Below are 57,671 nucleotides of genomic sequence, written 5' to 3' on the forward strand. Positions count from 1 at the left end.
CTACTTTGACTAAAGAGGAGCTGACAGATCTCTTTCGTCCAAATAATTCTTATCCGACACCGATGATTGATGTGCGGGCTTTTATTCAAAATGAAGAAAAAGAGATACTCTTTGTTCGGGATAAAATTCAGGGAGACTGGGTCTTACCAGGTGGATATGGAGAGATTGGATTTACGCCAAGTGAAAATCTACTTAAGGAGTTGAAAGAGGAAGCTGGAGTTTCTGGAGAGATTGAGCGCTTATTAGCGATTTTCGATACAGACAAATGGCAACCGCAAGGAAAGCAATATTATAAATTTGTTTTTAAGTGTAAAGCTTTATCCATTGATTTTCTGGAAAATAGTGAAACTTCAGAAACGAAATTTATAAAACGCTCAGAGCTGACAAACTTGTCAGTAAAAAGAACGACCATGTCACAACTTAGTTTGCTTGAAAAATTGTCAAAAACCGGAAAACAATATATTGACTAGGATAATTTGACTTTCTTAAAGAAAGTATCGGAGAAAATAATGAACTTTGAAACAGTAATTGGGCTTGAAGTCCACGTTGAGTTAAGTACAAACTCAAAAATTTTCAGTCCCGCCTCAACAAAATTTGGTGGAGACCCTAATACAAATACAAATGTGATTGACTGGTCACTTCCTGGTGTTTTACCAGTAATGAATAAAGGGGTAATTGATAGCGGAATTAAAGCGGCTCTTGCTTTGAATATGGATATTCACAAATCAATGCATTTTGACCGCAAAAATTATTTCTATCCTGATAATCCCAAAGCTTACCAAATTTCACAATTTGATGAGCCAATTGGTTACAATGGTTCCATTGAAATTGAACTTGAAGATGGCCATAAAGCGACGATTCGCATTGAGCGCGCTCATTTAGAAGAAGATGCCGGGAAAAATACGCACGGAACGGATGGTTATTCTTATGTCGATTTGAATCGTCAAGGAGTACCATTGATTGAGATTGTCTCAGAAGCTGACATGCGCACTCCTGAGGAAGCTTATGCTTATCTGACAGCACTTAAAGAAGCCATTCTTTACACAGGAATTTCTGATGTGAAGATGGAAGAAGGTTCAATGCGTTGTGATGCCAATGTTTCACTCCGTCCTTATGGCCAAGAAGCTTTTGGGGTGAAGACAGAAGTTAAAAACATGAACTCATTTAGCAATGTCAAAAAAGCTTTGGACTTTGAAGTTGCCCGTCAAGCTAAAATTTTGCGTGCTGGTGGCGTAATTCGTCAAGAAACACGTCGTTTTAATGACAAAACCGGAGAAACAATCTTGATGCGTGTTAAAGAAGGCGCTTCTGATTACCGTTACTTCCCAGAGCCAGATGTCCCTCGTTTTGAAATTTCTGACGAATGGATTGAAGAAATGCGTCAAAGTTTGCCAATGACGGCAAGCGCTCGTCGGGTGCATTACATCAATGATTTGGGCTTGTCAGACTACGATGCGCGTCAATTGACCGCAACGAAAGAAGTGTCTGATTTCTTTGATGAAGCGGTCAAATTTGATACTGATCCTAAATTGGTTTCAAATTGGTTGCAAGGTGAAGTAGCGCAATACCTAAACAGTGAGAAAAAAGAACTTCATGAGATTGGCTTAACTCCAGAAAATCTGACAGAAATGATTCGTTTGATTTCAGATGGCACAATTTCTTCAAAAATTGCTAAAAAAGTCTTTATTGAATTAGCAAAAAATGGTGGTTCTGCCGAAGAATTTGTCAAGAAAGCTGGTTTGGTTCAAATTTCTGACCCTGCCGTGCTTTTGCCAATCATTCATGATGTATTTGCTAAGAATGAACAATCTGTAGCCGATTATCGTGGTGGGAAGCAAAATGCGGCGAAAGCTTTGGTTGGTCAATTGATGAAAGCAACTAAAGGACAAGCTAACCCAACGGTTGCGCAAAAACTTTTGTATCAAGAATTGGATAATTTTTAATATAACACACGCACCTTCTTTTAGAAGTGTGTGTGTTTTATTATTTTTTCTTGGATATGGTAGAATTAACTTAAGTGCACCTTCAGTAGGGGATCCTTGTCCCTATCATATTTTAAAGGAGAAATGGATGCCAGAAATTAAAGATGCGACCTTTTGGGCAAATCAAATCCGATCAGGAGCTCTGTCCGCAGAAACATTATTAGAGATGACAAAAGAGAAGATTGAGCAGCTCAATCCTCTTTATAACGCTGTGGTAGCAGAGGATCTGTCTTTAGCTAAACAGGATCTTGCACAGACGTCACCAGGCTTTTTCGCTGGTGTACCCTTTGCTTTAAAAATGTTGGGACAGACGCATGAAGGGCTCCCTGATACATCTAGCTCACTTCTGTTTGCGGATGTAACGGCTGAGGCTGATGATAACTACGTTAAAGGAATTATGCAAGCTGGTCTTACACCTTATGGACAGACCAATTCGCCTGAATTTGGTTTTAAAAATATCTCAGACTCGAAACTTTATGGAGACACAAGAAATGTCTGGAACCCAGCGTATTATTCAGGGGGCTCTTCTGGTGGAGCAGCATCTGCTGTGGCATCAGGGATGTTCAGTATCGCTGGTGCCTCAGATGGGGGAGGATCGATAAGGATTCCAGCTTCCTTTTCGGGTTTAATCGGACTAAAAATGACACGAGGGCGAATGCCACAAGGGCCAGGTTATTACCGAGGCTGGCAAGGAGCAGCTATTACAGGAGCTCTGAATGTATCTGTTCGGGATACGGCACGTTTCTTGTTAGAATTACAAACCGTCCAAGAGGGAGCGCCTTATCAAGCACCCTTAGTGGATGAGCAACAGTTAATCGAACTTTGTGAGACTACTGACAGGCCTGTCAGTAATAAAAAAATCGCTTTTTCACTTGAAAGTCCGATAAAAGGGGTTGAACTTTCTGAAGATGCCATTAAGGCTGTGCGAAAAGCTGTACAATTTTTAAAAGACCAAGGACATGAAGTAACGCAAGTTCCCTTTCCTTTGGAAGCTACAGCTCTTATACGTACTTACTATCAAATGAATGCAGCTGAAACCCTGGCTATGTTAGAACCCTTGGAAAAAGCTACAGGTAAAAAAATAACACCACCTGCGATTGAACCACTCAGCTATGCGCTTTTAGAAGCGGGGCGAAAAGTACCAGTGACTAACTATATTGATGCACTTGTGCGCTGGGATGCTACGGCAGAACTGTTTTCAGAAAAAATTTATCAAGATTATGACCTCTTCCTTACCCCTACAACTGCCAAGACTGCGCCCAAAATTGGTGAAGAACTCATAAGTCCTGAAGTTTTAGAGCAATTGCACCAGATTGCCCATTATGATTTTGAGAAACAGATGGAAATTATTGAGCAAGCTTTTGCTCGCTCATTAGCTTTTACACCTTATAACTTCATCAGTAACTTAACAGGGCAACCTGCCTTATCCTTACCGATTTATGTCAATGAAAAAACAAATCTCCCGTTAGGTGTTCAACTTTGGGGACCGAAAAATTCAGAAATTCTACTCTTACAAGTGGCTAAAGCTTTTGAAGATGCTGGCCTACTCCTTTTACCTGAGTATTACCGTAAAAGGGATGCTGACGGGGCTGTCAGTCAGTGATGAAATAAAAAAACGCCTTTTAGGCGGTTTTTTCATATAAATCTTCATTACGACGGAAACGTTTAATCATACGCAGGGTCGTGGGAATGAGAATTGAAGTGGAGCCAATCCAAGCGGCGGGATTACTTGCAATAATGACTGTATAATTAAGTAGTAATACCCCTATAATCGCAACGCCCGCCCTCATAAAGAGTTCTGCAAAACCACAGAGTGTGGGAATTTTGGCGTTTCCTAGTCCTTGAATTGTTGAGCGTGTAACAAACAAGATGGCCAAAAGCCAATAGAAACTTCCGTTGACCAAGTAATAATGACTCGACATCTCAATAACAGCGGTCTGGCTCGCCGAGATAAAAGCCGTAGTAAAATAGAAATGTGCGATATTCAAAAGTAAGGCAAAGGCAATTGACCAGCTTACAGCTATAGCCAAAGCACGTATTAAGCCTTGATTAATACGCTTGTACTGTCGGGCACCATAATTTTGAGCGCCAAAAGTAGCCATCGCAAGTCCCATTGACATCATGGGGAGCATCGCTAGCTGGTCAATTTTTGAGACAATGGCTTGAGTGGCGACGGCGTCAGTTCCCATTTTATTAAGGGCAATTTGCAACGTAATAGAGCCAATCGCTATAATACTTGACTGAAAACCCATTGGGACGGCTAAACGCGCATGATGCAATATTTCTTGGCGATCTATGTGCCAAAGAGCGCGATTGAGATGATATTCTGGGACTTTACGTTTAATATGCCACAAAAGAAAGAGAACGGAAATAGTCTGGGCTAAAATTGTCGCACTACTTGCCCCAGCTAAGCCAAGTTTTAAAACTAAGATGGCAAAGTATTCGAAGCCGATATTCAGAATCGAGGCGACAATCAAGGCGTAAAGTGGTGTTTTGGAATCTCCCAACGCGCGTAAAGCATTTGACAGATAAGCGTAGAGATTAGTCGCAATCATCCCACCCAGCATAATTCTCATGAAAGTCTTAGCCCCTTCAAAGATTTCTGCGGGTGTCTGCATGAGTTGTAAAAGTGGTCCCACAAAAATAATAGAGAGAATACTCAGTAAAATCGAGACCGCTACAGTGAAGTAAAGACCAGTCACATAAGATTTTTTGATTGCTAGATGGTCTTTTGCACCGAACCGCTGCGCAGTCAAAATAGTTAAGCCAGCAGTCATCCCTTGGGCAAAGCCGACAATTAAAAAGTTGATAGAGCCGGTCGCACCAACAGATGCCAGAGCATTTTTTCCAAGTGTTTGCCCAACGATCAGTGTATCAGCTGTATTATAGAGAACTTGAAAAAAGTTCCCTAACAAGAGGGGCAAAGTAAAAGCGATAAGCCCTGTTAAAATATTTCCTTTTGTTAAATCTTTCATGTTTTCCCTAAATGAACGTAGTTGTTTTCTTTATTTTAGTTTATTTCTTGGCTTTTTACAAGGTTATTTTCTGTAAAATAGCGCTTTTTTATGTACAAAAACAAAAAACTCGAATAAAAAGGGAAAAGAAGGACTCAACGGCCTTTTTAAGAAAGATGACAAAAAAACTGTCTCTAGCTTTAACTCTATTGGAGTAAAAGTTGGTTACTTGTTTGTAAAAAATGCAAAAAGAAAAGCCTACCAATAATGGCAGGCTTCAAGCGCTAATTATTTTTGGATATTAACAGCTTGTGGTCCACGAGGGCCTTCTTCAACTTCAAAAGTTACTTTTTGACCTTCGTCAAGTGTTTTGAAGCCGTCAGTTTGGATAGCTGAGAAGTGAGCGAAAACATCGTTTCCTTCTTCAGTAGTGATAAAGCCGAAGCCTTTAGTTGCGTTAAACCATTTTACAGTTCCTTGAGCCATATTTTGGTACTTCCTTATTATAAAATTTGTAAATCTGAATCTTGAATAGGAATGAACCCAAAAGCGCAGAACTAATCGTAAAACAAAAACTTACACTTTCATGTTATCATAGTTAGTATGGAAAGTAAAGCCCAAATTCGCGAAAAAGTGTTCAAAAAGTTAAAAATATTTCCAACTGATCAAAAAAAACGTCAAACAAAGCAGGTAATTGCCCAGCTTACCGCATCACCTGCTTGGAAAAAGGCTGAAAAAGTGGCGCTGTATATGCCCATGCCTGAGGAATTTGATCTGACACTGCTCTTTGAAGAAGAACAAGAAAAAACGATTCTTATTCCCAAATGTTTGCCCCAGCGTCAATTAATGTTTGCTAACTATGATAAAAATCAATTGCAACGTTCTACGTTTGGTCTGCTTGAACCTACAGCGACTGAAGCAATAGAACCAGATTTGATACTCGTTCCTGGCCTTGCTTGGAATACAAATGGCTACCGTATTGGTTTTGGTGGAGGCTATTATGACCGTTATTTAGCTAATTTTTCAGGACAAACTGCTTCAGTACTTTACGATTTTCAAAGGAATGATTTTCAACCTGAACCTCATGATAAGCCTGTCCAACATATGTTTATAGGAGAAAAAAATGAATTTTAATGAAATAAAGCGAGATTTTACCCGTTACAAAGCGACTTATGTCCTTTCCCTCTTGACTACACTCGTGTGGTTGTGGCAATTTTTTAGTTTTGGTGCGCAAGCTACCTCCACAATCAACCTCTTCAACGCTGGGGCATTTTTTGGTCCGGCGATTCTGCAAGATCCAAGCCAGATATGGCGCCTTTTTACCCCCATTTTTGTGCACATTGGTTGGGCACATTTCTTGATGAATACAGCAACGCTCTTTTTTATCGGTCGCCAAGTAGAAAATGTGTTTGGGTGGTTAAGATTTACCCTCATCTATCTTTTGTCAGGGATTTTTGGGAATGCCCTAGTCTTTTTGATAACCCCTAATATCGTATCTGCAGGTGCATCGACTTCATTATTCGGCCTCTTTGCAGCAGTAGCAGGTATTGGTTATTTTACCCAACACCCCTTTCTTCAACAAATCGGAAAAACATTTGCCGTCCTAATTATCGCCAATTTATTTCTTAACCTTTTCTCACTAGGCAATGTCAGTATTTGGGCACATGTTGGTGGGGCTATCGGTGGGGTTTTATTGGCGGCAATCCTACCACCTAAAGCTTTTAAACCTTCTATCCCGGCACAATTCCGAATTTTTGCTACTGGTGCATTTTTAGTGTTACTTGTTCTCTTTGTCACTCTGCCCTTCTTTAAATAAAAAACTTATTTCAGTTTTGGAAACGTGAAAGTGCTTGCAAAGAAGTTTTAATCTTGTTAGAATAGGCTTAAAGAAAATGCTCAAGGAGATGATTTAGTCATGAAAATTAATAAAACCATTGATGCCCCGCGTGATTTTATATTTGAAAAAATTGTGGATTCATGTTTATTTGATATAGAAAAAAATACAGGGAAACGCCCTAAAATACGTAATCTTAATGGCTTTGAATACACTAAAAATTTCGGTAAAAATCAGCGAGGAACAATCCGGATAAACGAATTATTAGAACCTAGTGTTTATGATTTTACTACTAAAACAAATCGCAATACCTTTGTAACCCGATGGGAACTCCATAAAATAGATGATCGTAGCACGGAAGTCCACATCCAAGAGCAACAAACCTCAAATGGGTTTATCCAAATGGTCAATGATAAGGTCGTTGGGTTCTTTCTTGGTCGTTTAAAAAAGCGGCAAATGCTTGCGGTGTTGGATAACATGAATCGGGCTTATAACGGACAGGTCAGTCGCTGAGAGAGGATATGACGATGAAGATAGAACATGTCGGACTTTTCGTTCAAGATTTGGAACAAATGCGTCAATTTTATATGACTTATTTTGGAGCAACGGCTGGCGCAAAATACCATAATCCAAAGACGACTTTTCAATCCTACTTTTTAACATTTTCTGATGGTGCGCGCTTAGAAATAGGAACAAAAGAAGGATTGAACAGCTCTGACCGAGCCGTCAGTACGGGGTATGCTCATCTGGCGTTTTCACTCGGGACAAAGGAAAAAGTAGACGAGCTTGTGGCCCGATTTGTTGCAGAGGGTTTCACTATAAAATCTGGTCCCCGTACAACGGGAGATGGTTATTATGAAGCCGTCATTCTCGACCCTGAAAAAAATGAAATTGAATTAACTGTCTGAAGTTTAAGAGAAAACAACCAAAAGGTTGTTTTTTAGTTGGGATGTTAGAAAACGCTAACATAAAAAGTTTCTCATTTTTTTAGCTTTATGTTAAAATGAACTCATGAATACGAATACAATTTTAAGTAAAGAGCTTTTGGACCTCTCTATTTATGCCTTTCACAAGAAACTTACTCCAGAACGGGAACGGGCATTTTCAGCACTTCTAAATTTTTCCACGCCCTATACGCACCGTTCGGCTAGTGCCTTGACTTCAATGGTTATTGATTCTCATTTTGAGGTTCACTGGGGGGGCAAACGCGTGAAAATGTCAGGTGTTGGTTACGTTGCAAGTTATCCTGAATACAGAGGTAATGGTGCAATCCGGGGACTTATGACGGAGCTTTTGCGCGATAATTATGAAGCGGGCACAGTATTTTCTTATTTGGCTCCTTTTTCTTACGAGTTTTATGGCAAATTTGGTTATCATTATGCTTTTGAGCAAAAACTCTATCGTCTGCCTGCTCAAGATTTCCCTCAAGGACGCCGAACAATTGGGAGGGTTTCTCGGGAGCAGATCAGCAGTAAAGAACATGCTACTGACGGCGCTGTCAGTCCACTTATGAGCAGTTCAGAGACGCTTACAGATCTAATGAAAATCCATGAGTCTGCTTATAATAAAGGTTCTCTTGCTCGTAGCGTGGAACAGTGGCATTATTATTTTGAATACAAATCCCAACCTTATTTTGCTGTTTATCGGGAAGAGGGAAAAGCATTAGGGTACTTGATTTATGAGTTTTCTGGGATGGATTTTGTGATACGTGAGTTAATCACTTTAACTGATGAGGCTAAACAAGGACTTTATCGATTTATTGCGAGTCACGCGGGGGCTTTTTCTGAAGTAGTTTGGCAAGCGCCAAGTGATGCGACTTTGGAACAAGATATGCGTGAACCACAGCATGCTAAGATTAGTTTACTGCCTTATATGCAAGCAAGGATTGTTAATTTAGATGCCTTTTTGGAAAGTTATGGGCCACCAGATTTTCCAGTGGAAATTATTGACGAGATTCTACCTGAAAATCATCGGATTTTTGGCGAAGGCCAGCCAGAAAAAATGTCTATTGGTGAATTTACTGCCAAAATCTTACGGAAAGAGCAAGCTATTTTGCGTGAATACTTCTAAAAAAGTTACTGACAGAGCGGTCAGTAACTTTTTTTGTAAGAAGGGCCCTTAAGAAGAGAGGATAAAAGCAGAGATTACAAGTATATAACTACACTAAATTGGTATAGTCAGATTTCGCTGTAACATCTCGTTCTTATCTTATGAAAGCGCCAAACCTATCTAAAAATAAGAATCTTTCTTTATTGTTTCAATTTAAGAAACATGTTTTTTTCGCGAGGATAGCGCTTGCATTTTCTTTATGAAAACCTTATCATAGAGTTAAGCTTTATTTCAGTATTAAAAATGAAATATAAAAAAATTAGAAAAGGGAGAGAAGATGGGAAAATTAGGAGTTTCCATTTATCCGGAACGGTCTAACTTTGAAGCAGATAAGGCATATTTGGATTTGGCACATCGCTATGGTTTCAAACGTGTTTTTACCTCACTGTTAGAAATTGATGGAGATAAAGAGACTGTCTTAACTGGATTTAAAAGGGTTGTTGCTTATGCCAACAGTCTAGGCATGGAAGTTATGGTCGATATTAATCCAGGCCTCTTTGATCAACTGGAGATTAGCTACGATGATTTGAGCTTTTTTCATGAGATGGGAGCAGATGGAATACGCCTAGATATTGGCTTTACTGGTGCGGAAGAAGCTCGCATGACACGTAATCCCTATGGCATCAAGATTGAAATTAACATGAGTCAAGGCACGACATATGTAGACTCGATTATGGATTATTCGCCAAATGTAGAAAACTTGCTTGGAAGTCATAATTTCTATCCACATCGTTACACAGGTCTAGAATTTAACCATTATCTCAAATGTACTGAAAAGTTCAAGGGTTACAATCTTAATACCATGGCTTTTGTTAACTCTCATGCAGCCACATTTGGGCCATGGCCAACACAAGATGGACTTTGTACTTTAGAAGCTCATCGTACCTTAGACATTGCAACTCAGGTTAAACATTATAAGCTGCTCGGCGGTATTGATGACATCACCATAGCAAATGCTTACGCCAGTGAAGCAGAATTGCAAGCAATGAGTCAAGCTTTCAATGCAGCTATGCCAGAGATAAAAGTCGTTCCACGTGAAACCATTACGGAGAATGAGCGAAAATGTCTCTTTGAAGCCACACATAGCTACCGGGGGGATAAATCAGCCTACATGCTTCGCTCAACAATGACTCGAGTGATCTATAAAGCACTTGATTTTCCTGCCCATGATACTGAACCCATCCATCGGGGAGATCTTCTTATTGACAACGAAGGCTACGGTCAATATAAAGGGGAAACTCAGATTGCCTTACGTGAAATGGAAAACGATGGGCGTGTTAATGTAGTAGGACGCATCTCTGATGATGAATTATTCCTCCTTGATTTCTTGAAACCTTGGAGTTCATTCAAACTCATCGAAAATAAATAATATTCAAAAGGGTATACCCTTTCTCTTTTACTAAGTAAAAGAGAAGCCTTACTAATTGATCATAGTATTGATTAGTTCTTAACTTTGTTCAAAATATATTTTTTGGAAGTAATTTATTATTAATTTTAAAGGAGGAATTCCATGAACGGAATTACTGCGTGGATGGAGAAATATCTCGTCCCTGTAGCAGCAAAGATTGGGTCTCAAAAACACCTGGTTGCGCTGCGTGACTCATTCATCGGTATGTTGCCTGCAACACTTGCCGGTGCCCTAGCAGCGATGATCTCAGCGATCGTCACCACCTTCCCATCAGCCATTCAACAAATGATGTTGGGAGCAACAGCATTCTCAAAATTGGCACCAGAAAAAGTCTGGACCCTTGCCAATACACCAATTATTGGTGATTTGAACAATATTTCAGCCCTTGTTAACCAAGGAACACTGACAGTTATTGGTCTTATCTTTGCCTTTTCTTGGGGGTATAACTTAGCCCGTGCTTACGGCGTCAATGACCTCGCTGGTGGTATCGTATCAGTAGCGACTTTATTTGCAGGTTTGCCAAACCAAATGCTCAAATTTACCGAAACACTCGGTACAGGTAAAGCTGGAGTAGCAGCAACTGACAAGCTTAATGGTGTCCTAGGAGACCAAGGTCTTGCTACTTGGAAACCGCTTTTTGCCGCAGCTCACCTTGATGCTGGAGCTTATTTCACCGTCATTATTATGGGTGCAATCGCCGTTATTATCTATGCGAAACTTATGCTAGCTGATATCACGATTAAGATGCCAGAATCAGTACCACCTGCAGTTGCAAAAGCCTTTCTGGCAATCATTCCTACAATTGCAGCACTGTACATCGTTGGTCTAATCTACTACATCATTGGTAAGTTGACTGATGATTCTGTCATTAACTTGATTACCAAATACATTGCTCAACCGTTCCAAATTTTATCTCAAAATATTTTCTCAGTGCTGATTGTCACACTGTTTGTGTCAGTCTTCTGGTTCTTTGGCCTTCACGGACCAAACGTTTTGGCACCAGTACTTGATGGGATTTGGGGACCTCTTGGTCTTAATAACCAAGCCCTCTACTTCCAAGTTCACTCTTCAGGTATTCGTGACTTGGTTGCTAAAGGTGCGATTGATAAAGCGCATGCCATCAATGGTGACTATGTCAACCTTTGGGTACGTGGATCATGGGATGCCTTTGCCTGGTTCGGTGGCTCGGGTGGTACCATCACTCTTGTTATTGCGATTATCCTCTTTTCTAAACGGAAAGACTATAAAGTGGTCGGACGTCTTGGACTCGCACCAGGAATCTTCAATATCAACGAACCAGTCCTCTTTGGTCTCCCAGTTGTCTTGAATGCCATCTTCTTTATCCCATTTGCAGTAGCACCATTGATTTCAGTAATCATTGCCTACACGGCAACAGCCCTTCACTTAGTGGATCCTGTTGTCAATGCCGTGCCGTGGGTAACGCCACCAATTATGAATGCGTTCATGGCTACTGGATTTGACTGGCGGGCGATTGTTTTGACAATCATTAACTTAGCAATCACTTTCGTTATTTGGACACCATTCGTTATTGCAGCGAACAAATTGGAAGAAGAAGAACTCGATTAATTTAGAAATGGATGGTAGAGCAGGCAAAGAACTTGCTCTACACATTTTTGTTAAATATGATAAGATTTTATTGAAAGTCTTATCAAGTGTGATAAAAATATCCAGAGGAGGAAAGTAAATGATACTTGTAAATTCTGCAATGATGCAAAAAGAAATTATTGAACTTTTAGAAACGAATGGTTTTAAACATACCAAAAAGCAAGGCTTAAAATTATATTTTGAAACTCCTTCAGATGATGCTACTACCGATGCAGCAACAGCAAAGCAATTGATTAAGAATAGCCCTTTTGGTGCGGCACTTTTCTTTAATGTGGCTGTCGTATGAGTACGTGGGGAATCGCATTTATCAGCTTAGGCTTCTTATTGATTGCCTATCGCAATTGGACTGGTCTTCTCTTTGTTTTAATTGGAGGCGTTATGATTTTAGTTGCGAGAAATCAAAAGAAAAAAGCTGAAAAAATAGCACAAGAACAGTTACAAGCACACAAAAATATCGAAATCAAAACACGGAAATAAGAAACGTCGCAAAGGCGTTTTTTTCCTCACAGACAAAGCCAATAAAAAACAAGTTCCGGAATATGGAACAAAATAAAACGTTTACAAATGGTATAATAGTACTATCAATAAAACTAATGGAGAACACTATGGAGCATAAAAAACTGAGCACCTTTCCTGCCGATTTCCTTTGGGGATCAGCCTCTGCAGCTTACCAAGTAGAGGGCGCACCATTTGAAGATGGGAAAAAAGCTAGCGTCTGGGATAATTTTGTTCGTATTCCAGGAAAGACATTTAAAGGGACAAATGGAGATGTAGCGGTGGATCATTATCATCGTTACAAAGAAGATGTTGCCTTGATGAAAGAACTTGGTCTAAAAAGTTATCGGTTTTCTGTGGCTTGGACTCGAGTATTACCAGAAGGACGAGGAGCGGTCAATTCAGCTGGGTTAAAATTCTATGAGAATCTCGTAGATGAATTAATTGAAAATGGAATTGAGCCAATTATCACCCTCTATCATTGGGATCTGCCACAAAGTTTGCAGGATTTGTATGGGGGATGGGAGTCCCGTGAGATTATCGGAGATTTTTTAAATTATGCAGAAATTTTGTTTGAGACTTTCAAAGGAAAAGTAAAATACTGGGTATCATTGAATGAACAAAATGTCTTTACCAATCAAGGTTGGGTAACAGCTACACACCCACCTGGAAAAAAAGATATGAAACTTTTTTATCAGGTTAATCACATTGCTAACTTGGCAAATGCTACGGTCATTAATAAATTCCATGAATTAGAAATTCCTGGACAAATCGGTCCTTCTTTTGCTTATACCCCACAATATGCGAAGGATAGTGATCCGCGAAATGTTCTCGCTGCTGAAAATGCCGAAGAAATGTACAGTCATTTCTGGATGGATGTTTATATGTATGGGGAATATCCGTTAGCAGCTCTTGCTTTATTACGTGAACAAGGCTTAGCGCCTGTATTTGAAGCGGGAGATGCTGCGCTCTTAAAATCCGCTCAGCCTGATTTCTTAGGAATTAACTATTATCAAAGTGCGACAAATGCATGGAATCCACTTGATGGCGGTGTAGGTGCTGCTTCATTCAATACGACTGGAAAAAAAGGAACGACAAAAGAGTCCGGAGTACCAGGTTTACACAAAAAAATTCAAAATCCCTTTGTTGAGCGGACTAACTGGGATTGGGAAATTGACCCTGAAGGTTTGCGAATTGCTCTACGTCGGATTACTTCACGCTACCGTATCCCTATAATGATTACAGAGAATGGTTTAGGTGAATATGATAAGTTGGAAGAAGGAAAAGTTCACGATGATTATCGGATTAACTATCTCGAAAGTCATGTTAGGGCCATTAAAGAAGCTATCACCGATGGAGCGACAGTAATTGGTTACCATACGTGGTCTTATACCGACTTACTTTCTTGGTTGAATGGCTATCAAAAACGTTATGGTTTTGTTTATGTTGATCAGGACGAAACCATGGAAGGTTCCCTGAAACGAATCCCTAAAGATTCATATTATTGGTATCAGCATCTGATTGAAACGAATGCTGAAGAAATAAAATAATAAAAAGTGTCCATGGGACACTTTTTATTTATGTTATAATAGGTAAAACAAAAAGAGGTGATTTAATGAAAATTCGTGGTTTTGAAGTTGTAGAAAAATATGCAGATGCTGGAATTAATCTTCCTAAGAGGTCAACAGAACACGCAGCGGGATATGATATTGAGGCAGCGGAGACAGTAAGCTTGGCACCCGGTGAGATTAAACTTATTCCGACAGGACTGAAAGCTTATATGCAAGCTGGCGAAGTACTTTACATGTACGATCGCTCTTCAAACCCACGAAAAAAAGGGTTGGTTTTGATTAACTCGGTTGGTGTGATTGATAAGGATTATTATAATAATCCTGATAATGAAGGGCATATGTTTATGCAAATGCGTAATTTCACAGATCATGAAGTAATTGTTGAGAAGGGTGAGCGCGTGGTTCAAGGCGTTTTTGTGCCTTTTTTGGTTGCTGATGGGGATGAAAAACAAGATAAAGAGACTCGCACAGGTGGTTTTGGATCAACAGGACGTTAAAAGAAAAAGCGCATAGCGTTTTTTCTTTTCTTTTAATGAGTAGGGGCTTTCAATGCTTAACACTTATGATATAATGGAGCTATGAATAATCTGCGTATCCTTCATTTGAATGACCTTCACTCTCATTTGGAACATTTTCCAGTGATAGAACGTTTTTTTGCGGAAAAATCCAGCCAAGGCATCGAAACTTTACGTTTTGATTTGGGGGATAATGTGGACCGTGTCCATCCGCTGACGGAGGCCACCCAAGGACAAATCAATGTAGCGCTGATGAACCAGCTCCACTTAACAGCGGCAACCATTGGTAATAATGAAGGATTGGGCTTGACCCACACGATGCTGAGTCACTTATATGATGAGGCTAATTTTCCAGTTTTACTGTCAAATCTTGCTACCAATTTTGCACGTAGTAGGCCTATGGTTGTGACGACAACTTTTGGTTTGCGTGTTGGTTTGATTGGTTTAACAGCCCCTTATACGCGAGCTTATCCGCAAGCGGGATGGGACTTGTCTGATCCTTTTGAGGTATTGGATGAGCTTTTGCCTCAACTAGATTGTGATTTTACCATCTTGCTGTCCCATTTGGGTAAAAACGTGGATGAGAAGATTGCGCGAAGCTATGCCATTGATTTGATTATCGGAGCGCATACTCATCATTTGTTTGAGCATGGTGCACAGGTGGAGCAGACTTTGCTGGCAGCAGCTGGCCGCTATGGGGATCACGTGGGTCAGATTGATTTAACTTTTGATGAGCAGAATCACTTGGTGGATGCAAAGATAGAGGCGATCGCTACAAACACACTTCCACAAAAGAAGTCAGACCTGGTGGAAATTAATGGTTGGGAATTAAAAGGTCACGCTCTGCTAAAAGGCACAGTAGTGGCTCAACTGAAGGCTCCCTTAAGCAATCGTTATCCAGACTTTGCTGCAAGTTATTATTTTGCAGAACTTTTTGCACAAGCAGCTCATACAAGTCTAGCCGTCGTTAATTCTGGTTTGGTAGTGGCTGATCAGCTCCCGGCATGTCTGACTTTAGATGATCTCCACGAGATTTTACCTCACTCGATTCGGTTAGTTCGCTTTACCTTTACTGGGGAGGAGCTTAAACGCGTTTTGTTGGAAATGATGGACGTTTCTGCCTATCTGGCGACACAGCAGATTCAAGGCATGGGTTTTCGTGGAAAAACCTTTGGCTCCCTTATTTTTTATGGCTTAGAGTTTAGAAATGGTGACTTTTACCTGAAAAAAAGAGGTGCCCCAAGAGGTGAAAAGTTGAATCCACAGTCGGTATATCAAATTGCGCTGCCGGATCAGTATTTATTTGCCTGGTATTTTCCATTGTTGAAAAAATTGGGAGAGTCGGAAATCTTATTCCCTTATTTTTTACGGGAGATTGTGGCGGAACATTTTAAAAGATTAGAAATAGAAAAAGATTAAATGCCTAAAGTAATAGATGAAACTAAATTAAATTATAATAAGTATCCTGGCGAACATGTTATTGCAAGTGGTGAAGTGGTCCAAATAGGGTCACGAACTTTTCATATTGTGCAGAATCATCGCGAGGCTTTTGATGCAGAAAAATTAGAACAACGTTTTTCAGATGTCTTGGACAAATATGATTATATCGTTGGAGACTGGGGCTTTGAGCAGCTACGCCTGAAAGGTTTTTTCTCGGCTAGTCGTCGAAAAATGCTTGCAGATAATAAGATTGATCATTTAGAAGACTATATCAATGAGTATTGCAACTATGGTTGTGCTTACTTTGTTTTGCGTCGTATCCGTTCACGAGATGCTAAAAAAGAAGAAGCCTTTGTTTCTGAAAAAATTTATACAGAAAAAGAAATGAAGCAGACGCTTGATAAACCAAGGCGTAAGCGCAATCGGAATCGCAACCGCAACAAAGGGCGCTCAGAAGAAGAGCAAGTAGGTTCAAAAAACAATCAACGTACTGACAAAGCGGTAAGTGCTAGTAAGGATTTTCAAATCCGTGAGAAAGTAAAATCAAAGAAGTCCAAAACGGCTTCAGGAAATGCTCACAAGTCAGTTCAACAAAATCAGACCAAGGATAAAAAATTTAAAGTGAGTCAACGGGAAACGCCACAAACACCACCTAAGGCTAAAACCAAAGATACTTCAAAACCTGGTTTTGTTATCCGAACACGCGGGAAAGATTAGTTAAAAGCTTGTCAAATCTGACTTTTTAGATTAAAATAGAGACTTGGAATTATTAATCAGGGAGTTGCCTTAAAAAGCTACTCCTTTATCCGTCTTTAAGCATTTTTTATAAAAATGTTACTGACGGCGCTGTAAGTGGCCTTTGGATGAGGCTGTCAGCATGGCACTTGTAATAAGATAAAGAAGATAACAGAGAAAGAATAATGATAGAAAATACACAAACAGAAACTCGTCCTTCAATTTACGGACTAACAAGAGATCAGTTGATTGAATGGGCGCAGGAAAATGGGGAAAAGAAGTTTCGAGCGACGCAAGTTTGGGACTGGTTATACCGGAAACGTGTCCAATCTTTTGAAGAAATGACGAACTTGTCTCAAGCTTTTATTGCTAAGCTTAATGAAAATTTCATAATTAATCCATTGCAACAAGTGGTAGTTCAAGAATCCGAAGATGGGACCGTTAAATATTTATTTATGTTACCTGATAAGGTGATGATTGAAACGGTACTGATGCGTCAAGCCTATGGATTATCCGTCTGTGTAACGACACAAGTAGGATGTAACATGGGATGTACTTTCTGTGCCAGCGGAATCTTGAAAAAAGAACGCGATGTAACTGCTGGTGAGATTGTCAGTCAGATTATGTTGGTTCAAAAATATTTTGATGAACGTGGTTTGGATGAACGCGTATCGCACGTTGTGGTAATGGGGATTGGTGAGCCATTTGATAATTATGAACATTTAATGAACTTTTTACGTGTCATCAATGATGATAACGGATTAGCCATTGGTGCACGTCATATCACGGTTTCAACATGTGGCTTTATGCCGAAAAAAATCAAAGAATTTGCTCACGAAAATCTGCAAGTTAACTTGGCAATTTCTTTACATGCACCAAATAATGCATTGCGGACAAGCTTGATGCGTATTACACGCAATGCACCGCTTGAAAAACTTTTTGAGGCCATTGATTATTATACAGAGACGACCAATCGGCGAGTAACTTATGAATACATCATGTTGTCTGGGGAAAATGATAGTCTGGAAATAGCCCAACAGCTGGCTGATTTGATCAAACCACGCAACAAACTTTCTTATGTCAATTTGATTCCTTATAATCCAGTAGCAGAACACATCAAATACGAACGCTCAACCAAAAATGACACGACGAAATTTTATGATGTACTCAAGAAAAATGGCATCAATTGTGTCGTAAGACAAGAGCATGGCACGGATATTGATGCTGCCTGTGGACAATTACGTTCGAAACAAATCAAGAAAAATAAAGCGAATATCGCCTGAAAAGGGAGCTGTGAGTAATGATACTGACAGCTTTTTTCTTACTGACAGTTCTGTCAGCACGGGCTTTAAGTGCAGCAAAAACGAATGACTAAGAAGGTAATAGAAAGCATACTTTTTTTAATTTCATTGAATAATAAAGTTACTGACAGCGTGGTCAGTAAAAAATCCTGTAAATAAACATGCAAAAATGGTAAAAATCTGCTAAAATAGTAACAAACTAAAATGAAAACGATCTCCACAACCGACAAAGGGCAAAGCCTGATTTGTATTTTTTTTAGCACAGGCTTGACCTCGTTTTGGAAGTTAAAAGATCAATAAAGGAGTACTTATGGATTACGTAAAGCTCAACAAATCACGCCATGCTGTTAAATTTTTTGATGGCACAAAAATTCCTACGGTTGATGTGAAACAGATCATCTCAGCAGCAAGTTTGGCCCCTTCTGCACATAATATTCAAAGTTGGCATTTCGTAATCGTAGAATCTGCTGAAAAACGCGAAGCTTTGTTGCAGGTGGTCAAGCCTGGTAACCATGAACAAATCAAACAAGCTGGTGCTGTCATCGTATTGTTTAGTGACACAGATCTTGTGGAACGTTCTCGTGAGATTGCTCGTTTGGGAGCTGGCGAATTGGATGATGAGCAACTTTTGCGCTTTAATAGTCAGTATCCTCAAATGTACGAAGGTTTTGAAGAGCTTTATGAGAGCAACTATCTATCAATCAATACGGGTATTGTAGCCATGAATCTTGCTTTGGCAATCAAAAACTATGGTTATGAGAGCAATATGCTGCTCGGTTTTGACCGTACAAGTGCGGTCAATGAACTTTTAGAAGTAGAGCGACGCTATCGGCCAGAACTTATCGTTCCTTTAGGAAGAACTGAAAATAAAGGTAAACCTAGCTATCGCCTGCCTCAATCCCGCATCATGGAAATTCGGTAAAAAAGAAGTTCACTAGAACTTCTTTTTATTAACTTGTCAAATCGCAAATGAGCAACATTGTAGTGATTTTGCTAAAATAGAGAGTAAGCGTTTAATACTGTTTCGAGCGAAGGCACGACTTATCAGAGGAGCAATCAGCAAAAGTAAGCTTTAGAGGTTTAACTTTGCTTTCCTCTGAGAGCTTCTTTTTCTCTCTGACCTTTGCCAAAAACAGTTGCAGCATCACCCGAGAGGAAATAAAGAAACAGTGCTCACATTTTGGCAGGACTATCCTGAAATACAGGAAAAATTAAAAGACGTACAAGGGCTTATGGCAGCTCGTTTAAAGATAAATAATCAAGAAATACAAGAGGCCTTGGAAAAGTTCATCTCTCGAGGGGGAAAGATGGTCCGCCCGGCGCTTTTTTTGCTGTTCGCTGGAATTGTTCCCGATGCTACTTCTGATGAAGCGCAGTTGATTAAAATTGCCGCTTCCTTAGAAATGCTTCATTCTGCGACCTTAATTCATGATGATATTATTGATGATTCGCCCTTGCGGCGTGGTCTTCCTTCTATCGAGTCTCAATTTGGAAAAGATGTGGCCGTATATGCAGGGGACTTTGTTTATACGGTTTATTTCGAACTTTTGATTGAGACCATGAACGGTACGCCCTTCTTGTCAAAAAATGCAAAGTCGATGAAACGAATCTTACAAGGCGAGTTAACCCAGATGCAATCCGCCTTCAATGCGCAAAATACGGCACGGCGCTACATGAAAGCAATCAGCGGAAAAACAGCAGAATTATTAAGTTTGAGCTGTTTAGAGGGCGTTTATTTTGCTGGGGGAAATCAGCAAATGCAACGCTCAGCACGTAAAATTGGTCGTGCAATTGGCTTAGCTTTTCAAGTTTATGATGATATTTTAAACTTTACCGTCGGTTTAGATGAAGCAGACAAGCCAATCTTGACAGACTTTCGGCAAGGAATCTATACTCTACCTCTTCTTCTAGCTAAAGAAGCTGATGCATCGGCAGTAATGCCTTATCTGAAGGAACCAGAACTTCTAACGCGCCAAGAATGCCTTGAGCTTGCTGAGTTAGTCAAAGCGCTAGGTGGTTTGACGGGAGCTCTGATGGTGGCAAGTCGGCTGACTGATCTTGCTTTGGTTGAAATTCAAAAATTACCTCCTTCACGGCATCGACAAATTTTGGAAGAAGCTACAACTATTTTATTACACAGAAATTATTAAAACCTGTCTTTGACAGGTTTTGTTCGGTATCTATTTGAAAGGATTGAACAGTAGAAATGAAGATCAGAACGTTTGCTGAACTTATTGAGCTAAAAGCTAAAACAGCCTCGATTTTCCCTTTTTTATTGGGCTTAGGGTATTCGCTTTATCATTATCACTTGGCGCAACCATTGGCTCTTACGATTTATTTTATCGCCATGTTTCTCTTTAATTGCTTTGTAGATATCTGGGATAACTACAATGATTATCATAATGCTGTGGATACAGAGGATTATCAAAAAAATACGAACATTATAGGTCGTGAGAATATCTCTCTATCGACCATCAAGGGTTTATTGGCTTTCTTCTTTTTCGGAAGCCTGATTTTGGGACTTATTGTGGCTATGATGACCGGTTGGGCGGTCTTTTGGCTTGGCCTGCTTTGTTACGCAGTAGGGGTTTTCTATGCTGGGGGACCAAAGCCTTTATCGTCGCTGCCTGTAGGCGAGTGGCTCTCCGGAATCACGATGGGATACATCATTTTTTTGATATGTGTTTATATCAATACACATGGCAGTTTTGTGTGGACTTGGCAAACGATTGGAGCAACTTTTCTTGTCGCTTTGCCCAATACCTTATTAATCGCCAACCTTATGTTGGCCAACAACACCTGTGACCTTGAAGAAGATGAGGCTAATCATCGCTTTACGATTGTCCATTATATTGGTAAAAGTGCAGCTTTGCTCTGGTGGAAGTTGGCCCTGATTCTGGCTTTTGTGGCTGTGGTAGTGGCTGTAATCCTGGGACTCCTCTCACCTGTCTTATTAGTGATCCTATTAATCAGTCCTCTGATGGTCAAATTAGCTAAGCCTTATCTCCACCGACAAATCAAAAGAGAAACCTTTATCGTTTCTGTGAAGATTTTGATGATTTTTCAACTGGTGCAAGTCCTCTTATTATTTATAAGCTTGATTCATTTTTAAAGATAAAAAACACCTTAGCAGGTGTCTTACTGAAGCATTTAAAGTTACTGACAGCCCTGTCAGTAACTTTTTTATTGACAACAATCATGTTGAACAGTGTTTTGGGGTTTAGTCTCTTGAGTCGCTAAGCCTTTGACAGGACAGGTCGTCGTTTGACAGTCTTCACACGCGCCTTTGCTACGAATTGTTTTAAAAATGGTGTAGCCGGTTGCGGCTAAGATGAGCAATAAAAGAATGATGCTAGCCAAGTTCATAAGTGACTTCCTTTCGATTTCTGAAAATGTAGTAAAGACCAATGATTAAAACAAAGAGCGCTAAAAAAGTGAAGTTAGTCCATTGTTTTTGGATAATGACGTTACCGAGCTGGTAAATGATAAAACTCATGCTGTAAGCAATAAGAGTTTGAAAACCTACTGCACGTAAGGTCCAACGCAGATCCCCCATCTCTTTATGGATAGTTGAAATGGCAGCTACGCAAGGGGCACATAAGAGGTTGAAAACAAGAAGAGAATAAGCCGCTAATGGGGTATAAGTCGATGAGACTGCTTGCCAGAGCTGGTGTGTTCCACCTGAGCCATGCGCAAAAAGGACGCCCATCGTTCCCACGACAGTTTCTTTGGCGATAAGTCCGGTAAGGGTCGCAACAGTAGCACGCCATTCTCCAAACCCTAAAGGAGCAAAGAAGATTGCAATTACTCTACCAAAATCAGCCAAAATGGATTGATTGGTATTAACCTCTTGTAAACTCCAGTTGAAGTTGGCGGTAAACCAAATCAAGACGTTCATGGCAAAAATAATTGTCCCCGCACGCTTGATAAAGCTGAGCCCCCGATCCAAAGCATATTTAAAGACTGTGCGGAGTTGAGGTAAATGATAACTGGGCAATTCCATGATAAAAGCAGAAGTATCGCCGGCAAAGAGGTGTGTTTTTTTCAAGATGATTCCAGAGATTACAATCATGGCCATCCCTAAAAAATAGGCACTTGGAGCCACCCAGCTTTCTTGGCGGAAAAATGCACCAGACACGAGCGCTATCAAGGGAAGTTTAGCTGAACAGGGCATGAAAGTGGTGACCATAATCGTAATCTTTCGGTCTCGTTCTTGCTCGATTGTACGAGTGGCCATAATGCCTGGAACACCACAACCAGAAGCGATGAGCATGGGAATAAATGATTTTCCAGAAAGACCAAAACGACGAAAAAGCCGATCCATGACGAAGGCAACACGCGCCATATAGCCAGAATCTTCAAGGATTCCAAGAAGGAAAAAAAGTACAAAAATCTGGGGTACAAAGCCTAAGATTGCTCCAATTCCAGCGAGGATGCCATTGAGCACAAGATCTTGAAGCCAGGGGACGATCGCTAATGCATTCATCCCAGAAGTCAGAAGATTGGGAAGCCAGCTTCCAAAGAAGACATCATTGAGCCAATCGGTCGCAGCCGTCCCGACAGTTTGGATAGAGATGAAGTAAACAAGCCACATAATCAAAACAAAGAAGGGTAAGCCCAGCCATTTGTGAGTAAGAAGTCGGTCGATTTGATCAGTCCGATTAAAAGTTGCTGGATTTTTTATAGTGACGCAAAGCTTAATGAATTGACCAATCAAGTCATAGCGTTCATTGACCAGAATGGCTTCTCGTTCATCATTCATCAACTTTTCTGTAATGCGGACAATCTCATTGATTTCTGTGCGCTGATCCGCTGACAGCTTGGTCAGTAAGAATGGATCTCCTTCGAAAAGTTTAATTTGGTCAAAGCGATGATTTAAAGCGGCAACTTTTTTAATTTCAACCAGGGCACTCTCTAAGCGGTGATCATAATCCAAAGGCTGTGCTTTCGGGGCAGTTAAGGCCGTTTTGATTAACTCATCCACCCCTTTGTTTTTAAGAGCAGATGTTGCAATGACAGGTATCCCAAGGCTATAAGAGAGACGGTCAAGATCGATGGTTTTACCTTGACTTACCAATAAGTCACTCATGTTGAGCGCAATGACCATAGGGAGTTCAAAATCCATCAGTTGCAATGTCAGGTAAAGTGAACGTTCAAGATTGGTTGCATCAATAATATTGATGAGCACATCTGGTGGGGTTTGGGTCAAGTAATCCCGCGCGACTTGTTCATCAAGGGAGTAAGGAGAGAGGGAATAAAGCCCTGGTAAGTCTTGGATACAGATGGTGCGTTCTTTTTTATAGTAGCCAGATTTCCGCTCGACAGTGACTCCTGGCCAGTTTCCGACTTGTTGATTAGCGCCCGTCAAAAGATTAAAAAGGCTTGTTTTTCCGCTGTTGGGATTACCCAGTAAAGCAATAGTTTTCATAGTTTAAAATTTCTGTAAGAGGATTTCAGGCAAAGACTTACTGACCAGACTGTCAGTAACTTTTGAGACTGTCATTATTTTTCAAGGACAACTTTGATTTTTTCCGCATCTATTTTTCGTAAAGAAAGTGCATAACCACGCAGGCGCAACTCAATAGGATCGCCAAGGGGCGCCAATTTATGAATGTGAATGCTTGTGCCGCGTGTGATTCCCATATCCATCAGTCGTCGTTTGATTTCGCCTGTTGCGTCAATCAGTCTGACGACACCGGATTGACCAACTTGTAAGTGAGAAAGGCCAATGATCTCTTCACTTGAACGTTCTTTTTTAACAAAGATTTGCTTTAAATAATGGCTGTTCAAAGCCAAGCGTTGCTCAGCAATTTTGAGGATAGCATTTTCTCCATCGTTTGAAAGGAGTGAGATCTCTCTATCGGTAATCAAACCTAATTCTCGGAGTTTCCCTTGGTCTTTCCCAACAATTTTATCGATATAATAGATTTGACCTATGTGCGTAGTAGCGAGTGTTTCCATCAATGCTCCTCCATTTTTGCTAAAAATGTCAAGTAAACTTTACATTATGTATGATTATATCAAATTCTTCTTTAGCTTACAAAAATTTGTGAAAAACTTAACGACAATTTGTAAAAGTGCAACTAAAAAGGCATAAAAAAAGACCCGATGGCGGGCCTTTTTTATTTTTACTCTACAGAGAAGAGATAAGGATATACAGGTTGCTTTCCTTCGTGAATCTCTACCTCAATTTGAGGATGTTTTTTCTCGAGCTCTTTTGCAATTCGCTCAGCATTGGCTTTTTTGCCTTCAGCTCCAACATAGATTGCTGCAATTTCACTGTCTTCATCAATCATTTTATCAAAGACTGCAAAGATTGCATCGTTCATCTTTTTAGTAGAAACGATAATCTTATTGTTTAACATGCCAAGCGTATCTTTTTTATGAATTTCGATTCCATCAACGTTCGTATCACGAATCGCTGTAGTGACTGAACCAGATTGGACATCAGCCAAAGCATCCGTCATTGTAGCTTTGTTTTCTTCGATTGTACGTGTAGGATCAAAGCTTAACAGAGCGGTAAAACCTTGAGGGACGGTTGCAGATTCAATGACTTCCACAGGAATTTCCGCAACTTCAGCAGCAGATTTCGCAGCCATAAAAATATTTTTATTATTAGGTAGAATAATGACTTTTTCTGCGTTAACGGCTTCAATGGCATTCAAAATATCTTCCGTAGAAGGATTCATGGTTTGACCACCTGAAACAACGTGATTAACGCCCATTTCCCGGAAAATCTCTGCTAAACCATCTCCCGCTGCAATTGCAATAAGACCCCAGTCTTTTTTAGAAGTTGAAGTTGATACATTTGAAGTTTTAGCTTCTTTTTCAGCAACCCCTTCATTTTGCAGGCGCATGTTATCAACTTTCACTTTGACTAAACGTCCATATTTAAGGCCTTCTTGCATCACTAATCCAGGATCTTCAGTGTGAACATGGACTTTGACGATTTCTTCGTCATCAACGACAAGAAGTGAATTCCCAATACCAGCAAGATAAGTTTGGAAGTTGTCGTGATCATAGTTTTCGCGCGCAGTAGGGCCTTTACCGAGTTCGACCATAATTTCAGTACAATAACCAAACTTGATATCGGCTGTCGAAGCGTTAGCTACACTTTCGTGTTCAACATTGACCATACGATCCATCGCGCCCAATTCAGCAACTGGCGTTTCAGGGACGAACTCTCCATTTAAGGCCATTAGGAAGCCTTCGTAGATGTAAACAAGACCTTGTCCACCAGAGTCCACCACACCGACTTCCTTGAGGACAGGCAGCATCTCAGGAGTTTTAGCTAAAGCACGTTTAGCCCCTTCAAGGGCAGCGGTCATGATTTCCGTTGCATCATCTGTTTCATTTGTTTTTCGGTTAGCTAATTCAGCAGCACCACGTGAAACAGTTAAGATCGTACCTTCAACTGGTTTCATGACAGCTTTATAAGCAACTTCTACCCCGTTTTGTAAGGCAGCAGCCAGATGGATTCCATCCAATTCAGCATAATCTTGGGCATACTGAGCAAATCCGCGAAAAAGTTGACTTAAGATAACGCCAGAGTTTCCCCGTGCTCCCATCAAAAGCCCTTTTGAGAGAATTTGTGCAACTTCACCCACCGTATTGGCTGGTTTGTTGGCTACGTCTTTCGCTCCATTAGTAATGGTCATCCCCATGTTTGTTCCCGTGTCACCATCTGGGACAGGGAAAACATTGAGTGAATTGACATATTCAGCTTGCTCGTTCAAACGACTTGCTGCCGCTTGAACCATTTCTTGAAATTTACTTGCATTGATATTTGACACTAGTCTTCAACCACCTTCACATTTTGTACGTAGACGTTCACGCTACTTGCTGTGATACCGAGTTGATTCTCGAGGTTAAAGCGTACACGTTCTTGAATATTTTTAGCCACTTCGCTGATTTTTACACCGTAAGAGATAACGACATAAACATCGATTGAAGTTTCGTTGTCGGTGGTTGTAACCACAACCCCTTTAGAGTAATTTTCTTGGCGTAAAATACTGCGGACATTATCTTTGACAGCAGATTTGCTGGTCATGCCGACTACGCCGAAGATTTCAGTCGTAGATGCCCCTACAACAGTCGCAATGACTTCGGTAGCAATATCGACGTTACCATGTTGGTTGTTAATAGTAACACTCATTTTCGTAGTTGTACCGCCGTCATATTTTTGCTTTTGCAGTTGCTGCAAAAATAAAGACTTGGTTGACAAACGGCACTTTCCTCCATATTATTTAAATATCATTACCCATTTTATCATACTTTTATGAAATAAAACAGAGCTTTTGAATCGCTGACTTAGAAAATAGGAAATTGTCAGCGCTGACATGAATTTTTGTCCAATTAAGCGTTACTGACAGCCCTGTCAGTAAACTTTTTGAGGCTTTCACATAAAAAAAACCCGTCAAATGACAGGAATTTTTGTGTTTTGCAAAAAACAAAAATTATACGCGTTCAACGCCTGCTGGCAATTTCTTCAAAGCTTTAGCTGAAGCCCAGACAGTTTTGAGTTCACCGTTTTCAAGAATCGTAACTTTTTGAAGATTAGGTTTAACGACACGTTTAGTTTGGTTCATCGCGTGTGAACGGTTATTACTTGAAACAGTCTTACGACCAGTAAAATAACATTCTTTAGACATGATATTTACCTCCCATTAGATTTTTATGTGCTTAAAAACAACATACTTGTTGATTATAACATTTTTCAATTGAAAAAATCAAGCTTTTAAAAATTTTTTGCTGTTTTTTTCCCTACTTTCTGCTAAAATGATACTATGGAAAATTTAATCGAAGAACTTACTGCTAAAAACAAAGAATATATTCATTCGGTAACGAAACAACTGATTTTAGTTGGGAAATCAGATGAAGAAGTTAAGGCCATTTTAAATGATATTCTGCCGCAAATTATTGAAGGTCAAAAATCAGGTATTATTGCCCGAAAATTATTGGGAGCGCCAACTGAATTTGTTCAACAATATCAACCAAAAGTTGCTGACAAACCTGTCAATGAAAAAAATGAAAACCCAGGCTTGATGTGGTTGGATAGTAGCTTGCTTTTTCTGGGCTTCATCTCACTTCTTAACGGTGTGATGGCTTTATTCACTTCAAATTCACCTGTTTATGGTTTTGTAACGGTGATACTTTCAGCAGCTGTGGCGGGACTCGTAATGTATCTAATGTACCGTTTCTTTTACCGGCCAAAAGCCGACGGTGTTCGCCAAAAGTGGAATTGGAAAGGCTTCTTAGCTACGACCCTATCTGTCTTACTTTGGATTGCTGTAACGATTTTCTCAGGACTCCTTCCTGTTTCAATCAATGTGCAGCTTCCAGCACTTGCTCTGATTATCGTCGGAGCTGTGGCGCTTGGTCTGCGGTGGTTGCTCAAACGTCAATTCAATATCCAATCTGCTTTGGTTGCTCAACCTCGACGTTAAAAACCTCTTATAATAGAGGTTTTTTCTTTTTTACTCAATAAAAACAAAACAAGAGATGTTATTTTTAGAAAAAATTAGGCTAGGAAGCTTAATTTAAAGAGCTTTTCGGTGTTTTTAGGCCAAAGGAGTTAGGAAATGCCCTAACATTTATGATATAATGTAGGATGATTAATTATGATTATGGAGGTCCTTTCATGAAAGGGATTATTTTAGCAGGTGGTTCAGGCACACGCCTTTATCCGCTGACACGTGCAGCGTCAAAACAGTTGATGCCAGTTTATGATAAACCAATGATTTACTATCCATTGTCCACTTTAATGTTGGCTGGAATCAAAGATATTTTGATTATTTCAACCCCAACAGATACGCCTCGCTTTAAAGAGCTCTTGCAAGATGGATCTGAATTTGGAATTAACCTTCAATATGCCGTGCAACCTTCTCCGGATGGTTTGGCACAAGCTTTTGTCATCGGTGAAGAATTTATCGGTGATGATTCTGTAGCTTTAATTTTGGGAGATAATATCTACCACGGTCCTGGGATGTCTAAAATGCTTCAAAATGCTGCGGCTAAAGAAAAAGGAGCAACTGTCTTTGGTTATCACGTGCCAGACCCAGAACGTTTCGGTGTCGTTGAATTTGACAAAGACATGAATGCGATATCTATAGAGGAAAAACCAGAAGCACCTCGTTCAAATTACGCGGTGACTGGTCTTTACTTCTATGATAATGATGTTGTTGAAATTGCCAAAAATATCAAACCTTCTCCTCGTGGCGAATTGGAAATCACAGACGTGAACAAAGCTTACCTTGAACGTGGTGACTTGTCAGTTGAACTCATGGGACGAGGTTTTGCATGGCTTGATACAGGAACACATGAATCACTCCTTGAAGCTGCGCAATACATCGAAACCGTTCAACGGATGCAAAATATGCAAGTGGCCAACTTGGAAGAAATTGCCTACCGCATGGGTTATATCACTGCTGACGATGTCCGTACCTTAGCACAACCTTTGAAGAAAAATGAGTATGGACAATACCTACTTCGTTTGATTGGAGACAAATAATGACTGAGAATTTTTTCGGTAAGACACTTGCAAGCCGTGAAATTAGTCAAATTCCTGGGATGCTTGAATTTGACATTCCTGTCCATGGTGACAATCGTGGGTGGTTTAAAGAAAATTTCCAAAAAGAAAAAATGATGCCACTTGGTTTTCCAGAAAGCTTTTTTGCCGAAGGGAAATTGCAAAACAATGTGAGCTTCTCACGAAAAAACGTTTTGCGCGGGCTTCATGCTGAGCCTTGGGATAAATACATTTCGGTAGCAGATGGTGGTTCTGTACTCGGTTCATGGGTGGATCTTCGCGAAGGGGAAACTTTTGGAAATGTTTATCAAACTGTGATTGATGCCAGTAAAGGAATCTTTGTTCCTCGTGGCGTAGCCAATGGTTTCCAAGTCCTTTCAGATACTGTTTCTTACAGCTATCTGGTGAATGATTACTGGGCGCTTGAACTTAAACCTAAATACGCTTTTGTGAATTATGCTGACCCAAGTCTTGGAATCAAGTGGGAAGATGTTGAGCATGCTGAAGTTTCTGAAGCGGACAAGAATCATCCCCTTTTAAAAGATGTCAAACCCCTTAAAGCAGAAGAACTTTAATGTTTGCAACTCATTTAAGAACTAAAAAAAGTTTAGAATATTGGCAAGTTGAAAAAGACAGCCAGCTGCCAACTTGGGCTGAGCGAGCCTTTGCCACTGGCGGATTTCACTGGAATGGAGAACGTCTTGCCATTCAAAATGTGGGTGGTTTACTTAAAATGACTGTGCCTATCGGCGATTTTATGGTTTTCAACGGTAAATATTTGAAAGCCGTACCTAAGGCCAAATTTTTGCGAGAATATCGTATTGCTTAACTCCCCCTTATCCTTTTACCTTATCCATGTAACCAGTAAATGGTTTGATTTGACTCGATATTTCAAGTCTAGAAGATGAGTATGCGTATGTCAATTTTAGTTTTAGGCGGTGCAGGCTATATCGGCGCTAATGCTGTAGATGCTCTGATTGAAAAGAATTATAAAGTAGTTGTTTTGGATAACTTGAGCACCGGTTTTCAACAAGCCGTTCATGCACAGGCACGTTTTTACAAAGGTGATATCCGAGACAAAGCACTGCTTCAACAGATATTTCGAGAGGAACAAGTAGAAGCAGTGTTGCATTTTGCAGCACTCTCTCTCGGCCGCGAGTCCGTTGAGCAACCTATGAAGTATTTTAGTAATAATGTTTATGGTACACAAGTGTTACTTGAGGTAATGGCAGAGTTTGAAGTGCGCCATATTGTGTTTTCTTCATCGGCTACGGTTTACGGTAATAGTGCGATAGGCCGAGTAGATGAGTTAACTGCTACGGCTCCCCTTAATCCTTATGGGCAGTCTAAGGTAATGATGGAGACTATGATGCATTGGGCCGATCAGGCGGGGCAACTATCCTTTGTGGCTTTACGCTACTTCAATGTGGCAGGGGCTAAAAAAGACGGAACACTAGGTGAAGTGCGTCCTAGGTTAATACCAATCGCTTTGCGTGTAGCCCAAGGTCGGCAGGATAAAATGACGATTCTTGGTGATGACTATCATACTGCCGACGGTACTTGTATTCGTGATTATATCCATGTGAGTGATTTAGTAGCAGCACATCTTTTAGCTTTAGAATATCTCATTCAAGGAGGACAAAGTGAGATTTTTAATCTTGGTTCTGCCCAAGGCTATTCTAACCTTGAAGTGATCAAAGCTGTTCGGAAGATTACGGGTGCTGAGGTTCTCGTCACAATCAAGCCCCGTGTACCAGGGGATGCTGATTCTTTAGTAGCTTCGAGTCAGAAAATAAGTTCTATTTTAGGCTGGCAGGCAAAGCAGAGTAATATAGAGGAAATTATTGCTGATGCATGGAAATTTCAGCAATTTTATCCAGAAGGCTATCAGTATTAAGCTGAGTTATCCACTTACAAGTCAATAAAAATATTAACTATATCAATAATAAAGAGGAAAATAAGATGGAATCACCATTTAAACACATCGTCGTAACCGGAGGCGCAGGCTTTATCGGTTCAAACTTCGTGCACTATGTATACAATAACTTTCCAGATGTGCATATCACAGTGCTGGACAAGCTAACTTATGCCGGAAATGTTAACAACATCAATATGCTTTTTGATAGCGGCCGTGTAGAACTTGTAGAAGGCGATATTGCTGATCCTAAAATCGTTGATGAAGTCGCTTCAAAAGCCGATGCCATTGTCCATTATGCAGCTGAGAGCCACAATGACAACTCCTTGGTATCGCAAGATGAGTTTGTGCAAACTAACTTTATTGGAACGTACACTTTGATTCAGGCAGCACGCAAATATGACTTGCGTTTCCACCATGTATCAACTGACGAAGTTTATGGTGATTTGCCCTACCGTGAAGAATTGCCAGGACATGGCGAAGGTGCTGGTGAGAAATTCACTCCGGAAACACCTTACAACCCAACGAGTCCATACAGCTCAACTAAAGCAGCATCTGACTTGATTGTTCGTGCTTGGGTGCGGTCATTTGGTCTTAAAGCAACGATTTCTAACTGTTCAAACAACTACGGCCCTTATCAACACATCGAAAAATTCATCCCTCGCCAAATTACCAACATCCTCTCTGGCATCAAGCCAAAACTCTACGGTGATGGTAAAAATGTGCGGGACTGGATTCACACAGAAGATCATTCATCAGGTGTTTGGGCAATTTTGACGAAAGGTCGTTATGGCGAAACTTACCTCATTGGAGCTGATGGCGAAAAAAATAACAAAGAAGTCCTTGAAGACATCTTGACACGTATGGATAAGTCAGCAGATGATTATGATCGGATTATTGATCCACGTGGAGATGCTCACGATAAACGTTATGCCATTGACAATACAAAATTACGTGAGGAATTAGGTTGGGAACCAAAACACACTGACTTTGAATCTGGCTTGCAGGCGACTATCGATTGGTACAAAGAAAATGAAGACTGGTGGAAAGCTGAAAAAGATGCTGTAGAAGCAAAATATGCGGAAACACAAAAAATTGTGGAAAAGTAAGCAACGTATTGATTAAGATGAGATAGTTAAAAGAATAGTGAAAGTTTTTCTCGTTTCCCCACTTAAGGTTGAGGTAGACTAAATTTGGAGTAATTCAAGCGAAGTATCAGAACCTTGCAAGGCTACGATGGAAAACAAAAGGAGAACAGATGATTTTAATTACAGGTGGGAATGGTCAGCTTGGTACTGAGCTACGTCATCTTCTTGATGAACGTGGAATTACATACACTGCAGCTGATGTCAATGAATTGGATATTACTGATAAGGCCAGTGTAGATGCCTTTTTCGATAAAAATAGACCTACGATTGTTTATAATTGTGCAGCCTATACCGCTGTGGATAAGGAAGAGGGTGAAGGCAAGGTATTGGGTGAAAAAATCAATGTTGATGGAACACGCAATATCGCCCAAGCTTGTGCGCGTGTAGGTGCCACAATGGTCCAAATTTCAACAGACTACGTTTTTGGTGGCTACTTACCTGTCGGTGAAGAACGGATGCCTGATGATGAAAAACATCCAGAAAGCGAATATGGACGTACCAAAGACCTTGGCGAACAAGAAATTGTGGCTTCAGGTGCCAAATTTTACGTGATTCGTACGGCTTGGCTTTTTGGTTCATATGGTCCAAACTTTGTGTTTACGATGCAAAAGTTGGCTGAAACGCATTCTGAGCTCACAGTGGTCAATGACCAACACGGTGTCCCAACATGGAGCCGGACGCTTGCGGAATTTATGACGCACTTAGTAGATGTGGATGCTGAACCTGGCTTTTACCATCTTTCAAACGACAAAGCTAAGGATGAGGATGTGACATGGTTTGACTTTGCCACTGAAATCTTGAAAGATACTGACACTGTAGTAAAACCGGTCGACTCTTCAGCTTTTAAACAAGCTGCCAAACGTCCATTTAACTCAACAATGAATCTGGACAAGTCGAAAGCGACTGGGTTTGTCATCCCAACTTGGCAAGAAGCCTTAGCTAAAATGCTTGAAAAAGGCGATTTGAGAGAAAATAAAGAAGTTGCCAAAGGACAAATTAATAAAAAATAATATTACTACCACTGTCAGTTACTGACAGTATGGTCAGTAAAATACAACCGAAAATTCTGTCAGTAACTCGCAATCACTTGTCAGTACTGGCAGAATTCTCGTTTTGAGAGGCTTGAAGGCACTCAGAAAAAAATGAGATCAGCTGAGATTTTTAATGATAAGATGACCAGTTGACCATAAGGAGCTACATGAAGAAACACGTTTTTATCATAGGAAGCCGCGGCTTACCTGCAAAATATGGGGGTTTTGAGACTTTTGTTGAAGAACTCGTCAAGCATCAAAATAATAAAAATATAAAATATCATGTGGCCTGTCAAAGCGAGAATTCAGACAAAGGCCAGCCAGGCGAGCATTTTGACTATTTGGGAGCAGATTGCTTTGTGATAAAGGTTCCAAATATAGGTCCGGCACGAGTAATAGCTTACGATATTTTAGCTATTAATGCCGCACTTAGGTATTGCAAAAAAGAAGGGATTGAAGCACCAATTTTCTATATTTTAGGTAATACCATTGGTGGATTGATTGGGCACTATGCTACCAAAATCCACCGCTACGGTGGTAAATTGCTCGTCAATCCAGACGGCCTAGAATGGAAACGGACAAAATGGCCAGCACCTGTGCGACGCTATTTGAAACATGCGGAACAAAAAATGGTACAGCATGCCGATTTAATCATCTCTGACAACGATGGGATTAAGTCCTATCTTACTGACGAATATGGTAAAGTAAATTCTGAAGTCATCGCGTACGGAACTGAACAATTCGACTCAGATTTGACAGAATCAAAAACTTTGGTAAAATATAAGGTTAGTGACTACTATTTGATTGTTGGTCGCTTTGTCCCTGAAAATAATTATGAGACATTGATTAGGGCCTTTATGAAGAGTCCAACAAGGCGTGATTTGGTAATTGTAACAAATCATGAGGGCAATGCTTATTTTGAGGACTTGCGAGCCAAAACTCATTTTGATAAAGATCAGCGAATTAAATTTGTAGGGACTGTTTATGATCAAAATGAACTGCGCTATATCCGCGAAAAAGCCTTTGCGTACCTCCACGGGCACGAAGTCGGAGGGACCAATCCGGGCCTCCTAGAAGCCATGTGGTCTACGCCAGTTAATGTTGTATTAGGTGTTCATTTTAATCGGACGACTGCTGGAGATGCTGTTATTTATTTTGATAAAGATAATTTACTGACCACGCTGTCAGCAGTTGAAAAGCTTACAAAAGATGAACGTCATGTCTTACAGCGTAAAGCGCGTCAATTGATTGAAGAAAAATATACGTGGTCGCATATCTGTGACCAATACGAGATGCTGTTTAGCCGTTATTAGTTAGAAAGGGTAGACTTGCCTTTTCTCTTTGGCAAGACCTCCTGGCAAATGGCACAAGATTATACCGAAAGCAGGTTCTCAGACTTGACTCTGAAAGTTAATATTTTAATGTCGACCTACAACGGCGAAAAGTTCGTCGCAGAGCAGATCGAAAGCATTCAAAAACAAACCTTTAAAGACTGGAACCTCATTATCCGTGACGATGGTTCTAAAGATGGAACATGTGAAATTGCTGACCAGTTTGTCAGTAAGGATTCACGTATTCGCTTGATTAGAGCTGAAAATGTTGGCGTCATCAAGTCTTTTCATGAACTGGTCAAAACTCATCCTGCAGATTTTTACTTTTTTGCGGACCAAGATGATTATTGGCTTCCTGAAAAAATAGAAATTGTCCTGACGGAAGCACAAAAGCAGGATAATGACCAACCCATCATGTATTATACGGATCTCAAAGTGACTGATAAAAATTTGACAGTTACATCAGAGTCCATGATTCGCAGTCAATCTGACCATGCTAATACCCAATTGGTTCAGGAATTGACCGAAAATACCGTCACAGGCGGAGCCAGCATGATTAACCATGCACTTGCGAGCCTTTGGCAAACGACGGACGATATCATTATGCATGACTGGTATTTAGCAGTACTTGCCAGTGCAGTCGGGAAATTGGTTTATATTGACCAACCCACCCATCTGTACCGGCAACATGAGGCTAATGTTTTAGGAGCAAGGACGCTCTCAAAACGTATGAAAAAATGGCTTCATCCTCACTTATGGTTTGAAAAGTATTGGTGGTTGATTACCGCCAGTCAAAAACAAGCTCAAAAGTTACTGACAGAAAATGAAAATTTGCTGACAGAACAGAAACAGCAATTGATTGAAGCTTACGTTGGCATTTTAAACCAACCCAAAGCGCAACGTCGTCAGTTGCTTGAGCAATATAATTTGCGGAAAAATAAAAGTTATCATACGAAAATATTCCGCACACTCATCGTCACAAAATTTGCATATAAAGGAAAAAACAAATGAATTTTTTCAGCCGTAGAAATCAAATTCTACTCAAAGAATTAATCAAAACAGATTTTAAACTTCGCTACCAGGGGAGTGTCATTGGATATCTTTGGTCCATTTTGAAACCAATATTACTGTTTCTGATCATGTACCTGGTTTTCGTGCGCTTCATGCGTTTCGGTGAAGGAATGCCACACTTTGCGGTTGCTTTGCTTTTAGGTATTACGGTCTGGAACTTTTTCAGTGAAGCCACTAATGTTGGGATGCTCTCTATCGTTGGAAGAGGCGATTTATTGAGAAAGGTTAACTTTTCAAAACCTATTATCATTTTTTCTGTTATTTCTAACGCTTTTATTAACTTAATGATTTCCCTTGTTGTGGTCATTGGTTTTGCGATTATAAACGGAGTCCAATTCAGTTGGACAGTTATCTTTGCTATCCCGTTATTATTTGAATTAGTAATACTAAGTGCAGGTATCGCTTTTATCCTTTCAACTGCTTTTGTTTATTTCCGTGATTTGGGCCCAATCTGGGAAGTAGTAATGCAAGCTGGTTTTTATGGAACCCCAATCATTTACCCAGTTACACAGATTTCTACAAATCATCCAACAATTGCGAAGATACTCATGCTTAATCCCATGGCCCAAATCGTTCAGGATATGCGTTATATTTTGACATTTAGTAATAATACAAATCCTACTCTATGGCAACTTTGGGATAATCCTTATATAGTGGCAATACCTTACATTTTACCTTTTGTAATATTTGCCTTTGGTCTTTGGATTTTTACCAAAAATTCAAAACGTTTCGCAGAAGTTATATAAGAAGGAGAATGAAAGATGTCAGAATTTGCAGTTAAAATTGATCATGTAAGTAAATACTTCCGACTTCCTACAGAAGCAACAACCAGCTTAAGAACAACGCTAGTGAATCGCTTACGTGGCATTAAAGGTTACAAAGAACAACACGTCTTAAAAGATATCGACTTCGAAGTTGAAAAAGGAGATTTCTTCGGAATTGTTGGACGAAATGGTTCAGGAAAATCTACCCTTTTAAAAATCATTTCTCAAATCTACACTCCTGAAAAAGGAAATGTCACAGTTAATGGGAAATTAGTTTCCTTTATCGAATTAGGTGTAGGATTTAATCCTGAACTTACAGGGCGAGAAAATGTCTATATGAACGGAGCGATGCTTGGTTTTTCAACTCAAGAAATTGATGAAATGTATGAAGATATCGTTGATTTCGCTGAGCTCCATGAATTCATGAATCAGAAGTTAAAAAATTATTCCAGCGGAATGCAGGTTCGGCTGGCATTTTCTGTTGCCATCAAAGCTCGGGGAGATGTACTCGTTCTTGATGAAGTACTTGCTGTCGGAGATGAAGCATTTCAAAGAAAATGTAATGATTATTTCTTAGAACGTAAAAAATCAGGCCAAACTACCATATTGGTTACGCATGATATGAATGCTGTAAAAAAATATTGTAATAAAGCTGTTTTAATTGAAAATGGATTAATAAAGATTTCAGGTGACGTTGACAAGGTTGCCAATCAGTATAGTTTAGATAACTTAAAAAGACTACAAGCTGCTGAAGGTAAAACTCAAATGGTAGAGGAGTTCGTGACTGATTTGGATGTCAAGCTTCTTTCCTCCGTTCAAACTACTCCGGATAAACCTATCCAATTTGAAATTAGGTACAATGTGAAGAAAGATATCCAAACGTATGTTGCTTTTTCACTTACAGATGCGGATAGAAATATATGGATTTATAATGATAATTCACTTGATTATCTCACGAATGGTACCGGTGAAAAAGTAATGACTTACTCTTGTAAGCTAGATCAAGTAAACAATCTGAAACTTAAGCTCCAAGTTTCAGTACGCAATTCGAAAGATGAAATGATTGCTTATGACCCTGATGAAAAAATTATACTGATTAATAGGACAGATATTGACAAGAATGATATAAGCGCTAAAGATTCAGCAAGTGGACTTATTCAACGAAATGGAGTTTGGGAATTTGCGTAAGCGAGTAAATCAGATTAAACCAGAAAAAGTCTTTTTAATTATAGCTTTAGTGGCTGGTTTTGCATTTACATTCATACAGCCTCTTTTCATTGAACCTGATTCAAGCTATCATTTTGATAAATCAACTTATCTCACTAATACGGTGGTAGATAGATCAGCAATAGGTTTTCCTGCTGAAGATTACCAATCCTCTCCAGTTCCTTTTAGCACCGTTAGCTCAATGATGAAAGAGGGCACTTATTTCAAAAATTTTTTTGAGACAAAACTACCAGTTATTTCAAGAGACAAAGTTATAGATCAAAGAGCAGTTGGGCAGGCTTGGTACCAAGATATTATGCACTTGGTTCCAGGCATAGGAGTGAAACTGGGCTATGTTATATATCCATCAATTGGTTCAATGGTGCTAGTAGCAAGACTGTTTAACCTAATTTTCTTTATTGTTTCTCTATATTTTATTATTAAGAAATTGAAGGCTTACCAGATGGTCTTCACTGTCATTTCAGTCACACCTGTTGCAATTCAATTTGCGACTAGTTTAAGCTATGATTGTTTTAACTATATCGCTTTTGCATGGCTAAGTGCTACTTTGATAAATATCGCTGTTGACTACAAAGATGCGAACATAATTACTTTCCGTAACTTCTTTCAGAGAATAATAGGGCCAGTAATCATGCTTTATTTTTCAAAATCTAATTCACGATTACTTTTTATCTTAGTCTTAATAATGCTAATGGCATTGATTCGAAGAAAGTTAAATATCCAGATCAGTAAATTTCAAATTTTAGCAGGAAGCTTTTTTGTGTTGGTTCTAGGAGCTAGTATATATGCTGTGAGATATCATGATCAAATTAGAGTTGTAATTAACAAATTCATCTATACTTTGATGGAGCCTTATTATTCAGTACTTACTACACAAGTAATTAGTGGTACTTCGACATCCGCTATACCAGCGTGGTTTTATCCAATCCAATATACAGCACTAGTCCTTTTATTCCTCTCTTATACAAAAGAAAGGGTGCCTCGATGGTTTGCTTGGATGGGTATGGTTTTAAACTTAGTTAATTTGTTTGGGATTTTGTTCAAATTTGCAGTATCCCCTTCTTATCTTGACCATGTTATCACAGGTCCACAGGGGCGTTATTTTACAGCGTTTCTCTTAATTTTAGCCCCAATATTCACTTTATTAGCACAGAAAATAAAAATCAGGGTTTCGGGTCTATGGCTGAAAAAAAGTATTATACTGATCAGTGTGATAGCGCTTGGTCTTAATCTGGGAGTTACGAGTCTCAAGTTTTATCATTTACACCTTCCGTCCGATGAGTACCGTTCAGGTATAGAACATTATATATTTAAATAGGTGAACATATGAATCCTAAAATTACAGTTGCAGTAGCTTGTTACAATCATGAAAATTACATTGAGGAATGCTTGCGGAGCATTTTCACGCAGACGCATCAGAACATAGAGTTACTGGTGTTTAATGATGGATCTACGGATAATTCTGATAGTATTATTGAGAGAACACTTCAGGAGTCACCTTTTGAAACCACGTTGTATTTTTCAGAAAAAAACCAAGGTGTAGCAAAAGTTCGTAATGAAGCAATTGAAAAAATGACAGGTGAATTCATAATTTTCATGGACAGTGACAATTTTATGCCTGCAAAACATTTAGAGATTCTTCTAGAAAAATTACAGTCAACAAATGCAGATATAGCTTATTGCCAGTTATGGGACTTTAAAAATCAGCGCGATGTCCTGAGGAGTGATTTGGAGTATTCTTTAGAGAAAGAATTAAATGGAAATTTAATTGATGTCTCTTCGTTAGTTAGAAGCACAATTATAAAATCTATCACCTTTGATGAGGAATTAGAAAACCTTGAAGATTTTGACTTCTGGTTAAATGCTATTTTAAATCATCATGCTAAACCTCTGTATGTCTCAGAAACTAAATTAAATTATCGAGTTCTCAATAATTCACGTAGTGCCCGAGAGAATTGGGAACAATATTATAAATCTTATTTCTATATATTAAATAAATATCAAAATGAGATACCAACACAAATTATTAATGCGCTTCAAGGAAATATCATGTATTGGATTAAAAAAAATAATGACCAAGCACTACACTACCAGAAAGCTATTCTTGATAAGGATCGTCATATAGAGGATCAAGAAAAGTTTATTACTCAGGCTCTTAAAGACAAAGATACATACATTAGCAGCCAAGAACGTGCTCTGGAACAGTTCAAGCGAGAGCTCGAAGAAATTCGCCATTCTAGAGCGTATCGCTTAGGCAGAAAAATACTCCACCCTTTTAGGAAAGAAAGATGAATAAAAGATTACTACTTTACGTACATTTTAATAGAGACAATAAACTCAGCCCTCATGTGGTTTATCAACTCCAACAACTCAGAGGGCTATTTGGAGAGGTTTTCTTTATATCAAATAGTGTCTTATCTTCAGAAGATTTAAAGATTATAAAGGAGAAAAATCTAATTGATGGCTTCATGCAAAGAAAAAATCAGGGATATGATTTTGTTGCTTGGGCGGAAGCCATGAAGAAATATGGATTTGATAAATTAGCAGATTATGATTCAGTCACTCTAATGAATGACACTTGTTTTGGACCTATTTATGATTTTGGTGCACCTTTCGAGAGAATGGATACGAATGTTCAAATTGATTTTTGGGGAATTACCAATAATCGTAGTCATAAAGTAAAACCATGGGCCGATCGATCAGAAGTGGTATTACCTGATCATATTCAAAGTTATTTTGTTAGTTACAAACAGAAGATTGTCAAATCGGATACTTTCAAAAATTTTTGGGAAAATGTCACTGTTTTGGATGATGTTGTAGAAGTAATAGTCAAATACGAAACGGCTATGACGAAATATTTTGAAGATGCTGGCTTTAAATCAGCAGTGCTGTTTGATACCCGTAAGGAAAATTGGACAGGGATGATGGTACATGATTTTTCAGTATTCAACATGCCAGAATTATTAAAGCGACATATTCCTTTTTTGAAAATAAAGGCATTTACCTATGGAGCAGATAATATCTACACGCCACTTGTAATGGAAAGAATAAAGCAGGAAACAAACTATCCTGTCCGTTTCATTGTAGACCATATGACGGATGTAGATTATCCTGATCGTGAATACATGTTGGCTGAAAAAACACGTATTTTTAAAGATGATTCAACAGTTACTGGTAATTTGAAGGTAGGAATACATTTACACGCTTTTTATCTTGATTTAATCCCCGAATATATAGAATACTTCAGGACCTATGTCAAAAATTATGATCTCTATATCACTACGGATAGTGAGAAGAAGAAGTTAAAAATTGAAGAAAATTACAAACTTCCTGAGTTAAAGAGAGTAATTGCGACGGGAAATAAAGGGCGTGATGTCCTTCCTTGGATGATAATTTCTAAAGAGATGAAAAATTATGAACTTATCGGTCATTTTCATACTAAAAAATCAAAGGATAACGATTGGATTGTGGGAGAATCTTGGCGGCGTGACATAGAATATTCGTTATTAAAACCAGCACAACAGATTTTTGAGGAGTTTGAACGAAATCCAAAACTTGGCTTAATGATTGCTGATGTTCCCTCATTTTTTGAACATTTCTATGGTCCAACATATATCACTGAGCGAGATATATGGCAAGATATGGAACAAATTTGGAATAAGATAGATTTTATTAACCCAAAAGAGTTAAAACAAAAAGACAGTTATGTTATGAGCTATGGAACCATGCTATGGTATCGTCCAGAAGCTCTACAGAACCTTCTCGATATAGATATTATTGAAGATATTCCAGAAGAACCGCTACCTTATAACAGTATTCTCCATGCTTTTGAACGTTTAGTTGTCTATGTTGCTTGGGCGAATGGTTACGATTTTGAAATTTCACAAATACAAACTAATAATGGATTTATTTCTAATTATTCTGCAAATAGACTCCTTAGGGCGGTAGAAACGGATCTTACACAAACTAAGCTTCGAGATCTGATTAAAATGACACTCAGAAAAATAAGAGTTATTCTCAAATATCGTCTTACAGGGAAAGGATAAAATAAACTTTATGAAAAGTGAAAAAAAAATACTGCTTATCATTCCAGCCTATAACGAATCTGAGGGTATCGTTGATAACATAAATACCATAAAGAAGTACATTAAAAACTGTCCTTACAATTTAGAATATGTGGTTATTAATGATGGTTCAACTGATAATGAAGAAGAAATCCTGACGGATAATAATATTAATCATATTGAACTGATCCAAAACTTGGGGATCGGCGGGGCCGTGCAGACAGGTTATATGTTTGCTAAAGAGAATGGCTATGATATCGCAGTACAATTCGACGGGGATGCTCAGCATGATATCCATTCCTTACCTAATCTTATTGAGCCCGTTCTGAGAGATGAGGTAGATTTTACAGTTGGGTCAAGATTTTTAGACGAAAGTAATTCAGAATTTAAATCTTCTAAGTTACGGCAGTTGGGTATTAAGATATTATCTAACTTAATATATATTACTTCAAAGATAAAAATTAAAGATGTGACAAGTGGATATAGAGCGGGAAATAAAAAGGTAATCGAACAGTTTGTTAAACGATATCCTAGACAATATCCTGAGCCTGAGAGTTATATGCATTTATTTGCTAAAAATATACGCGTAAAAGAGGTAGGAGCAAGAATGTTTGAACGGACTACAGGGGAGTCTAGTATCAATATGATAAAAGGTATAAATTATATGATAAGTGTATCTTTGTCTATAATTGCTAGTTCTTTAATTGGAAGGGAGACAGAATGATGCCCACACAGCTTAGAATCATAGCTATTTTGCTTGCACTTCTATTCTTTTTCTATACGATTAGATTAGTTAGGAGAGATAGAGCAGAAATACGTCATATGTTAAAGTGGCTTGCTCTAGCTCTTATAATTTTAATTGGATCAATATTTCCAGAGTCTGGCAGTAGAGTCGCTCACCTATTAGGTATACAAACTTTAACTTCTCTTGCGTTGTTTATACTAGTTGGACTTCTATTAATCATAACTTTAAAATATCAAATTTCTCTTATATCAGCTGAAAAGCAGTTAAAAAATTTGGTTCAGGAGATGTCATTACTAAAGAAGAGAATTATTGAGTTAGAACAAGATAAAAAAGAAAAGAAATAGCATAATATGCTGAAGGAAGGTTTATATGAAAATTTCAGTTTTTGGTTTAGGGTATGTGGGATTATCCAATGCACTTTTACTCGGACAACATGAAGAAGTGGTTGCATACGACATTGTGGAAAGTAAAATTGATACCCTCAAAAAGAAAAAATCAACTTTAGATGATAAAGAAATTATTGAGTTCCTCCAATCGGATAGTGTTAATGTCAAATTCACAAGCAATTTCAGTGAAGCGGTTAATCATGGTGAATATTTAATTATCGCGACTCCCACTGACTATAATGAGGATACGCAACATTTTGATACATCCACAATCGAAAATGTAATTGAAAAAGCTCTGGCAATTCGTCCTGATGCTACATTTATTATAAAATCAACAATTCCTGTTAATTACGTGAGAAGACTCAAGGAAAAATATCAAACAGAAAATATTATTTTTTCTCCAGAATTCTTAAGAGAAGGAAAAGCGCTGTATGATAATCTCTATCCTAGCCGAATCGTAATAGGAGAGGTGAGTGAACGTGCTCAGATACTCGCGGAGATGTTTAAACGTGGATCTCATAAAAAAGATGTGCCTACTCTTTTAATGAATGAAACAGAAGCTGAAGCTGTAAAACTCTTCTCAAACACATATTTGGCATTACGCGTTGCGTATTTTAATGAATTAGATACTTATGCCGAAACAAACAACTTGGATACGAAGAAAATAATAGAGGGAATGGGTTTTGACCCACGTATTGGTAATTACTATAATAATCCATCATTTGGGTATGGGGGATATTGTTTACCTAAAGATACAAAACAAGTTAAAGCAGAGTTCTATGGAGTTCCTCAGGAAATGATGACAGCCATCGTAGGGTCTAACACTACTCGCAAAGAATACATTGCTGAACAGATTTTATCCAGAAAACCAGATAGTGTCGGGATTTATCGCCTGACTATGAAGGCAGGTTCTGATAATTTTAGATATTCTGCCATTCACGATATTATTCGATATTTGGAAAAATCTGGTGTGGAAGTTATTATTTATGAACCAAGACTAAAAGAAAAAGTTTATCATAATATTAAGGTTGAAGAAAACTTTGATGCATTTAATGAAAAAGTAGATATTATCGTTGCGAATCGTATGGATGAAGTCCTAGAAGCTGTTCGTGAGAAGGTATACACAAGGGATTTATATGAAAGAGATTGATGTTAAGCACACCTTCGTTATCTGTGCATATGAAAAGTCAATACATTTGGAGAATTGTATATTATCTCTTTTAGCACAACAAAGTTTTAAAAATGGTAAGTCTAAAATAATACTTTATACTTCAACACCTAATGATTACATAACTTCATTATGTCACACTTACAATATTGAATGCTTTATTGGTGTAGGAGGGGGGATAGGCGCAGATTGGAATGGGGCGTTATCCTTTGTTGATACTAAATATGCAACTATTGCCCATCAAGATGATATATACGAACCTGAGTATGGCGAAAATATTATAGAATCTTTTGAAACGAACGCACAGTTAAATATTGTATTTACGGATTACTATGAAATTGACGGTGAAGGAAGTTATCGTTCTCGAAATTTAAACCTTAAGATTAAAACGGCTGCGCTTAAAGTTATGTCTGCATTTAATAATAAAAAGTATCAGAGGAGAGTCTATTCCTTTGGTAATTTTATTTGTTGCCCAGCAGTTTCATATAACTTGAGTCGATTAAGAGGTTTTAAATTTAATGAGTGTATGAAAATGGCCTTAGACTGGGATGCATGGGAGCGTATTATGAAGATGCCTGGAGATATAAAATTTTTATCAGGTCACCTTATGGCTCACAGAATTCATGAAGAGTCAGAAACAACAAATAATACTGTGGATAAAAATAGAGAAAAAGAAGAGTATGAAATGTTTAGGAGATATTGGGGCAAAACAATATCTCGACTTCTAATGAAATTTTATGTGAAAAACCAGCAAGGAAACATTTAAATTGAAAAAATATGAGGAGTTTACGTAAAACGTATGAAAAAAATAACATTTGCAGTGGGAGACCTTCAAATGGGGGGATCTATGCGAGTTCAAAGTGTAATTGCAAATAATTTAGATAAAAGTAAATTTGATATCTCAATTTTTTCTATGAGAAAAGTAGAAAGTTATTTTCCTTTAGATGCCCCAGTATCCTATGCTAAACATGCTATAACCAAAATGCAATTTAGAAAGATACTTGTTAGTACGGGTTTTTATAAGTATATACTAAGACGTCCAGTTGATATGACCGTGATACCAAATAAAGAAATGGTCGATGATTTAGTAATCTTTGTAGAAGAAAATAAAATTGAAACACTGATACTGGTTGAACAGTGGGCGGTTGTTGCTAAAGACTTAAAAGATAGGCTACCGGATGTAACTTTAATTTCATGGCTTCACTTGAATACAAAGATATATGAAACTTTCTTATATGGAAAAAGCTATGAGAAGTTATTATCTGGTTATAATAATAGTGACGTCATTTGTGTTTTAACTAAGGAAGATAAGGACCACTTAAATTCATTAGGTTATAGAAATGTACGAGTTATGCATAATCCAGTGACGATAGATTCTGATAATAGCCAATCTGAATTAGAGAGTAAAGTAATTAGCTTTGTTGGAAGAATTGATTATAACCATAAGGGACTTGATTATTTGCTTGAAATAGCCCAACAGCTAGATAACGATTGGAAAATAGATGTAGCTGGGAGTGGAATGTGGCTTGAAGAGCAGAGGTTTAAACGAGATATCAGAAGAAATGGCTTGGAACATAAGCTAGTTTGGAGAGGGGCAAAAAGTGGAGCACAATTGCAAGAACATTTCAAAAATAGTTCTCTCTTCATAAGTACAAGTCGATTTGAAGGCTTTCCCCTTGTATTTGCTGAAGCCATGAGCTTTGGTCTTCCAGTACTGTCGATGTCCAATTCTGGTTCTCGCGAAGTACTGGATGAGGGCCGATATGGCGTACTGGTAGAAAACGGGAATATTGAAAAATTTATGAATGAACTCAAAAATCTTCAAAATTCAAAAGAACTTCGAGAAAAGTATGCCCACCTCTCACTTCAACGCTCGGAAATGTTAGAAATTGACAAAATTATCAACAATTGGGAACAGCTACTGCTCAAGTAAAAGCATTCTATGGTAAAAGTTCAATACGTTAAGATAAAGGAAGAAGAATGACGGAAAAGATAGATTTCGTAGTAACTTATTTGGATAGTACAGACGAAGATTGGATAAAACAAAAAGCTCAATACAGTGGTGAAAGTATTGAAAAAGCATTAAACTCGGAAGCACGCTTTAGAAATATGGACAATTTTCAATACTGGTTTCGTGCAGTTGAGAAATATGCTCCTTGGGTAAATAAGATCCATTTAGTGACATGGGGACATGTACCTGATTGGCTGGATACGAATCATCCTAAACTTAATGTTGTACGTCATGACGAGTTTATTCCGAATGAGCTTCTCCCGACATTCAACTCTAGGACTATTGAACTAAATTTTGATAAAATTGATTCCCTTTCTGAGTTTTTTGTAAATTTTAATGATGATATGTTTTTAAATGCAGAGGTAAAAAGTGAAGATTTCATCAAGAATGGGCTTCCTGTTTTGCAATATTTAACTATGCCAATACCAGCGGACAGTAAATATAATATTGTGCAATTTAATAACAATTATAGTGTTAATAAAGCGATACGAGATAAAAAATTTATTACTAGAAAAAAATTATCGTTAAAAAATGGATTTTTTGCATTCTTGATAAATCTTTGGCTGTTGCCAGTACAACTTTATACCAAGCGCTATGTTGGCTTTTTCCAAGATCATTTAGCGCAACCTATGCTAAAAAGTAGTTTCAAGGAATTACGCAAAGTAGTTTCCGACGAGTTTGATAATGCTTCTAGAAGTAAATTTAGAAGTCCAAATACGATTAATATTTGGACAGTACTTGACTACCAACGAGCAGAAGATAAATTTTATCCACACAATTCATTTAAATTTGGGAAAGTGGTCCCTTTAGAGAATAATAAAAAATATGAAGAAATTTTGAACTCCAAATATAAACTTATATGCTTTAATGATGGCTCGGCGGAGATAAACTTTACTAATGAAAGAGATCATCTCTTGGAAGCATTAGATAAAAAATTTCCTGAAAAAAGTAGTTTCGAACTATAATAGTGTAAAGAAAAATGTGAAGAATGAAAAAAGTATTGTTTGTTGTAAATAACTTAGGAATGGGCGGCATACAAAGGGTTGTTACAGTAGTCTCTGAATCTTTAGTTAATGATTATAATGTAAAGATATATTCCCATGATAAAGTGGATCCCTTCTATAAAGTTGAAGAAGAGGTTGTTTTTGGGGAGAAAAATATCTTCGAAAAACGCCTGAATCCCATATATCTGGGGATAAATGTCCTATATAGGTTAGTTTTTAAAAAGAAGAAGACATTGATAAATACCCATGTCAATTCTTTGTGCCGATATCTAGAAAAAAATCCAGTAGATACAGTTATTATTAGTGGCCCTTCAGTTGTTAAGGCTTCGGTAATAAAAAAACGGTTTCCTAATATTAATGTAATTTTATGGATGCATAATAATCATAAAGTTTATTTTGAAGGTTATTTTTCTAAAGTTAAGGATAGTTTGATTGAATCAATGCAGGCTGCAGATACTGTAGTAGCCTTAACAGAAGAAGACAAAAGAGGTTATGGGGTTATCTCTGAGAATGTCGTGAAAATCAATAATCCTATCACTTTAGATAATTTAGGATTAGTTTCAGATTTAAATGAAAAAATTATAAGTATCACATGCAGGTATGATATCCAACATAAGGGATTAGATTACCTTGTTAAAATTGCAAAAAAATTACCTGAAGACTGGAAAATTGCAATAGCTGGCTCGGGGAATACTCAAGAAATTGATGCATTGAGAAAACTCATCGCTGATGAAAAGGCAGAAGATAAGATACTACTCAGAGGGGCACTAGAAGGTGAACAACTTTTGAGACATTATAAAGACTCCTCGATATACATCATGACTTCGCGATGGGAGGGTATGCCCCTAGTATTAGCTGAGGCAATGAGTTTCGGTCTTCCCATTGTCGCTTTCGAGCAAAGTGGAAGTTCTGAAGTTTTAGATGATGGAAAGTACGGGATACTAGTAGAAAATGGGAACGTAGAGGCCATGATAACTGAGTTATTGAAGTTGGTTGAAAATCCAGAGTTGAGAAAAATTTATCAAAGAAAATCCTTAGAGCGCGTCCAAAATTTCAAAGTAGAAATTTTACAAAAACAATGGCAAAACATTATTTAGTTTTGTTAAGGAATGAGAAAGATATCATAATATGAAAAACTTGAAGACAGGTATGTTCTTTACCACAATAGGTGTTTACAGTAATTTTCTTTTGCAGCTAATAATCAATGCGGTATTAAGTCGACTACTTACACCTGCAGAATATGGTATAGTAGCAATAATACAAGTGTTTATTGTCTTCTTTAGTATGATGATAGAAGCAGGTATGGGTCCCGCAATAATCCAAAATAAGCGATTGTCGGAAGAAGATATTAAAATTCTTTTTAATTATTCAATAATTTTTGCTCTAGCTGTAGCTGTTATTTTCGGATTGTTTGGTCATGTTTTAGCTTTAGTGTATAATAATGATATATATAAAACACTGACATGGGTTCAAGCTATTTCTGTTTTATTTAATGGGATGAATATTGTTCCATCAGCGTTGTTAAATAAATCTAAAAGATTTAAACAAGTTAATTTTAGCTTGGTTATTGGAAATATTATGGCCGGAATCGTTGGTGTCGGGCTAGCTTTTCTTCACTTTGGAGTTTATGCACTTATCATAAGTGCGATAATATCATCTATCGTTAATTTTTCCTTCAACGCTTACTTTACAAAAGTAAGATTCAGCAAAAAATTTGATTTAACCCCTCTCAAAGAAATTTGGGAATTCTCTAAAAATCAATTTGCGTTTAATTTTATAAACTATTTTTCACGTAATTCAGATAACATCTTAGTTGGAAAATTTATGGGAGAGGTCGCTTTAGCTAATTACAGCAAGGCTTACCAACTCCTAATGTTACCAAACACACTTTTTCTAGGAATTATTAACCCTGTCCTCCAACCAGTATTATCAGATTACCAAGATAATGTAAGTTACATTCGAGATATATACTACAAAATTGTACATATTTTAGCTTTAATAGGGATCCCTTTATCGATCTTCCTCAGTTTATCTTCTAAGCAAATTATTTTCTTTTTATTTGGTAGTCAATGGGAACAAGCAGTTACACCCTTTGCAATATTGGCCTTGACCGTTTGGGTCCAAATGACTTTATCAAGTAGCGGTGCGATCTTCCAGTCAAGAAACCAACCACGACTCTTATTTAATACAGGTGTTATTAGTGCGATTATAATAGTAGGATCGATTATCGTCGGGATATTTGCGGGTACGATAACTTCTGTCGCTATTTCTCTATCAGTAGGTTTTGTTATAAACTTTTTTATAAATTTTAGACGTGTTGTTAAAATTTCCTTAGAAGGTTCTATGTTAAAATTCTTAGCAGAATTTAAATCACCATGTTATTTAGGGATACTTACTTTTATTGTTTTAGAGGTAATTAGTATTTTTGAGCCACAAAATATATTTTTTGTATTGGTCATACGGGGCATCGGTCTAATAGTGACCATGCTACTTTATATTACTTTAACTAAAGAAAAAAATTTAATCCAAGAGATTTTAAGAAGTAAATAGCTTCTTTCAAATTAAAGAAGGAATAAAGAATGCCAAGTGAACTATTAAAAAAATTAGTAAAAATATTTTTTCTAATCAATATTTTTCTATTTTTCGCACAAGGAAGCCCTCTCACAGTGAATGCCAAGACTACAGACGGGAAAGTCGAGAAGAAGGTTGAACTTAGAGTTACGGATTTTGGACAGCCAGTCTCTGGAGGAAAGTATAATGCAATAAATGTTGATGTTCTTTATCAAAAAATAGTTGAGGGAAGCTTTACTGATAGAGATGTATCCTCTCAAGCTTGGACAAAATTGGGAGATATTTATTCAAAGGACGATAAAGCGTTAAAAATATCGGGCACATACACTATTGGGCCTGGGGTTAAAAATACCTCATCAGATGCTCTCTATATATTGAATAAAATAATAAATGACAGTTATAATGCCGCGATGACACTAAATGGGGCTGGGAATATCATAGCTGGTGGAAAAGATAGTACAGCTATTACTTTTAAAGCCCCCAAAGTAAAAGGTGAACCTTTTACAAACAAAGAGGGAAAAGGGGAGGCTAAATTACCTTTAGGTTATACTGCGATATTTGATTCGGATAATCGATTACAGAAAATAGTAGATATCACTGAAGCAACAAAAAATATTAGTCTAGATTTATCTAATCCTGATTCAGGTATGACGATTAAAACAGTAGACATGCCTAAATCTAGTTTAAGTGGTACAAATCAATATACTATTGAGTCTGGAGAGAGTATTAAGTATGTAGTAAAAATAAAAGCTGCTTATTTAAAAGATGGTGCAAATTTAACAATCGCTCCGCAAGCAAACTTAACAATTGATGATATTTCAGTGCCCTATACCCAGACAGATTACTATAATCCAATAATTACACCGAGTGTCTACGAACCTAGTATCACAAGCATCTCGCAAATAAATGATAATTACGATGGTGTAATTACTTTACTTGGTGCTTCATTGGTTAATCTTCCGTTATATAATTATAATATCAAGTTAGATCCTTCTGAGGAAGACGTAACGATAGAGATTCATGCGCACATCTCACCACAAGTCAACTTAAAACGTCAAATAAATTTTCCACCGAGTACTGATACTATGGAACTGACTATTCCTATTAACGCTTATCAGACAGCTAAACAAACTTTTGCTTTTAAATTATCGTTAAGTAATGGAAAAGACAATTTGACTGGCACATCGCCTTCAGTAACATCTACTGGGATTAATTTTGTAATGATGGATACTGAAAAAAATAAACTTGCGAGTGGTGCGCAGTATCTTTTAGGTAAAAAAAAGGGGGATAATTATGATATATACACTCAAACTGGCAATTGGGTAGAGGTAGCTGATTTATCGTCCGTTTCCTCTATTGAGCCTTTAGTACTTGAAGGTGGGAATATCTATTCGCTAGGTGTATCGAGTGGGATGTCAATTCCTTTAAATACTAGCCTATTTGATTTTAACGCGAAAAGAGAAACGAAAACTAATCAGTCATTAATTAAGATAGTAGGCCTAGCTAGCAGCAAAGATTATTTCTTGTATCCTATAAAGGCCGCAGAAGGTTATGATTTAAAGCAGTCAATTATTCCTTTTACTACTTTTAATGAAATGAACGGTAAAAATAGCGTAGGGGATGCCCTGACCCAAAATTATAAAGTGAATAGCTTGATAGGAGACTATTCTGCTGGTCAGTCTGAATATAATGTGCTGTCGGTTACTTCTGATGATAAAGTATCTAACTACTCTTCACTCAGAGTTTTAGGAGGTATAGCTTTAGCGGTTGTTGTAGTAATACTTGTTTTATTACTTATTCTGAAATTTACGTAGGAAGTAGATAAATGATTAATAGAAATATGGAGTTAGATATCAGTCAGTTAGAACAAAGCCATGATACTAATGCAATGAGTAGAAATATACATAAAATTTATTTAATAGTAGCGGTCGTCTTAGGACTCTTTTCTTCAGTAGTTAACCCTATTTTCAATGAACCAGATTCTCCGTATCATTTTGAAGCATCGGCCAACTTGGTTGGCTTAGTCGTAGATATTTCACGTTATGGTTCTACGTCGGTTACAACATCGCTGACGGGGCAAAGCCAGTCTTATGTAGATGGTACTCATTTCGAAAAATATTATCTGAATGAGGCTTATATAACTGAAGCTAAAAACTTTCCTCGGGAAATAGGGGGAAATATCCTAGATTATGCTCAATTAGGACATATTATCCCAGCAATTGGCATATGGATAGGCTACCATATTTACCCATCCATTGGAGTAATGGTAGTATTTGGTAGGCTCCTATCTAGTCTAGTATATAGCTTATTAATTTATTTTATAATAAAAAGATTGAAAAAAGGGAAGTTAACTTTCACGGCATTGATGCTGTCTCCGGTTATTGTAAGTCAATTTTCAAGTTTTTCTTATGATGCACTGTCTTATGTTTTGGTAGCAGCCTCAGTGGCTGTAGCGATAAATGTAGTAGATGATAATAAGCTATCTCCCAAAAATATATTGGAAATGCTTATAGTTAGTTTTTTGATATTAGTAGCCGCGAAGCTTAATTTTAAAACTATAATAATAATTTATCCATTAATTGTAGTAGCAATATGGTTTAATAAGCATGTTCATAAAAAAGGTAAGTACAGCCCTATTAGTAGTAAAAGTAGCACGTTCTCTTATGACAGAAGAAGAAAGAAAAGAAATCACAACTTAAATTTGATGAAAATAGGGGCATTGTTAGCGGCTGTACTAGCTTTTATCGTTGCTGCTATCGTAATTTTGCAGAGATATGGCGGAATTTTTTATGTACTCAGAAGATTGGTAGTTAATCTTGTAAGTAATGTTGCTCCACCAATGTTTACTTCTCTTTTTGTAAGTCCATATCGCACAAATTCAATTCCGATTTGGGTAACAGTTTCTTGGTGCGTTTTACTTATATTGTGCTTATTAGCTGAAGAAAAATTTGTGAAATCTAAATTAATCAGTTTCGGAGCATTGTCGTTATTAATCTTAAATATTTTAGCTGTATATTTCCAATATATGATATCCGGCTATTACGATACAGGAACAACGGCTGCAAACCAGTTAGTGGGTGCGATAAGCGGGGTTCAGGGTAGATATTTCACTCCTTTATTTTTATTGCTAGTATTGTTCAGCGGAAGCACCTATTTTAAGGCTAAGATAAAGGAAACTAGAGTAATAGTTGCTTTGGTTATATCTTTGGCTGTGCTTTCTAATATCATATTAATAGTGAATAATTTTTGGGGCGTTATTTTGGCCTTGTAAAATGAGGAAACTAAAGGATTTCATTTTTAAAAGAGAGCAGTTTAGCATTTGGCGTACAACTGCTCTTTTTTGATGCTTCAAATTTTTCTCTTAGACTTTTGGTTTGTTAACCTTTTCAGAAAGCGTTATAATGAGATATGATAAAGAAAAAAGAAAATCAGAGTGAAATATATGTGAATGTGATGACGAAGAAAAAATTTTATCTGGCTTTGGGTAAACTTATACTCATTTTTATAGTTGTTACTGGAGCTAGTATTAAAAATAGTTGGGATTTTAATTTATTTTTTTCTAGCTTAGTAGAATATTTTGCTCTCTATTTACTGGTACAACTCTTGCCCTTGAAATGGTCAGTCGCTCGTTATATAACCTCCTTTATTTCTACTCTCCTATTCTTGATTAATCTTGGTGTAGTTGCTTTTTCTGGGACATTCACTACATATATTATGTGGAATAACTTAGAAAATTTGAGTGCTTTGGGCTCCTCGTTACTATTATATTTATTCGCTATAGTATTGGCTGTTATGATATCATTGTTGCCTATTTATAGCTTGCGTTTTAATAATATCGGGAAACTCGTTAGTTTTACTTTCATAGTGCTCATTTATATATTTATGGGCATATTTGGCTCTAAAACTCCATTTTTGGGGTGGAAGGACTTCGTAAAAGAGTACTATGAAGTAGTTAGGCTTACGGTAAATCTTGGGGAAAATAGTAACGATAAGCAACGGGTATATAAGACTTTTGAAAGGTCAAACGTTGAGAACGGTGTTAAAACTAATTTAAACAAACCGAATATAATAATTATTTTTACAGAAGGTTTCAGTTCTGAAATAATGGATGTAAATAATGATTTAGGTTTAAATATTACACCTAACTTAAATCAATTTTCTAAGGAAACACTTAATTTTACTGATTACTTTAATCATACGGCAGCAACTTATAGAGGTGTACGAGGACAGCTTTTTTCTTCACAGCAATATTCTGAAGGGTACGAGAATGGAACGAGTGGTGTAGCTAAAATGTTACAAACTAATCAAGTATCCCTCCAAAAAATATTGAAAAAACAGGGTTATCAAACGATGATGATTAATCCAGAACCAGAGCAAAAAACTTGGACCACTTATCTCAAACATTTAGGATTTGATCGGATCGTATCAGGCTCTTCTGATAGTCTGACAACGAGTGTAGGTGAAAAAATTTTAGCGGATCAGGAAAATTATAATTTACTCTTTAATCAAGCAGTGAAAATGAATTCTATGGAAGATCCTTTTCTACTTGTGGATTATACTTACCAGACACATGTAGGCGTCAGTACGGATATGAAGTATGGCGACGGTAAAAATACCTATCTTAATAAGTATTATAATTTGGATGATGCTTTTGGTAAATTTTGGAAGAAAATTAAAGAAAGCGGTTTGGTTAATAATACAATGGTTATATTTACATCTGATCATAGTACTTTTCCTGATCCAATTTACAATGCAACATTTAAGACAACAAGGAACTATTTTGCTGCTCCAATACCCTTGCTGATTTATTACCCAGGGGTAGAACCAAGAAATATAAATGTGGGAGGGAAAAATAGTTTATCATTAACTCCTACAGTATTAGATTTACTTGATGATGAGGAACATTTAAATTATTTTTTGGGTGATTCACTATTTAGTGACACTAAAAATCCATTTCAGTATATTACAGCGATACAAAATAAGCTTTATAATACGCAGGGCGTAAGTCAAAAGGATACTATGAGAAATGTAGGAATTGAACTGAACAATAAAGCTCTTAAATATAAACTTGAAGAATATTATAAAATTTCATTAAATTATCGCTGAAATAAAAAAATATCGGTCGAACCGATATTTTTTTTCTAGTGATTTTTGTTCAAGTTAATTAGATTTCCATGCCGTGCCTTCATTTCTCCACCCTAATTTTACAAGTGAATTTTGTTCATAAGAATTTAAAGTGTAGTTATGCATTCCATTGTTAGGATTATAAGCGCGGTGTACAGCTTTAGAACCTCCGCTGTAGAAGCTAATACCTTCATATCTCCACCCTTTTTTAACAAGTTGATCTTTTTCATAACTACTTGTAGTGTAAAAATGGTAGCCTCCATTTTTATTATAAAGCCGGTAGACAGGAGCTGTCTTTGCTGTAGAAGAAACCCAACCAACTCCTTCATAGTGCCATCCACTATTTTGTAGAGAAGTTACTTCATAAAAGTTCATCGTATAGAAATGCTCACCACTATTAGGGTTGTACATACGATAGACATCATTTGTGGAAGTTGGGTTGAAGATGTTATTATAATCGATAGAAGTATCAACGGCGTTAGCTCTCAAATTAGCTGTACCTTGGAAATACATTTGGCTCGTATATTGCCAAGCACCATATTGAGTATTTTGTAAGTTGCTAGCAGAAGGTTTTCCATAGAGATATTGAGCCACCCAGAAATTTTTAGCACCCAGAGTAGCGGGTTTCATCGTGCCGTTTTCGGCCCAGTTTTTCGAGGTGTAGTAGCGTACATTTTTATATCCAAGCGCTTTAACTTTGTTCGTGAAGTTCTGTGAAGCTTGGGTCCATAATGATGATGACGTACCTGTATACTCAGCATCTTCTATCATTACTGTACCAGTACTTAGACCTAAGGATTTTGCCATGTTAACATAATAAGTTGCTTCCGCTTGGGCTTGGGCGTTAGCGGTGGCTTGGTTGCTCGTGCTCCCAAAGATTGCAAAGTGATAGGTGGCCACTTTGAGTCCAGCATTTTGTGCCATCTTAATTTGATTTGCCGCATAGGGGTTTTTATAGTAAGTTCCCTCTGTTAGCTTGACAATAATCGTCTTAACACCTGATGCTTTAAGCGAGTTGAAATCTGCCTGCGTCATCCACGATTGATAACTGGAGACGTCAACAGCATCTCGCCGCGGAAGTGAAGTATCATTAGAGCTTAAGTTGGACGGAACGCTTGCTGAAGCTGCAGAAAAAGAACGGGCTTGTGGTGCATTAGAAGATTCATTTTCTTCTGTGTTTTGTGCTGATGAGGAGGCTTCCTCTTGCGTCTCTTGCTGGATATAGTAGCCCATCGGGTGATCCTCTTGAGAAACGGTGTCATCTGCGTGTGCGGGTAAAGCAAAAAGTCCTGTAATAATAAGAAGAGAAAAAAGATAACGTTTTTTTAGTTTCATTTATTTTGTCTTTCTAGTTGATAAAGTAAATAATTTAAAGATGCAACTATTATTATTTTACAATTATATTAGCCTGTCTTTGTTGCGTTTTGGTAAAAACACGTTAGGGGTTTGGGTCAAATGTTTATGGAAGGTTATAAAAGGCTACGTTTTAATGAGAAAACTGTAAAAATTCATAATAATTATGATGGAACTATTTTATCATGAAAGGCGTTAAAGGGAAAACGATATACCGAATTTGTCTCGTATAGTTTAGCTTTTTATAAAGATGATAAATCAGTTGTTGAAATGCTTATAAATAAGTGGTAGAATAGTAAAAATAAAAAAATGGCGGGAGCCATAGAAATACAGTCATATTTTTGGAGCTGACTGATAAATGGAGGAATAATTTCGATGTCAAACTGGGAAACTAAGTTTTTGAAAAAAGGATTTACTTTTGATGATGTGTTGCTGATTCCAGCAGAATCTCATGTGTTGCCAAACGAGGTGAGTATGAAAACGAAATTGGCAAAAAATTTGACATTGAATGTTCCGATTATCTCGGCTGCAATGGATACTGTTACTGACTCAAAAATGGCTATTGCGATGGCTCGCCAAGGTGGTTTAGGTGTTGTCCATAAAAATATGTCTATTGAACAACAGGCAGAAGAAATTCACAAAGTCAAACGTTCTGAGTCTGGCGTTATTACAGATCCTTTTTTCTTGACACCAGAACACAAAATTGAAGAAGCAGAAAATTTGATGGCAACTTACCGTATTTCTGGTGTACCAATTGTGGATACACTTGAAAATCGTAAATTGGTAGGAATTATTACAAATCGTGATTTGCGTTTTATTACGGATTATAATCAACAAATCAAAAACATGATGACTGCTGAAAATTTGATTACGGCGCCTGTTGGGACTACACTAGACACCGCTGCTCAAATCTTGCAAGAACATAAAATCGAAAAATTGCCTTTGGTGGATGAAGAAGGTAAGTTAGCTGGTTTGATTACCATTAAAGATATTGAACGTGTGATTGAATTTCCAAATGCGGCGAAAGATGAACAAGGGCGTCTTTTAGTGGCTGGTGCGGTAGGTGTTTCTTCTGATACGTTTGAACGCGCAGAAGCTTTGTTTGCTGCTGGCGCTGATGCCATTGTCATTGATACGGCTCATGGGCATTCCGCTGGTGTTTTACGTAAAATCCGTGAAATTCGTGATCATTTCCCAGACCGGACGTTGATTGCTGGTAATATTGCTACTGGTGAGGGTGCGCGTGCTTTGTTTGAGGCTGGTGTTGATGTGGTTAAAGTTGGGATTGGTCCTGGTTCTATCTGTACGACTCGTGTTGTTGCTGGTGTAGGTGTTCCGCAAATTACAGCCATTTATGATGCGGCAAATGTGGCGCGTGAGTTTGGTAAAACAATCATCGCTGATGGTGGGATCAAATATTCTGGCGATATTGTTAAAGCACTTGCTGCTGGTGGAGATGCAGTTATGCTTGGTTCAATGCTTGCAGGTACTGACGAATCTCCTGGTGAATTTGAAATCTTCCAAGGTCGTAAGTTTAAAACTTACCGTGGAATGGGTAGCTTAGCAGCAATGAAAAAAGGGTCTAAAGACCGTTATTTCCAAGGGGCTGTTAATGAAGCCAATAAACTTGTTCCAGAAGGTATTGAAGGACGCGTGGCTTATAAAGGAAGCGCAACAGACATTATTTTCCAAATGTTGGGTGGTTTGAAGGCTGGTATGGGTTATACAGGTGCTGCAGATATTTTAGCTTTGCACGAATCTGCTCAATTTATTGAAATGTCTGGAGCTGGTTTGAAAGAATCTCATCCGCATGATGTACAAATCACGAAAGAAGCACCCAACTATTCTGTACATTAAGCTTTTTGTAGGGTAAACTACTAGATAAAAATAAGTGTGAATAAAAGAAAAAAGTGAGTGAACAGATGGTTCGGCTCACTTTTTTTTATTAAAGTTACTGATAGGGCTGTCAGTAAGAAAATAAAGGGTTTTAAGGCAGAAAATACCCTCAAAATTACTAGCGAAATGTGGTATAATAAGCAATATGATTGAAAACGAAAATACGATGGAAGATTTGTACTGTATTGGTTGTGGTGCAAAAATCCAAACTGAGGATAAAAATGCACTTGGCTTTTTGCCAGCGGGTGCTTTGAAGAAAAAAATTGAGAACGATGAGGATTTATACTGTCAGCGTTGTTTCCGCTTGCGCCATTATAATGAGATTGCACCGACAAGTCTGACGGATGCTGATTTTTTGCGCTTG

General features: G+C 38.0%; 56 protein-coding genes (2 of these 56 cut by a window edge). 47 read left to right on the plus strand and 9 right to left on the minus strand.

Features of this window, described 5'->3' with window-relative positions:
* From JW886_RS01795 to JW886_RS01805, 3 genes are all read left to right on the plus strand, one after another.
* On the plus strand, nt 1-470 hold the 3' portion of the coding sequence (locus tag JW886_RS01795; protein ID WP_205872152.1) for an NUDIX hydrolase. 133 nt of this gene lie to the left of the window's left edge; 470 of the gene's 603 nt are visible here — the last part of the coding sequence; the start codon falls outside the window, past its left edge; its stop codon occupies nt 468-470.
* Nucleotides 471-509: 39 nt separating this feature from the next.
* Complete coding sequence (gene gatB / locus JW886_RS01800; protein ID WP_205872153.1) at nt 510-1,943, plus strand: Asp-tRNA(Asn)/Glu-tRNA(Gln) amidotransferase subunit GatB; 1,434 nt, start codon at nt 510-512, stop codon at nt 1,941-1,943.
* 127 nt (nt 1,944-2,070) lie between these two features.
* Entirely contained in the window at nt 2,071-3,585 is a 1,515-nt protein-coding gene (locus JW886_RS01805; RefSeq protein WP_205872154.1) for an amidase family protein, read from the plus strand.
* A 19-nt stretch (nt 3,586-3,604) separates the two neighbouring features.
* Here the strand turns inward: JW886_RS01805 and JW886_RS01810 are convergent, their stop codons facing one another.
* Nucleotides 3,605-4,957 (minus strand): MATE family efflux transporter, encoded by a 1,353-nt coding sequence (locus JW886_RS01810; protein WP_205271799.1) that lies wholly within the window; start codon nt 4,955-4,957, stop codon nt 3,605-3,607.
* A gap of 267 nt (nt 4,958-5,224) precedes the next feature.
* Entirely contained in the window at nt 5,225-5,422 is a 198-nt protein-coding gene (locus tag JW886_RS01815) for a cold-shock protein (protein WP_075525160.1), read from the minus strand.
* 117 nt (nt 5,423-5,539) lie between these two features.
* On the opposite strand from JW886_RS01815, the gene JW886_RS01820 reads away from it, so the two are divergent.
* The 17 genes from JW886_RS01820 to JW886_RS01900 all read left to right on the plus strand — a co-directional run bounded on the left by JW886_RS01820 (nt 5,540) and on the right by JW886_RS01900 (nt 21,082).
* Nucleotides 5,540-6,070, plus strand: coding sequence for a 5-formyltetrahydrofolate cyclo-ligase (locus JW886_RS01820; protein WP_205872155.1), 531 nt, complete (start codon nt 5,540-5,542; stop codon nt 6,068-6,070).
* Nucleotides 6,060-6,752 (plus strand): rhomboid family intramembrane serine protease, encoded by a 693-nt coding sequence (locus JW886_RS01825; protein WP_200406954.1) that lies wholly within the window; start codon nt 6,060-6,062, stop codon nt 6,750-6,752. The genes JW886_RS01820 and JW886_RS01825 overlap by 11 nt, the downstream gene beginning before the upstream one ends.
* A gap of 99 nt (nt 6,753-6,851) precedes the next feature.
* The gene (locus JW886_RS01830) at nt 6,852-7,283 is read left to right on the plus strand and encodes a DUF3284 domain-containing protein (protein WP_075525163.1); all 432 of its coding nucleotides are present in this window, start codon (nt 6,852-6,854) and stop codon (nt 7,281-7,283) included.
* Nucleotides 7,284-7,297: 14 nt separating this feature from the next.
* Complete coding sequence (locus tag JW886_RS01835; RefSeq protein ID WP_205872156.1) at nt 7,298-7,678, plus strand: VOC family protein; 381 nt, start codon at nt 7,298-7,300, stop codon at nt 7,676-7,678.
* Nucleotides 7,679-7,781: 103 nt separating this feature from the next.
* Nucleotides 7,782-8,840 carry a GNAT family N-acetyltransferase gene (locus tag JW886_RS01840; RefSeq protein ID WP_205872157.1) on the plus strand — a complete coding sequence of 353 codons (1,059 nt, stop codon included), beginning with the start codon at nt 7,782-7,784 and terminating at the stop codon, nt 8,838-8,840.
* A gap of 316 nt (nt 8,841-9,156) precedes the next feature.
* Nucleotides 9,157-10,248: a DUF871 domain-containing protein gene (locus JW886_RS01845; protein WP_075525166.1), complete on the plus strand. Its 1,092-nt coding sequence runs from the start codon at nt 9,157-9,159 to the stop codon at nt 10,246-10,248.
* A 141-nt stretch (nt 10,249-10,389) separates the two neighbouring features.
* On the plus strand, nt 10,390-11,874 hold the full coding sequence (locus JW886_RS01850; protein ID WP_200406958.1) for a PTS sugar transporter subunit IIC: 1,485 nt from the start codon (nt 10,390-10,392) through the stop codon (nt 11,872-11,874).
* A gap of 118 nt (nt 11,875-11,992) precedes the next feature.
* Nucleotides 11,993-12,199 (plus strand): hypothetical protein, encoded by a 207-nt coding sequence (locus JW886_RS01855; protein WP_075525168.1) that lies wholly within the window; start codon nt 11,993-11,995, stop codon nt 12,197-12,199.
* Nucleotides 12,196-12,390 carry a hypothetical protein gene (locus JW886_RS01860; protein ID WP_205872158.1) on the plus strand — a complete coding sequence of 65 codons (195 nt, stop codon included), beginning with the start codon at nt 12,196-12,198 and terminating at the stop codon, nt 12,388-12,390. The genes JW886_RS01855 and JW886_RS01860 overlap by 4 nt, the downstream gene beginning before the upstream one ends.
* Before the next feature lie 128 nt (nt 12,391-12,518).
* The gene (locus JW886_RS01865; RefSeq protein ID WP_075525170.1) at nt 12,519-13,958 is read left to right on the plus strand and encodes a glycoside hydrolase family 1 protein; all 1,440 of its coding nucleotides are present in this window, start codon (nt 12,519-12,521) and stop codon (nt 13,956-13,958) included.
* A gap of 65 nt (nt 13,959-14,023) precedes the next feature.
* Nucleotides 14,024-14,476: a dUTP diphosphatase gene (locus JW886_RS01870; RefSeq protein ID WP_075525171.1), complete on the plus strand. Its 453-nt coding sequence runs from the start codon at nt 14,024-14,026 to the stop codon at nt 14,474-14,476.
* 81 nt (nt 14,477-14,557) lie between these two features.
* Nucleotides 14,558-15,913, plus strand: a complete 1,356-nt coding sequence (locus JW886_RS01875) for a bifunctional metallophosphatase/5'-nucleotidase (protein ID WP_205872159.1) — start codon at nt 14,558-14,560, stop codon at nt 15,911-15,913.
* Nucleotides 15,914-16,651 (plus strand): YutD family protein, encoded by a 738-nt coding sequence (locus JW886_RS01880; RefSeq protein ID WP_075525173.1) that lies wholly within the window; start codon nt 15,914-15,916, stop codon nt 16,649-16,651.
* A gap of 203 nt (nt 16,652-16,854) precedes the next feature.
* Nucleotides 16,855-17,952 carry a dual-specificity RNA methyltransferase RlmN gene (rlmN, locus tag JW886_RS01885; protein ID WP_205872160.1) on the plus strand — a complete coding sequence of 366 codons (1,098 nt, stop codon included), beginning with the start codon at nt 16,855-16,857 and terminating at the stop codon, nt 17,950-17,952.
* A gap of 328 nt (nt 17,953-18,280) precedes the next feature.
* Nucleotides 18,281-18,892 carry a nitroreductase family protein gene (locus JW886_RS01890; RefSeq protein ID WP_205872161.1) on the plus strand — a complete coding sequence of 204 codons (612 nt, stop codon included), beginning with the start codon at nt 18,281-18,283 and terminating at the stop codon, nt 18,890-18,892.
* A 247-nt stretch (nt 18,893-19,139) separates the two neighbouring features.
* Nucleotides 19,140-20,120: a polyprenyl synthetase family protein gene (locus JW886_RS01895; RefSeq protein WP_205872162.1), complete on the plus strand. Its 981-nt coding sequence runs from the start codon at nt 19,140-19,142 to the stop codon at nt 20,118-20,120.
* A 56-nt stretch (nt 20,121-20,176) separates the two neighbouring features.
* Nucleotides 20,177-21,082: a prenyltransferase gene (locus tag JW886_RS01900; protein WP_205872163.1), complete on the plus strand. Its 906-nt coding sequence runs from the start codon at nt 20,177-20,179 to the stop codon at nt 21,080-21,082.
* A gap of 71 nt (nt 21,083-21,153) precedes the next feature.
* Here JW886_RS01900 and JW886_RS01905 read toward each other — a convergent pair whose 3' ends face one another.
* From JW886_RS01905 to rpmB, 6 genes are all read right to left on the minus strand, one after another.
* Complete coding sequence (locus JW886_RS01905; RefSeq protein ID WP_205872164.1) at nt 21,154-21,336, minus strand: hypothetical protein; 183 nt, start codon at nt 21,334-21,336, stop codon at nt 21,154-21,156.
* Nucleotides 21,323-23,398: a ferrous iron transport protein B gene (feoB, locus tag JW886_RS01910; RefSeq protein ID WP_205872165.1), complete on the minus strand. Its 2,076-nt coding sequence runs from the start codon at nt 23,396-23,398 to the stop codon at nt 21,323-21,325. Before feoB ends, JW886_RS01905 begins: the two co-directional genes overlap by 14 nt.
* A 74-nt stretch (nt 23,399-23,472) precedes the next feature.
* Nucleotides 23,473-23,931, minus strand: a complete 459-nt coding sequence (locus JW886_RS01915; RefSeq protein ID WP_075525180.1) for a ferrous iron transport protein A — start codon at nt 23,929-23,931, stop codon at nt 23,473-23,475.
* 167 nt (nt 23,932-24,098) lie between these two features.
* Nucleotides 24,099-25,763, minus strand: coding sequence for a DAK2 domain-containing protein (locus JW886_RS01920; protein WP_205872166.1), 1,665 nt, complete (start codon nt 25,761-25,763; stop codon nt 24,099-24,101).
* Nucleotides 25,763-26,125: an Asp23/Gls24 family envelope stress response protein gene (locus JW886_RS01925; RefSeq protein ID WP_075525228.1), complete on the minus strand. Its 363-nt coding sequence runs from the start codon at nt 26,123-26,125 to the stop codon at nt 25,763-25,765. The genes JW886_RS01920 and JW886_RS01925 overlap by 1 nt, the downstream gene beginning before the upstream one ends.
* A gap of 301 nt (nt 26,126-26,426) precedes the next feature.
* On the minus strand, nt 26,427-26,621 hold the full coding sequence (rpmB, locus tag JW886_RS01930; protein WP_003129776.1) for a 50S ribosomal protein L28: 195 nt from the start codon (nt 26,619-26,621) through the stop codon (nt 26,427-26,429).
* Between the two features lie 135 nt (nt 26,622-26,756).
* On the opposite strand from rpmB, the gene JW886_RS01935 reads away from it, so the two are divergent.
* The 25 genes from JW886_RS01935 (at nt 26,757) to JW886_RS02055 (ending at nt 54,040) form a co-directional block, all read left to right on the plus strand.
* A complete protein-coding gene (locus JW886_RS01935) occupies nt 26,757-27,416 on the plus strand; it encodes a DUF1129 domain-containing protein (protein WP_205872167.1) in 660 nt (219 codons plus the stop codon).
* Between the two features lie 194 nt (nt 27,417-27,610).
* Complete coding sequence (gene rfbA / locus JW886_RS01940) at nt 27,611-28,480, plus strand: glucose-1-phosphate thymidylyltransferase RfbA (protein ID WP_075525229.1); 870 nt, start codon at nt 27,611-27,613, stop codon at nt 28,478-28,480.
* Nucleotides 28,480-29,073, plus strand: a complete 594-nt coding sequence (locus tag JW886_RS01945) for a dTDP-4-dehydrorhamnose 3,5-epimerase family protein (RefSeq protein WP_200406969.1) — start codon at nt 28,480-28,482, stop codon at nt 29,071-29,073. The genes rfbA and JW886_RS01945 overlap by 1 nt, the downstream gene beginning before the upstream one ends.
* A complete protein-coding gene (locus JW886_RS01950) occupies nt 29,073-29,327 on the plus strand; it encodes a hypothetical protein (protein ID WP_205872168.1) in 255 nt (84 codons plus the stop codon). Before JW886_RS01945 ends, JW886_RS01950 begins: the two co-directional genes overlap by 1 nt.
* An 87-nt stretch (nt 29,328-29,414) precedes the next feature.
* Nucleotides 29,415-30,395 (plus strand): UDP-glucose 4-epimerase GalE, encoded by a 981-nt coding sequence (galE, locus tag JW886_RS01955; protein WP_075525230.1) that lies wholly within the window; start codon nt 29,415-29,417, stop codon nt 30,393-30,395.
* A gap of 65 nt (nt 30,396-30,460) precedes the next feature.
* A complete protein-coding gene (gene rfbB / locus JW886_RS01960) occupies nt 30,461-31,522 on the plus strand; it encodes a dTDP-glucose 4,6-dehydratase (RefSeq protein WP_205872169.1) in 1,062 nt (353 codons plus the stop codon).
* A gap of 149 nt (nt 31,523-31,671) precedes the next feature.
* Nucleotides 31,672-32,571, plus strand: coding sequence for a dTDP-4-dehydrorhamnose reductase (rfbD, locus tag JW886_RS01965; RefSeq protein ID WP_075525186.1), 900 nt, complete (start codon nt 31,672-31,674; stop codon nt 32,569-32,571).
* Nucleotides 32,572-32,759: 188 nt separating this feature from the next.
* Nucleotides 32,760-33,905 (plus strand): beta 1-4 rhamnosyltransferase Cps2T, encoded by a 1,146-nt coding sequence (cps2T, locus tag JW886_RS01970; RefSeq protein ID WP_205872170.1) that lies wholly within the window; start codon nt 32,760-32,762, stop codon nt 33,903-33,905.
* 48 nt (nt 33,906-33,953) lie between these two features.
* Entirely contained in the window at nt 33,954-34,934 is a 981-nt protein-coding gene (locus JW886_RS01975; RefSeq protein WP_338092710.1) for a glycosyltransferase family 2 protein, read from the plus strand.
* Nucleotides 34,931-35,740, plus strand: a complete 810-nt coding sequence (locus tag JW886_RS01980) for an ABC transporter permease (protein WP_075525188.1) — start codon at nt 34,931-34,933, stop codon at nt 35,738-35,740. The genes JW886_RS01975 and JW886_RS01980 overlap by 4 nt, the downstream gene beginning before the upstream one ends.
* Nucleotides 35,741-35,755: 15 nt before the next feature.
* Nucleotides 35,756-36,946, plus strand: coding sequence for an ABC transporter ATP-binding protein (locus JW886_RS01985; protein WP_075525189.1), 1,191 nt, complete (start codon nt 35,756-35,758; stop codon nt 36,944-36,946).
* A complete protein-coding gene (locus JW886_RS01990) occupies nt 36,939-38,303 on the plus strand; it encodes a DUF2142 domain-containing protein (protein ID WP_241003784.1) in 1,365 nt (454 codons plus the stop codon). The genes JW886_RS01985 and JW886_RS01990 overlap by 8 nt, the downstream gene beginning before the upstream one ends.
* Nucleotides 38,304-38,311: 8 nt before the next feature.
* Complete coding sequence (locus JW886_RS01995; RefSeq protein WP_205872172.1) at nt 38,312-39,277, plus strand: glycosyltransferase family 2 protein; 966 nt, start codon at nt 38,312-38,314, stop codon at nt 39,275-39,277.
* Entirely contained in the window at nt 39,274-41,031 is a 1,758-nt protein-coding gene (locus JW886_RS02000; protein WP_205872173.1) for a rhamnan synthesis F family protein, read from the plus strand. Before JW886_RS01995 ends, JW886_RS02000 begins: the two co-directional genes overlap by 4 nt.
* Nucleotides 41,032-41,041: 10 nt before the next feature.
* Nucleotides 41,042-41,773, plus strand: coding sequence for a glycosyltransferase family 2 protein (locus JW886_RS02005; protein WP_075525193.1), 732 nt, complete (start codon nt 41,042-41,044; stop codon nt 41,771-41,773).
* Nucleotides 41,773-42,138, plus strand: coding sequence for a DUF2304 domain-containing protein (locus JW886_RS02010; RefSeq protein ID WP_075525232.1), 366 nt, complete (start codon nt 41,773-41,775; stop codon nt 42,136-42,138). The genes JW886_RS02005 and JW886_RS02010 overlap by 1 nt, the downstream gene beginning before the upstream one ends.
* Nucleotides 42,139-42,163: 25 nt before the next feature.
* Nucleotides 42,164-43,330, plus strand: coding sequence for a nucleotide sugar dehydrogenase (locus tag JW886_RS02015; RefSeq protein WP_075525194.1), 1,167 nt, complete (start codon nt 42,164-42,166; stop codon nt 43,328-43,330).
* Nucleotides 43,317-44,114 (plus strand): glycosyltransferase, encoded by a 798-nt coding sequence (locus tag JW886_RS02020; RefSeq protein ID WP_200406977.1) that lies wholly within the window; start codon nt 43,317-43,319, stop codon nt 44,112-44,114. Before JW886_RS02015 ends, JW886_RS02020 begins: the two co-directional genes overlap by 14 nt.
* A gap of 33 nt (nt 44,115-44,147) precedes the next feature.
* Nucleotides 44,148-45,281 carry a glycosyltransferase gene (locus JW886_RS02025; protein WP_205872174.1) on the plus strand — a complete coding sequence of 378 codons (1,134 nt, stop codon included), beginning with the start codon at nt 44,148-44,150 and terminating at the stop codon, nt 45,279-45,281.
* Nucleotides 45,282-45,328: 47 nt separating this feature from the next.
* Complete coding sequence (locus JW886_RS02030) at nt 45,329-46,324, plus strand: glycosyl transferase (RefSeq protein ID WP_075525197.1); 996 nt, start codon at nt 45,329-45,331, stop codon at nt 46,322-46,324.
* Between the two features lie 23 nt (nt 46,325-46,347).
* A complete protein-coding gene (locus JW886_RS02035; RefSeq protein WP_205872175.1) occupies nt 46,348-47,460 on the plus strand; it encodes a glycosyltransferase in 1,113 nt (370 codons plus the stop codon).
* A gap of 31 nt (nt 47,461-47,491) precedes the next feature.
* A complete protein-coding gene (locus JW886_RS02040) occupies nt 47,492-48,913 on the plus strand; it encodes a lipopolysaccharide biosynthesis protein (RefSeq protein WP_075525199.1) in 1,422 nt (473 codons plus the stop codon).
* Between the two features lie 29 nt (nt 48,914-48,942).
* Nucleotides 48,943-50,748, plus strand: coding sequence for a hypothetical protein (locus JW886_RS02045; protein WP_205872176.1), 1,806 nt, complete (start codon nt 48,943-48,945; stop codon nt 50,746-50,748).
* A gap of 11 nt (nt 50,749-50,759) precedes the next feature.
* A complete protein-coding gene (locus JW886_RS02050; RefSeq protein WP_205872177.1) occupies nt 50,760-52,205 on the plus strand; it encodes a DUF2142 domain-containing protein in 1,446 nt (481 codons plus the stop codon).
* A 137-nt stretch (nt 52,206-52,342) separates the two neighbouring features.
* Nucleotides 52,343-54,040 carry an LTA synthase family protein gene (locus JW886_RS02055; RefSeq protein ID WP_205872178.1) on the plus strand — a complete coding sequence of 566 codons (1,698 nt, stop codon included), beginning with the start codon at nt 52,343-52,345 and terminating at the stop codon, nt 54,038-54,040.
* 54 nt (nt 54,041-54,094) lie between these two features.
* On the opposite strand, the gene JW886_RS02060 is transcribed toward JW886_RS02055, so the two are convergent.
* Nucleotides 54,095-55,393: a GH25 family lysozyme gene (locus JW886_RS02060; protein WP_205271775.1), complete on the minus strand. Its 1,299-nt coding sequence runs from the start codon at nt 55,391-55,393 to the stop codon at nt 54,095-54,097.
* Between the two features lie 393 nt (nt 55,394-55,786).
* Here JW886_RS02060 and guaB point away from each other — a divergent pair, with 393 nt between their 5' ends.
* Both guaB and yqeH read left to right on the plus strand, forming a co-directional pair.
* A complete protein-coding gene (gene guaB / locus JW886_RS02065; protein WP_075525204.1) occupies nt 55,787-57,268 on the plus strand; it encodes an IMP dehydrogenase in 1,482 nt (493 codons plus the stop codon).
* A gap of 205 nt (nt 57,269-57,473) precedes the next feature.
* Nucleotides 57,474-57,671 carry the 5' portion of a ribosome biogenesis GTPase YqeH gene (gene yqeH / locus JW886_RS02070; RefSeq protein WP_205872474.1) on the plus strand. The gene runs 900 nt beyond the window's last position, so 198 of the gene's 1,098 nt are visible here — the first part of the coding sequence; it begins with the start codon at nt 57,474-57,476; its stop codon lies off the right edge, out of view.

The organism is Lactococcus taiwanensis, assembly GCF_017068355.1.
Lineage (GTDB): Bacteria > Bacillota > Bacilli > Lactobacillales > Streptococcaceae > Lactococcus > Lactococcus taiwanensis.

What these genes read in the sequence shown, in the direction of transcription:
- gatB (WP_205872153.1), top strand. Translation starts at nt 510, where the DNA reads ATGAACTTTGAAACAGTAATTGGGCTTGAAGTCCACGTTGAGTTAAGT.
- JW886_RS01805 (WP_205872154.1), top strand. Translation starts at nt 2,071, where the DNA reads ATGCCAGAAATTAAAGATGCGACCTTTTGGGCAAATCAAATCCGATCA.
- JW886_RS01810 (WP_205271799.1), bottom strand. Translation starts at nt 4,957, where the DNA reads ATGAAAGATTTAACAAAAGGAAATATTTTAACAGGGCTTATCGCTTTT.
- JW886_RS01815 (WP_075525160.1), bottom strand. Translation starts at nt 5,422, where the DNA reads ATGGCTCAAGGAACTGTAAAATGGTTTAACGCAACTAAAGGCTTCGGC.
- JW886_RS01820 (WP_205872155.1), top strand. Translation starts at nt 5,540, where the DNA reads ATGGAAAGTAAAGCCCAAATTCGCGAAAAAGTGTTCAAAAAGTTAAAA.
- JW886_RS01825 (WP_200406954.1), top strand. Translation starts at nt 6,060, where the DNA reads ATGAATTTTAATGAAATAAAGCGAGATTTTACCCGTTACAAAGCGACT.
- JW886_RS01830 (WP_075525163.1), top strand. Translation starts at nt 6,852, where the DNA reads ATGAAAATTAATAAAACCATTGATGCCCCGCGTGATTTTATATTTGAA.
- JW886_RS01835 (WP_205872156.1), top strand. Translation starts at nt 7,298, where the DNA reads ATGAAGATAGAACATGTCGGACTTTTCGTTCAAGATTTGGAACAAATG.
- JW886_RS01840 (WP_205872157.1), top strand. Translation starts at nt 7,782, where the DNA reads ATGAATACGAATACAATTTTAAGTAAAGAGCTTTTGGACCTCTCTATT.
- JW886_RS01845 (WP_075525166.1), top strand. Translation starts at nt 9,157, where the DNA reads ATGGGAAAATTAGGAGTTTCCATTTATCCGGAACGGTCTAACTTTGAA.
- JW886_RS01850 (WP_200406958.1), top strand. Translation starts at nt 10,390, where the DNA reads ATGAACGGAATTACTGCGTGGATGGAGAAATATCTCGTCCCTGTAGCA.
- JW886_RS01855 (WP_075525168.1), top strand. Translation starts at nt 11,993, where the DNA reads ATGATACTTGTAAATTCTGCAATGATGCAAAAAGAAATTATTGAACTT.
- JW886_RS01860 (WP_205872158.1), top strand. Translation starts at nt 12,196, where the DNA reads ATGAGTACGTGGGGAATCGCATTTATCAGCTTAGGCTTCTTATTGATT.
- JW886_RS01865 (WP_075525170.1), top strand. Translation starts at nt 12,519, where the DNA reads ATGGAGCATAAAAAACTGAGCACCTTTCCTGCCGATTTCCTTTGGGGA.
- JW886_RS01870 (WP_075525171.1), top strand. Translation starts at nt 14,024, where the DNA reads ATGAAAATTCGTGGTTTTGAAGTTGTAGAAAAATATGCAGATGCTGGA.
- JW886_RS01875 (WP_205872159.1), top strand. Translation starts at nt 14,558, where the DNA reads ATGAATAATCTGCGTATCCTTCATTTGAATGACCTTCACTCTCATTTG.
- JW886_RS01880 (WP_075525173.1), top strand. Translation starts at nt 15,914, where the DNA reads ATGCCTAAAGTAATAGATGAAACTAAATTAAATTATAATAAGTATCCT.
- rlmN (WP_205872160.1), top strand. Translation starts at nt 16,855, where the DNA reads ATGATAGAAAATACACAAACAGAAACTCGTCCTTCAATTTACGGACTA.
- JW886_RS01890 (WP_205872161.1), top strand. Translation starts at nt 18,281, where the DNA reads ATGGATTACGTAAAGCTCAACAAATCACGCCATGCTGTTAAATTTTTT.
- JW886_RS01900 (WP_205872163.1), top strand. Translation starts at nt 20,177, where the DNA reads ATGAAGATCAGAACGTTTGCTGAACTTATTGAGCTAAAAGCTAAAACA.
- JW886_RS01905 (WP_205872164.1), bottom strand. Translation starts at nt 21,336, where the DNA reads ATGAACTTGGCTAGCATCATTCTTTTATTGCTCATCTTAGCCGCAACC.
- feoB (WP_205872165.1), bottom strand. Translation starts at nt 23,398, where the DNA reads ATGAAAACTATTGCTTTACTGGGTAATCCCAACAGCGGAAAAACAAGC.
- JW886_RS01915 (WP_075525180.1), bottom strand. Translation starts at nt 23,931, where the DNA reads ATGGAAACACTCGCTACTACGCACATAGGTCAAATCTATTATATCGAT.
- JW886_RS01925 (WP_075525228.1), bottom strand. Translation starts at nt 26,125, where the DNA reads ATGAGTGTTACTATTAACAACCAACATGGTAACGTCGATATTGCTACC.
- rpmB (WP_003129776.1), bottom strand. Translation starts at nt 26,621, where the DNA reads ATGTCTAAAGAATGTTATTTTACTGGTCGTAAGACTGTTTCAAGTAAT.
- JW886_RS01935 (WP_205872167.1), top strand. Translation starts at nt 26,757, where the DNA reads ATGGAAAATTTAATCGAAGAACTTACTGCTAAAAACAAAGAATATATT.
- rfbA (WP_075525229.1), top strand. Translation starts at nt 27,611, where the DNA reads ATGAAAGGGATTATTTTAGCAGGTGGTTCAGGCACACGCCTTTATCCG.
- JW886_RS01945 (WP_200406969.1), top strand. Translation starts at nt 28,480, where the DNA reads ATGACTGAGAATTTTTTCGGTAAGACACTTGCAAGCCGTGAAATTAGT.
- JW886_RS01950 (WP_205872168.1), top strand. Translation starts at nt 29,073, where the DNA reads ATGTTTGCAACTCATTTAAGAACTAAAAAAAGTTTAGAATATTGGCAA.
- galE (WP_075525230.1), top strand. Translation starts at nt 29,415, where the DNA reads ATGTCAATTTTAGTTTTAGGCGGTGCAGGCTATATCGGCGCTAATGCT.
- rfbB (WP_205872169.1), top strand. Translation starts at nt 30,461, where the DNA reads ATGGAATCACCATTTAAACACATCGTCGTAACCGGAGGCGCAGGCTTT.
- rfbD (WP_075525186.1), top strand. Translation starts at nt 31,672, where the DNA reads ATGATTTTAATTACAGGTGGGAATGGTCAGCTTGGTACTGAGCTACGT.
- cps2T (WP_205872170.1), top strand. Translation starts at nt 32,760, where the DNA reads ATGAAGAAACACGTTTTTATCATAGGAAGCCGCGGCTTACCTGCAAAA.
- JW886_RS01975 (WP_338092710.1), top strand. Translation starts at nt 33,954, where the DNA reads ATGGCACAAGATTATACCGAAAGCAGGTTCTCAGACTTGACTCTGAAA.
- JW886_RS01980 (WP_075525188.1), top strand. Translation starts at nt 34,931, where the DNA reads ATGAATTTTTTCAGCCGTAGAAATCAAATTCTACTCAAAGAATTAATC.
- JW886_RS01985 (WP_075525189.1), top strand. Translation starts at nt 35,756, where the DNA reads ATGTCAGAATTTGCAGTTAAAATTGATCATGTAAGTAAATACTTCCGA.
- JW886_RS01995 (WP_205872172.1), top strand. Translation starts at nt 38,312, where the DNA reads ATGAATCCTAAAATTACAGTTGCAGTAGCTTGTTACAATCATGAAAAT.
- JW886_RS02000 (WP_205872173.1), top strand. Translation starts at nt 39,274, where the DNA reads ATGAATAAAAGATTACTACTTTACGTACATTTTAATAGAGACAATAAA.
- JW886_RS02005 (WP_075525193.1), top strand. Translation starts at nt 41,042, where the DNA reads ATGAAAAGTGAAAAAAAAATACTGCTTATCATTCCAGCCTATAACGAA.
- JW886_RS02010 (WP_075525232.1), top strand. Translation starts at nt 41,773, where the DNA reads ATGCCCACACAGCTTAGAATCATAGCTATTTTGCTTGCACTTCTATTC.
- JW886_RS02015 (WP_075525194.1), top strand. Translation starts at nt 42,164, where the DNA reads ATGAAAATTTCAGTTTTTGGTTTAGGGTATGTGGGATTATCCAATGCA.
- JW886_RS02020 (WP_200406977.1), top strand. Translation starts at nt 43,317, where the DNA reads ATGAAAGAGATTGATGTTAAGCACACCTTCGTTATCTGTGCATATGAA.
- JW886_RS02025 (WP_205872174.1), top strand. Translation starts at nt 44,148, where the DNA reads ATGAAAAAAATAACATTTGCAGTGGGAGACCTTCAAATGGGGGGATCT.
- JW886_RS02030 (WP_075525197.1), top strand. Translation starts at nt 45,329, where the DNA reads ATGACGGAAAAGATAGATTTCGTAGTAACTTATTTGGATAGTACAGAC.
- JW886_RS02035 (WP_205872175.1), top strand. Translation starts at nt 46,348, where the DNA reads ATGAAAAAAGTATTGTTTGTTGTAAATAACTTAGGAATGGGCGGCATA.
- JW886_RS02040 (WP_075525199.1), top strand. Translation starts at nt 47,492, where the DNA reads ATGAAAAACTTGAAGACAGGTATGTTCTTTACCACAATAGGTGTTTAC.
- JW886_RS02045 (WP_205872176.1), top strand. Translation starts at nt 48,943, where the DNA reads ATGCCAAGTGAACTATTAAAAAAATTAGTAAAAATATTTTTTCTAATC.
- JW886_RS02050 (WP_205872177.1), top strand. Translation starts at nt 50,760, where the DNA reads ATGATTAATAGAAATATGGAGTTAGATATCAGTCAGTTAGAACAAAGC.
- JW886_RS02055 (WP_205872178.1), top strand. Translation starts at nt 52,343, where the DNA reads ATGATAAAGAAAAAAGAAAATCAGAGTGAAATATATGTGAATGTGATG.
- JW886_RS02060 (WP_205271775.1), bottom strand. Translation starts at nt 55,393, where the DNA reads ATGAAACTAAAAAAACGTTATCTTTTTTCTCTTCTTATTATTACAGGA.
- guaB (WP_075525204.1), top strand. Translation starts at nt 55,787, where the DNA reads ATGTCAAACTGGGAAACTAAGTTTTTGAAAAAAGGATTTACTTTTGAT.